The 57,671-nt window shown below is 61.8% G+C and carries 46 protein-coding genes and 1 pseudogene; 27 read left to right on the top strand and 20 right to left on the bottom strand.

Annotated features, from left to right (window positions below):
* Positions 1 to 199: 199 nt before the first annotated feature.
* The gene (locus tag CDPAHKCJ_RS00495) at positions 200 to 1,609 is read left to right on the top strand and encodes an aspartate ammonia-lyase (protein WP_225348134.1); all 1,410 of its coding nucleotides are present in this window, start codon (positions 200 to 202) and stop codon (positions 1,607 to 1,609) included.
* 86 nt (positions 1,610 to 1,695) lie between these two features.
* Here CDPAHKCJ_RS00495 and CDPAHKCJ_RS00490 read toward each other — a convergent pair whose 3' ends face one another.
* From CDPAHKCJ_RS00490 to CDPAHKCJ_RS00475, 4 genes are all read right to left on the bottom strand, one after another.
* The gene (locus CDPAHKCJ_RS00490; RefSeq protein ID WP_166017906.1) at positions 1,696 to 3,585 is read right to left on the bottom strand and encodes a protein kinase; all 1,890 of its coding nucleotides are present in this window, start codon (positions 3,583 to 3,585) and stop codon (positions 1,696 to 1,698) included.
* 42 nt (positions 3,586 to 3,627) lie between these two features.
* On the bottom strand, positions 3,628 to 5,460 hold the full coding sequence (locus CDPAHKCJ_RS00485; protein WP_166017903.1) for a dihydrolipoyllysine-residue acetyltransferase: 1,833 nt from the start codon (positions 5,458 to 5,460) through the stop codon (positions 3,628 to 3,630).
* 21 nt (positions 5,461 to 5,481) lie between these two features.
* Entirely contained in the window at positions 5,482 to 6,450 is a 969-nt protein-coding gene (locus CDPAHKCJ_RS00480; protein WP_166017901.1) for an alpha-ketoacid dehydrogenase subunit beta, read from the bottom strand.
* Positions 6,451 to 6,599: 149 nt separating this feature from the next.
* A complete protein-coding gene (locus tag CDPAHKCJ_RS00475) occupies positions 6,600 to 8,102 on the bottom strand; it encodes a thiamine pyrophosphate-dependent dehydrogenase E1 component subunit alpha (protein ID WP_240916589.1) in 1,503 nt (500 codons plus the stop codon).
* A 471-nt stretch (positions 8,103 to 8,573) separates the two neighbouring features.
* Here CDPAHKCJ_RS00475 and CDPAHKCJ_RS00470 point away from each other — a divergent pair, with 471 nt between their 5' ends.
* Positions 8,574 to 9,830 (top strand): dicarboxylate/amino acid:cation symporter, encoded by a 1,257-nt coding sequence (locus tag CDPAHKCJ_RS00470; RefSeq protein ID WP_166017899.1) that lies wholly within the window; start codon positions 8,574 to 8,576, stop codon positions 9,828 to 9,830.
* 172 nt (positions 9,831 to 10,002) lie between these two features.
* Here CDPAHKCJ_RS00470 and CDPAHKCJ_RS00465 read toward each other — a convergent pair whose 3' ends face one another.
* The 3 genes from CDPAHKCJ_RS00465 to betT form a co-directional block, all read right to left on the bottom strand.
* Positions 10,003 to 11,658 (bottom strand): AMP-binding protein, encoded by a 1,656-nt coding sequence (locus CDPAHKCJ_RS00465; protein WP_166017897.1) that lies wholly within the window; start codon positions 11,656 to 11,658, stop codon positions 10,003 to 10,005.
* 634 nt (positions 11,659 to 12,292) lie between these two features.
* Positions 12,293 to 14,026, bottom strand: coding sequence for a BCCT family transporter (locus CDPAHKCJ_RS00460; protein WP_166017895.1), 1,734 nt, complete (start codon positions 14,024 to 14,026; stop codon positions 12,293 to 12,295).
* Positions 14,027 to 14,484: 458 nt separating this feature from the next.
* A complete protein-coding gene (gene betT / locus CDPAHKCJ_RS00455) occupies positions 14,485 to 16,512 on the bottom strand; it encodes a choline BCCT transporter BetT (protein WP_166017893.1) in 2,028 nt (675 codons plus the stop codon).
* Between the two features lie 267 nt (positions 16,513 to 16,779).
* Here betT and CDPAHKCJ_RS00450 point away from each other — a divergent pair, with 267 nt between their 5' ends.
* On the top strand, positions 16,780 to 17,337 hold the full coding sequence (locus CDPAHKCJ_RS00450; protein WP_166017891.1) for a hypothetical protein: 558 nt from the start codon (positions 16,780 to 16,782) through the stop codon (positions 17,335 to 17,337).
* Between the two features lie 132 nt (positions 17,338 to 17,469).
* Here the strand turns inward: CDPAHKCJ_RS00450 and smrA are convergent, their stop codons facing one another.
* The 6 genes from smrA to CDPAHKCJ_RS00420 all read right to left on the bottom strand — a co-directional run bounded on the left by smrA (position 17,470) and on the right by CDPAHKCJ_RS00420 (position 23,988).
* Positions 17,470 to 18,111, bottom strand: coding sequence for a DNA endonuclease SmrA (gene smrA / locus CDPAHKCJ_RS00445; RefSeq protein WP_240916588.1), 642 nt, complete (start codon positions 18,109 to 18,111; stop codon positions 17,470 to 17,472).
* A 155-nt stretch (positions 18,112 to 18,266) separates the two neighbouring features.
* Positions 18,267 to 19,343, bottom strand: a complete 1,077-nt coding sequence (locus tag CDPAHKCJ_RS00440) for an extracellular solute-binding protein (protein WP_205700745.1) — start codon at positions 19,341 to 19,343, stop codon at positions 18,267 to 18,269.
* A gap of 1 nt (position 19,344) precedes the next feature.
* The gene (gene potC, locus CDPAHKCJ_RS00435) at positions 19,345 to 20,127 is read right to left on the bottom strand and encodes a spermidine/putrescine ABC transporter permease PotC (protein WP_043333579.1); all 783 of its coding nucleotides are present in this window, start codon (positions 20,125 to 20,127) and stop codon (positions 19,345 to 19,347) included.
* A complete protein-coding gene (gene potB, locus CDPAHKCJ_RS00430; protein WP_166017889.1) occupies positions 20,124 to 21,005 on the bottom strand; it encodes a spermidine/putrescine ABC transporter permease PotB in 882 nt (293 codons plus the stop codon). The genes potC and potB overlap by 4 nt, the downstream gene beginning before the upstream one ends.
* Positions 21,002 to 22,135: a spermidine/putrescine ABC transporter ATP-binding protein PotA gene (potA, locus tag CDPAHKCJ_RS00425; protein WP_166017887.1), complete on the bottom strand. Its 1,134-nt coding sequence runs from the start codon at positions 22,133 to 22,135 to the stop codon at positions 21,002 to 21,004. Before potA ends, potB begins: the two co-directional genes overlap by 4 nt.
* 569 nt (positions 22,136 to 22,704) lie before the next feature.
* The gene (locus CDPAHKCJ_RS00420) at positions 22,705 to 23,988 is read right to left on the bottom strand and encodes a YihY family inner membrane protein (RefSeq protein ID WP_166017885.1); all 1,284 of its coding nucleotides are present in this window, start codon (positions 23,986 to 23,988) and stop codon (positions 22,705 to 22,707) included.
* Positions 23,989 to 24,093: 105 nt separating this feature from the next.
* Here CDPAHKCJ_RS00420 and CDPAHKCJ_RS00415 point away from each other — a divergent pair, with 105 nt between their 5' ends.
* The 4 genes from CDPAHKCJ_RS00415 (at position 24,094) to CDPAHKCJ_RS00400 (ending at position 26,319) form a co-directional block, all read left to right on the top strand.
* Positions 24,094 to 24,453, top strand: a complete 360-nt coding sequence (locus tag CDPAHKCJ_RS00415; protein WP_166017883.1) for an arsenate reductase family protein — start codon at positions 24,094 to 24,096, stop codon at positions 24,451 to 24,453.
* Positions 24,454 to 24,523: 70 nt separating this feature from the next.
* Positions 24,524 to 25,156 carry an NAD(P)H:quinone oxidoreductase gene (gene wrbA / locus CDPAHKCJ_RS00410; RefSeq protein ID WP_166017881.1) on the top strand — a complete coding sequence of 211 codons (633 nt, stop codon included), beginning with the start codon at positions 24,524 to 24,526 and terminating at the stop codon, positions 25,154 to 25,156.
* On the top strand, positions 25,157 to 25,564 hold the full coding sequence (locus CDPAHKCJ_RS00405; protein ID WP_166017879.1) for a DUF2069 domain-containing protein: 408 nt from the start codon (positions 25,157 to 25,159) through the stop codon (positions 25,562 to 25,564).
* Positions 25,565 to 25,809: 245 nt separating this feature from the next.
* Entirely contained in the window at positions 25,810 to 26,319 is a 510-nt protein-coding gene (locus CDPAHKCJ_RS00400) for a cytochrome c (protein WP_166017877.1), read from the top strand.
* Positions 26,320 to 26,420: 101 nt separating this feature from the next.
* Here CDPAHKCJ_RS00400 and CDPAHKCJ_RS00395 read toward each other — a convergent pair whose 3' ends face one another.
* A complete protein-coding gene (locus CDPAHKCJ_RS00395; protein WP_166017875.1) occupies positions 26,421 to 27,179 on the bottom strand; it encodes a cytochrome b/b6 domain-containing protein in 759 nt (252 codons plus the stop codon).
* Positions 27,180 to 27,516: 337 nt separating this feature from the next.
* Here CDPAHKCJ_RS00395 and CDPAHKCJ_RS00390 point away from each other — a divergent pair, with 337 nt between their 5' ends.
* The 5 genes from CDPAHKCJ_RS00390 to CDPAHKCJ_RS00370 all read left to right on the top strand — a co-directional run bounded on the left by CDPAHKCJ_RS00390 (position 27,517) and on the right by CDPAHKCJ_RS00370 (position 31,095).
* Positions 27,517 to 28,407, top strand: a complete 891-nt coding sequence (locus CDPAHKCJ_RS00390) for an AzlC family ABC transporter permease (RefSeq protein ID WP_166017873.1) — start codon at positions 27,517 to 27,519, stop codon at positions 28,405 to 28,407.
* The gene (locus CDPAHKCJ_RS00385; RefSeq protein ID WP_166017871.1) at positions 28,404 to 28,778 is read left to right on the top strand and encodes an AzlD domain-containing protein; all 375 of its coding nucleotides are present in this window, start codon (positions 28,404 to 28,406) and stop codon (positions 28,776 to 28,778) included. Before CDPAHKCJ_RS00390 ends, CDPAHKCJ_RS00385 begins: the two co-directional genes overlap by 4 nt.
* A 70-nt stretch (positions 28,779 to 28,848) precedes the next feature.
* On the top strand, positions 28,849 to 29,499 hold the full coding sequence (pdxH, locus tag CDPAHKCJ_RS00380) for a pyridoxamine 5'-phosphate oxidase (RefSeq protein WP_166017869.1): 651 nt from the start codon (positions 28,849 to 28,851) through the stop codon (positions 29,497 to 29,499).
* A 322-nt stretch (positions 29,500 to 29,821) separates the two neighbouring features.
* A complete protein-coding gene (locus tag CDPAHKCJ_RS00375) occupies positions 29,822 to 30,349 on the top strand; it encodes a hypothetical protein (protein WP_166017867.1) in 528 nt (175 codons plus the stop codon).
* Between the two features lie 74 nt (positions 30,350 to 30,423).
* On the top strand, positions 30,424 to 31,095 hold the full coding sequence (locus tag CDPAHKCJ_RS00370) for an RluA family pseudouridine synthase (RefSeq protein WP_166017865.1): 672 nt from the start codon (positions 30,424 to 30,426) through the stop codon (positions 31,093 to 31,095).
* Between the two features lie 140 nt (positions 31,096 to 31,235).
* Here CDPAHKCJ_RS00370 and CDPAHKCJ_RS00365 read toward each other — a convergent pair whose 3' ends face one another.
* From CDPAHKCJ_RS00365 to CDPAHKCJ_RS00350, 4 genes are all read right to left on the bottom strand, one after another.
* Positions 31,236 to 32,156 (bottom strand): glycine betaine ABC transporter substrate-binding protein, encoded by a 921-nt coding sequence (locus tag CDPAHKCJ_RS00365; protein ID WP_240916587.1) that lies wholly within the window; start codon positions 32,154 to 32,156, stop codon positions 31,236 to 31,238.
* A gap of 205 nt (positions 32,157 to 32,361) precedes the next feature.
* Positions 32,362 to 33,219 carry a proline/glycine betaine ABC transporter permease gene (locus CDPAHKCJ_RS00360; RefSeq protein WP_166017863.1) on the bottom strand — a complete coding sequence of 286 codons (858 nt, stop codon included), beginning with the start codon at positions 33,217 to 33,219 and terminating at the stop codon, positions 32,362 to 32,364.
* Positions 33,216 to 34,424 (bottom strand): glycine betaine/L-proline ABC transporter ATP-binding protein, encoded by a 1,209-nt coding sequence (locus tag CDPAHKCJ_RS00355; RefSeq protein ID WP_166017862.1) that lies wholly within the window; start codon positions 34,422 to 34,424, stop codon positions 33,216 to 33,218. Before CDPAHKCJ_RS00355 ends, CDPAHKCJ_RS00360 begins: the two co-directional genes overlap by 4 nt.
* 484 nt (positions 34,425 to 34,908) lie before the next feature.
* Positions 34,909 to 37,998, bottom strand: a complete 3,090-nt coding sequence (locus CDPAHKCJ_RS00350; RefSeq protein WP_240916586.1) for a bifunctional acetate--CoA ligase family protein/GNAT family N-acetyltransferase — start codon at positions 37,996 to 37,998, stop codon at positions 34,909 to 34,911.
* 201 nt (positions 37,999 to 38,199) lie between these two features.
* Here CDPAHKCJ_RS00350 and CDPAHKCJ_RS00340 point away from each other — a divergent pair.
* Positions 38,200 to 39,126, top strand: a pseudogene (locus CDPAHKCJ_RS00340) (histone deacetylase family protein); the annotation flags it as partial.
* Between the two features lie 567 nt (positions 39,127 to 39,693).
* Positions 39,694 to 40,332, top strand: a complete 639-nt coding sequence (locus CDPAHKCJ_RS00335; RefSeq protein ID WP_166017857.1) for an XRE family transcriptional regulator — start codon at positions 39,694 to 39,696, stop codon at positions 40,330 to 40,332.
* Between the two features lie 293 nt (positions 40,333 to 40,625).
* Here the strand turns inward: CDPAHKCJ_RS00335 and CDPAHKCJ_RS00330 are convergent, their stop codons facing one another.
* The gene (locus CDPAHKCJ_RS00330; protein WP_166017855.1) at positions 40,626 to 41,663 is read right to left on the bottom strand and encodes a helix-turn-helix transcriptional regulator; all 1,038 of its coding nucleotides are present in this window, start codon (positions 41,661 to 41,663) and stop codon (positions 40,626 to 40,628) included.
* On the bottom strand, positions 41,663 to 42,598 hold the full coding sequence (locus CDPAHKCJ_RS00325; RefSeq protein WP_166018233.1) for a formate dehydrogenase accessory sulfurtransferase FdhD: 936 nt from the start codon (positions 42,596 to 42,598) through the stop codon (positions 41,663 to 41,665). Before CDPAHKCJ_RS00325 ends, CDPAHKCJ_RS00330 begins: the two co-directional genes overlap by 1 nt.
* Positions 42,599 to 42,806: 208 nt before the next feature.
* Here CDPAHKCJ_RS00325 and CDPAHKCJ_RS00320 point away from each other — a divergent pair, with 208 nt between their 5' ends.
* The 13 genes from CDPAHKCJ_RS00320 to CDPAHKCJ_RS00260 form a co-directional block, all read left to right on the top strand.
* Positions 42,807 to 43,364 (top strand): DUF3305 domain-containing protein, encoded by a 558-nt coding sequence (locus CDPAHKCJ_RS00320; protein ID WP_166017853.1) that lies wholly within the window; start codon positions 42,807 to 42,809, stop codon positions 43,362 to 43,364.
* A complete protein-coding gene (locus tag CDPAHKCJ_RS00315; protein ID WP_166017851.1) occupies positions 43,361 to 44,134 on the top strand; it encodes a DUF3306 domain-containing protein in 774 nt (257 codons plus the stop codon). The genes CDPAHKCJ_RS00320 and CDPAHKCJ_RS00315 overlap by 4 nt, the downstream gene beginning before the upstream one ends.
* Before the next feature lie 499 nt (positions 44,135 to 44,633).
* Positions 44,634 to 46,550, top strand: coding sequence for a 4Fe-4S dicluster domain-containing protein (locus CDPAHKCJ_RS00310; protein WP_166017849.1), 1,917 nt, complete (start codon positions 44,634 to 44,636; stop codon positions 46,548 to 46,550).
* A gap of 4 nt (positions 46,551 to 46,554) precedes the next feature.
* On the top strand, positions 46,555 to 47,331 hold the full coding sequence (locus CDPAHKCJ_RS00305) for a molecular chaperone TorD family protein (RefSeq protein ID WP_166017847.1): 777 nt from the start codon (positions 46,555 to 46,557) through the stop codon (positions 47,329 to 47,331).
* Between the two features lie 85 nt (positions 47,332 to 47,416).
* A complete protein-coding gene (locus CDPAHKCJ_RS00300; RefSeq protein WP_166017846.1) occupies positions 47,417 to 47,644 on the top strand; it encodes a twin-arginine translocation pathway signal in 228 nt (75 codons plus the stop codon).
* Between the two features lie 214 nt (positions 47,645 to 47,858).
* Positions 47,859 to 50,705, top strand: a complete 2,847-nt coding sequence (locus CDPAHKCJ_RS00295) for a molybdopterin-dependent oxidoreductase (protein ID WP_166017844.1) — start codon at positions 47,859 to 47,861, stop codon at positions 50,703 to 50,705.
* 130 nt (positions 50,706 to 50,835) lie between these two features.
* Positions 50,836 to 51,495, top strand: a complete 660-nt coding sequence (gene fdh3B / locus CDPAHKCJ_RS00290) for a formate dehydrogenase FDH3 subunit beta (RefSeq protein ID WP_084208727.1) — start codon at positions 50,836 to 50,838, stop codon at positions 51,493 to 51,495.
* Between the two features lie 51 nt (positions 51,496 to 51,546).
* Positions 51,547 to 52,551, top strand: a complete 1,005-nt coding sequence (locus tag CDPAHKCJ_RS00285) for a formate dehydrogenase subunit gamma (protein WP_240916600.1) — start codon at positions 51,547 to 51,549, stop codon at positions 52,549 to 52,551.
* A 256-nt stretch (positions 52,552 to 52,807) separates the two neighbouring features.
* Positions 52,808 to 53,152, top strand: coding sequence for a DUF1244 domain-containing protein (locus CDPAHKCJ_RS00280; protein ID WP_166017841.1), 345 nt, complete (start codon positions 52,808 to 52,810; stop codon positions 53,150 to 53,152).
* Between the two features lie 2 nt (positions 53,153 to 53,154).
* Complete coding sequence (gene moaB, locus CDPAHKCJ_RS00275; RefSeq protein ID WP_166017839.1) at positions 53,155 to 53,685, top strand: molybdenum cofactor biosynthesis protein B; 531 nt, start codon at positions 53,155 to 53,157, stop codon at positions 53,683 to 53,685.
* Positions 53,675 to 54,994, top strand: coding sequence for a gephyrin-like molybdotransferase Glp (glp, locus tag CDPAHKCJ_RS00270; protein ID WP_166017837.1), 1,320 nt, complete (start codon positions 53,675 to 53,677; stop codon positions 54,992 to 54,994). Before moaB ends, glp begins: the two co-directional genes overlap by 11 nt.
* Before the next feature lie 268 nt (positions 54,995 to 55,262).
* Entirely contained in the window at positions 55,263 to 56,021 is a 759-nt protein-coding gene (locus CDPAHKCJ_RS00265; RefSeq protein WP_166017835.1) for a carbonic anhydrase family protein, read from the top strand.
* A 491-nt stretch (positions 56,022 to 56,512) separates the two neighbouring features.
* Positions 56,513 to 57,671, top strand: a 1,159-nt coding sequence (locus tag CDPAHKCJ_RS00260) for an Ig-like domain-containing protein (protein WP_166017832.1), incomplete at its 3' end; no start/stop codon positions are given.

The following is a 57,671-nucleotide window of genomic DNA, read 5'->3' as shown; positions in this document are numbered from 1 at the left end:
TACGGCAGCGTTGAATGGCATTGGCCGCCGAGGGTCTGCGCTGGTTACCCTTGTCCACCTAGCCGCCATTCAAGCGCCACAGTGTACTTCAGCCAGGAGTTCCGCCCAAGTGAACCATCTTTCGGAAACCCCCATCGCCGCCAATGCCACCCCGGCAACTTCCACGCCGGCCGACTTGAGCCATGCCGAGCGTGAGGCACTGGCCAACGGCTTCCGACTTGAAAAGGATCTCCTCGGGCGCGAGCCGGTGCCGGCTGACGCCTACTACGGCGTGCAGACCCAGCGCGCGCTGAACAACTTCCACCTGTCTGGCGTACCGCTGTCACACTTCCCGCGTCTCGTCGAAGGACTCGCGCTGGTCAAGGCCGCCGCCGCCGAAGCCAACCATGCGCTGGGCTATCTCGAGACACGCGAGCACGATGCCATCCAGCACGCCTGTGCGCGTCTGATGAATGGCGATCATCACGATCAGTTCGTGGTCGACATGATCCAGGGTGGTGCCGGCACCTCGACCAACATGAATGCCAACGAAGTGATCGCCAATCTTGGCCTGGAATTCCTCGGCTACGAGAAAGGTGACTACCAGCAGCTGCATCCCAACAATCACGTCAACATGGCGCAGTCCACCAACGACGCCTACCCGACCGCCATCCGTGTCGGCCTGCTGCGCAGCCACTCGATGCTGGTGGACGCGCTGAGCGAACTGGCCAACGCCTTTGCCACCAAGGCGCTGGAATTCGACGACGTGGTCAAGATGGGCCGCACCCAGCTGCAGGACGCGGTGCCGATGACGCTGGGCCAGGAATTCCGCGCCTTCGCCAACACCCTGCGTGAAGACGTCGACCGCATCGCCAACCTCAATGAGTTGCTCAAGGAGGTCAATCTGGGCGGGACCGCGATCGGCACCGGCATCAATGCCGACCCGCGCTACAGCGCACTGGCGATCGAGGCACTGGCGCGGCGTTCCGGCATCGACTTCCGCCCGGCGTCGGACCTGGTCGAGGCGACCAGCGACATGGGTGCCTTCGTGCTGTTCCACGGCATGCTCAAGCGCCTGGCGGTCAAGCTGTCCAAGATCTGCAACGATCTGCGCCTGCTGTCCTCCGGCCCGCGCACCGGCTTCAACGAGATCAACCTGCCGCCTCAGCAGCCGGGCAGCTCAATCATGCCGGGCAAGGTCAACCCGGTGATTCCGGAAGCCGTCAATCAGGTCGCCTTCGATGTCATCGGCAACGACACCGCGCTGACCATGGCCGCTGAAGCCGGCCAGCTGCAGCTCAACGTGATGGAGCCGCTGATCGCCTACAAGCTGCTCGACTCCATTCGCCAGCTGAGCCGCGCCATGACCATGCTCAAGAATCGCTGCGTGATCGGCATCACCGCCAACCGCGACCGCTGCGCCGAGCTGGTCAACAACTCCATCGGCCTGATCACCGCGCTCAACCCCTACATCGGCTATGACAACGCCACCCGCATCGCCAAGGAAGCCCTGGTCAGCGGTCGCAGCGTGCTGGAACTGGTGCGCGAGGAAGGCCTGCTGGATGAAGCGCGTCTGGAGGCACTGCTGTCCCCGCAGGCCATGACGCGTCCGCGCCAGATGAAGGACTGACTGTTCCTGGGAACCTGAAAGCAACTCGATAGCATGTCACTGATGAAACCCGCCCGAGCAATTGCTCAGGCGGGTTTTTGTTTGGGTTACACCGCACGCGGATCCCGAGGATAGAAACGTTCGGGTTGCGCCTCGATATGATCGAAATGCTTGGTGTTCTTGTAGGGCATCTTCATGAAGCCGGAAATTCCCAGCCCTAAGATCAGCGGCACGGCATCCAGAATCTCCGCCAGCAGACGCGCGAATTCCTTCTCGCGCGACGGATCCAGCAGCCGGTAATAACTGTGAATCTTGAGGTGGTGTGGCAGGGCTTCGAAGATCAGCATGCCGGTGTGGTGGATGGCATTGAGTGACTCCAGAGCCTTCAATATCTCTTCGGGCAGCACCAGCAGTTCCTCAGGGTCCGGGCCATCCTCGAAGTAGGAATGCACACGCGAGTCATCCTCAAGCTCCGGCACCGCGCTGACCTCATAGCTCAAGCGAGGGCAGGCCTCCCCGTCTGCCGTCGACGCAAAGACAAAGGCGGCTTCCGGGTCTTCCCGCTCCAGGTGCAGGGTATCGCGAGCATTGAATAGACACGCCTTGAACACGCCCTGGCGATAGATGGCACGCGCCAGAGCGACCATGTTGTTGATCGCGACGACGAAGGCGGCCTTCAAGGCAGGGTCATGCAGATGCAGCGCAGTATCCACGAAGATGCCCTGTGGCTCCCAGCGAATCGCCAGACCACCGACGATCGGGTATTTCCCCAGACGACTGACAGCGGCCAGGAAGGCTTTTTCGGTGCCGCCCATGCCTTGCATGAAGTTCTTGTAGTAACGATCCAGTTGAACATCATTGACAGCGTCCAGCGCGTTGCCAGCATGTTCGACGGTCTCGTCCGCCTCGAAGGCCTCACGCAGGAAGGATTTGCGTGAGGTATAGACGACCGTGTCGATCTCGCGCATCGCCGGCCTCACCCAGACCGGCAGCAGAGACTGTGGCGGTTCTAGAGGCAATTCCGGCATCACCAGACGCGAGATCCTGCTCATCTCGCGCAGGAAGTAGTCGCCGGCCTGCATGCACAGCTGCGGGTCATCCGCCAGCATGCCATCGAGCAGACGCGCGAATTCCCGCGGCAACCCCAGCGACACCGCCGGAATGGCGCGCACGCCGAAGCGACACGACTGGCCAGAAGCCAGCGCATAGAGTGTCGCGGCCACGCCCTGCTCATCGAAGCGCGGCGAGGACAGCGCACCATTGAGCTGCTCCTCACCGATGAAATAGACATCGCCCAGACGCGCATTGGTCTGCTGCAGATTATCCGACATCAGCTGCATCACGTTGGTGGTGATGAACTGCTGATGCTCATCGAGCTGAGCGAACACCGAACTGCCCCAGTCGATCAATGCCACCTGTTCCCGCTCGACATCGAAGACCAGATTCGACGGCTTGATGTCGCCATGCACGACCGGTGGCGTAACCGCTCCCATCGATGACCCGCGCAGCGACTTGAGAATATCGGCCAGCTGACTGGCAATCCTGACCACCAGACGCGGCGACATGCGCCCGTGACGCAGCGAATATTCCTCGAGATTGATGCCCGGCGCGCGCTGCATGACCAGAATCGACTGCCGCCGTACCCGCTGATAGCTGACCAGACGCGGTATCAGCGGGTGAGCGACCTGGTCGAGCATGTAGGCCTCTTCCTCCAGGCGGTCCTGCAGTGCCTGGGGCAGGGTCACCCGCGTGAACTTGAAGACGTGCTCTTCACGCGTGCGCCGGTCTTCGTCCGGGCGCCAGCCTGCGAACACGAAACCGTAGGCGCCCTTGCCGACCAGATGGATATCCCGGTAGCCCAGCCCCTCGAGCTGAGCGATGCACAGCGCCACCCAGTCCTTGAGTTTCTTGGCATCATGATGCGAGAGCAGATAGATCGACTGCTCTTCCGGGATATAGAACTGTTGCAGTCGCTCGTGGGCGCGCGCATCACTCATGCAGGAGGCTCTCTAACCGGGGCCCTTGGATCAAGCAGCGCCTCATGACAGCGACAGCAGCATTTCGTCAGGGTGCTCGAGATAGTGCTTCCACAGATTGCTGAAGCGCGCGATGGTCCCGCCGTCGATGATGCGGTGATCCCCCGCCCAGGTGATGGTCATGATGTCACGCGCACAGACATTGCCCTCGCCATCGAAGCGCGGCAGACGCTGAGTGCGCCCCAGCGCGACGATGGCGACCTCCGGCTGGTTGATGATCGGCGCGGCGTAGGTGCCGCCCAGCGCCCCGATATTGGAGATCGACAAGGTGCCGCCCTTGAGGTCCGCCTGGGCGACGCGCCCGCTGCGTGCAGCTTCGGTCAGCCGCCCGACCTCCCGCGCGATCTCGAGAATGCTCAGACGTTCGACGCCCTTCACGTTCGGTACCATCAGCCCGCTGGCGCTGTCCACCGCCATGCCGATGTTGCAGCTCCCCTGATAGAGAATCTCGCTCTCATCCTCACTGAGGCGTGCATTGAGAATCGGCTCCTCGATCACCGCCAGCGCCATGGCCTTCATGATGAACGGCATCAAGGTCAGGCGAATGCCCTGCTGCTGGGCGCGCGCCTTGAGGCGTGCCCGCAGCGCCAGCAGGTCGGTGATATCGAGCTCATCGCCGTAATGGAAATGCGGGATCTGCGTGCTGGCCTGCACCATACGCCTGGCCATTACCGCGGCGACCCCCTTGAGCGGTACCGCTTTCGACTCAAGTCGTGACGATCGCACCTCGTCACTGGCCACGTCACTGGCCACAGCACACGCTTCGGCAGCTGCCTTGTCGGTCTCGGCGGCCGCGCCGACCTTGTGAGAGTCATCAGGTGTCACGTCAGTCTCGTGAGCCTCGGATTGCTTGAGATATGCCAGCACGTCTTCCTTCAGCACCCGGCCGTGACGCCCCGAACCTGCAATGGCATGGATATCAAGCTGATGCTCGCGCAATAGGCGGCGCACGGCTGGGGTCGCGGGTATGCGAGGCCGGCTCTCCTCGTGACGCCCGTCTTGCCCACTCTTGTCGTCGCTCTTGTCGTCGCCCTCCTGCCGGTGCTCCGCCAGACGCTCTGGCTGAGCCTGTTTGCGTTCAGACGAGGTGACGTCGCTCTCAGTGCTCTCAGTGCTTTCAGTGCTTTCAGCCTCTGCCTCTTCATCAGGCACATAGGCATACAGCGGCGTATGCACTCGGGCATTTTCGCCCTGAGCATAATGGAAGCGCACGATACGCCCGGGCTCCGAGGCGGTGATCTCGACCAGCGCCTTGTCGGTCATCACATCGACAATCGTCTGGTCTTCTTCCACCGTGTCGCCTTCCGCGACGTGCCAGGTGACCACCTCACATTCGACGATGCCTTCGCCGATATCCGGCAGGATGAAATCACGTGAGCGCCGCTCAAGGGTCGCGGCTGTCTGTGAGGCAGCTGCCCCATTGCTGACTGACTTGGCAGAAGCTGACGCAGCGACATTCGACTGACGGCTGGACGCCTGGCTGACGGCTGACTGAGTCTGTGCCGTCGAGCGAGCAGGCGCTGCAACCGTCACGACATCGCCGACGTGACCATCCTCATGCGTGTCTTCTCGGTGCTTCTCACTATCATCGTCGCTGCCAGGGCCATCATCCACCGCAAACAGCGGCGCATGGACACGGGCAATCTCGCCTTCCTGACAGTAAAGCTTGACCACGGTACCGGCGTGGGGCGCGGGGATTTCCACCAACGCCTTGTCTGTCATGACCTCGGCCACCGGCTGATCTTCCTCGATCACGTCGCCTTCCTTGATCAACCACTTGACCAGCTCGCACTCGACGATGCCTTCGCCGATATCGGGCAGGATGAAATCATTCATGGCGCGCATCACTCCCTGTCATCAGTAATTCAAGCTTTGCTTGATGGCCTCGTAGATCTTGAGCTCGTCCGGCAGATGCTCCTTCTCGAGTACCAGCGGGAACGGCGTATCAAGGCCTGTGACGCGTCGGATCGGCGCCTCGAGATACAAAAAGCAACGCTCCTGCACGGTGGCGGCAATCTCGCTGGCAAAGCCGCCCGTCAGCGGCGCTTCATGACTGACCACCAGACGACCCGTCTTGAGCACCGAGTCACACACCGTCTCGATGTCCCAGGGCAGAATGCTGCGCAGGTCGATGATCTCGCAGTCGATGCCATCCTGCTCGGCGAGCGCAGCGGCCTTCTCGATGATTTCCATCTGAGCGCCCCAGCCAAGCAGCGTGATATCGCGACCTTCACGAATGACGTCGGCCACCCCCAGGGGCAGTTCGTAATCGGCTTCTGGCACCTCGCCCACCGAGGCGCGATAGAGCCGCTTGGGCTCCATGAACAGCACCGGGTTGGGGTCGCGAATCGCCGCCAGCAAGAGGCCCTTGGCCTGATGAGGGTTGCGTGGCATCACGATCTTGAGACCCGGGGTATGCGCGAAATAGGCCTCGGGCGACTGGGAGTGATAGAGCCCGCCCGCGATGCCACCACCATAGGGCGTGCGAATCGTCAGGCCTCCGACATCGAACAGATCACCAGAACGATAGCGGAACTTGGCCGCCTCGTTCACGATCTGGTCAAAGGCGGGGAAGATGTAGTCGGCGAACTGGATCTCGGCCACCGGCGTCGAGCCCTGCGCCGCCAGACCGTTGGCGAACCCGATGATGCCCTGCTCGGTGAGTGGCGTATTGAAGCAGCGCTCTCGCCCGTATTTGTCCTGCAGGTGGCTGGTAGCCCGGAATACGCCGCCGAATACCCCGACGTCCTCCCCGAACAACACCACACGGGGATTGGCGGCCATGGCGATATCCAACGCATTGTTGATCGCCTGCAGCATGTTCATCTGTTTCTTGCCCGAGGCCGAGGCTGCTGCATCCTTGCTGTCAGTCGCCGCAGACGCTTCTTTCGCCGCTGAACCCACCGCAGCTGAGTCGCTTGCAACTGAGTCTGTCACTGGCGTTTTCTCCAACGGCTGTTCACTCATCTGCTCGTTCATGATGTCTGGCCTCCATCCACAGGCTGATGGCTCTCCACAGACTGATGGTCCTCAACAGGCTTAGGGCTCTGCATTCGCTGCAGGCGTTCCTGATGCGCCTTGCGGCTGTCTTCCAGCTCCTGCGCGGTGAACCCCATGCTGGCAGCGCCTTTGGGATAAGCATGCGGATACTTGCGAATATGCTGTTTCACGTATTCCAGCTGCTGTTTGAGCAACGGCGTCGGCGTGTCGTAGACATCAGTGATCAGCGTATCCAGCGCCGGTGGCGCCAGTTTCTCGGCACGCTTCATGGACTCAAGCACTTCACGACGCAGTTGATCGCCAGTGGCCTTTTCCTCCTCCTCACTCCACCAGCCTTGCGCCTCCAGCCAGTTGCGCATGCGCAGGATGGGGTCCTTGTCGCGCCAGATAGCCTCCTCCTTCTTGCTGCGATACCCGGAGGGATCATCCGAGGAGGAATGCGCCGCCAGACGGTAGGTCATCGCCTCGATCAATACCGGCTGATGGGTCTCGACCGCGATCTTGCGTGCCGCCATGGTGGCTTCGTAGACGGCGATCACGTCATTGCCATCCACTCGGATGCTTTGCATGTGATAACCGAAGGCGCGTGGCGCGATGCCATCGGCGGCGAATTGCTCGCATGACGGGGTGGAAATGGCATAGCCATTGTTGCGACACAGGAAGATACATGGCACCCGATGCACCGAGGCCATGTTGAGAGCGGCATGGAAATCACCCTCAGACGCCGCCCCTTCACCGAAGATGGTGATGGTGCACTGCCCCTTGCCCGCCAGTTTCTGGCCATAGGCATAGCCGGTCGCCTGGGGAATCTGGGTCGCCAGCGGCGAAGAGATGGTCATGTAGTGCAGGTCACGCGACCCATAGTGAATCGGCATCTGACGGCCCTTGCCGTAGTCGCGCTCGTTGCCGAACATCTGGTTCATGAATTCGTCACAGCTGAAGCCGCGCCAGGCCAACGCCCCCTGCTCACGGTATTGCGCCATGATCATGTCATCGTCTTCCAGTGCTGCCGCACTGCCGATCACCGTGGCTTCCTCGCCGGTGCATTGCATGTAGAAGCTCAAGCGCCCCTGGCGCTGGGCGGCCAGCATGCGCTCATCCAGCACCCGGGTGAACAGCATCGTCCGGTAGATCTTGAGTGCCTTGTCTCGCTCGAACGGATCGCGACCGATCGGATCGCGCTCGATCGGATCGCGACCGATGGATGTAGTGTCCTGCGACTGGCCTCCCCGGGCATCGTCACTCTGCCTTTGTGCCGCATCGACAGGATAAAGGGTGCCGTCCTGACGCAGGCGCTTGAAGATCGGGATGCAGAGCTCATCGCCGGTCATGAAGGCCAGATGATGCAGCACCGTCGGCCCCTGCGGCGCGATCTGGTCTGCCGTCGGCAGGGCGGTCAGGTCATTGAGCTCTGGCTGTGAGCCATCGGGCGGCGCGGTCCCCGGGGATACGGGTCCGCGAGTTGTTGTATCGGACATGCTCAGCGTCCTCTCTTACCGATCAGGCGTTTGAGGGATTACCCAGCCCTCGTGAGGCCGGGCAGGCAATGGCGAACTTTCAGAATTACCGAAGCGGAAGCTGTCGATTCGGCAATGACAACAGTGCCTACCATCAGACTAGTGGAAAGTCGCTCTGGGAGCCCAACAGTTGACGTTAACGTCAAGGTAACGCAAAGACAGACGATATGCCTGCCTGGCAACTACTTCTTTGGTGGAACTTTTTGCAGCATGAGCTCATGCGCGTTTGGCATGGAAAGCTGAATTCGCGTGAAAGGACGCTTTTTTGCGACTAAAGGTGCAGAGGGTGAGTGCAGGCTGACTGTTAATCTTCCCGCACCAAAAAAGTGCTTAATGCAGTGCGCAATCGTGACAAGGCATCGAGACGACAGACTCGGGCGCGCCCTGAGCATCATCAGCGATGATCATCGCTAGACACCTAAGGACAGTTTTATGAGTGATTCCTCCCGCCCTAACCTGTGGCGCCGTTTGCCGTTGTGGCAGAAGATCCTGGGCGGCCTCGCCCTGGGGATACTCGCTGGCGCCCTGATGGGAGAAAGCGCCAGCATGTTCAAGCCGCTGGGCGATATCTTCATCAATGCGATCAAGATGCTGATCGTGCCGCTGGTCTTCAGCACCCTGGTGGTCGGTATCACCTCGATGCGTGACCCGCAGAAGATGGGCCGCATCGGCGGCAAGACCATCGCGCTGTATCTGTTGACCACCGCCTTCGCGATTGCCATCGGCATGCTGGCGTCCGGCATCTTCCAGCCCGGAGTCGGCGCTGAATTCAGCTTCGACAAGGCCGTGGATGCCAAGGAAGCCCCGACACTGGTACAGATTCTGGTCGACCTGGTGCCGAGCAACCCGATCGATGCGCTGGCCAATGGCAACATCATGCAGATCATCGTCTTCGCCATCGGGATCGGCATCTCGCTTATCATGATCGGCGACAAGGGCGAGCCGGTCGTGCGCGTCTTCGATAGTTTCGCCGAAGTGATGTACAAGCTGACCGAATTCGTGATGGCCTTCGCGCCGTTCGGTGTCTTCGGCCTGATGGCGCATGTCTCCGGCAACTACGGCCTTGATGTACTGCTGCCGCTGGCCAAGGTGATCGGCGTGGCGTATCTAGCGAGTATCGTGCACGTACTGGTGGTCTACTCCGGCCTGCTGGCGACACTGGGCAAGCTGAATCCGGTGCGCTATCTGCGCGGTATCGTCGATGCGCTGGTCGTGGCCTTCTCCTCGGCCTCCAGCTCCGGCACCCTGCCGATCTCCATCCGCTGCGCCCAGAAGAACCTCGGCGTCTCGGAAGGTGTCTCCGGTTTCGTGCTGCCGGTCGGCGCGACCATCAACATGGATGGCACCGCCATCTACCAGGGCGTGGTGGCACTGTTCATCGCCCAGATGACCGGCATCGAGCTGTCGATGATGGATTACGGCATGATCGTGCTGACTGGTACGCTGGCCTCCATCGGTACCGCCGGTGTGCCGGGCGCCGGTCTGATCATGCTTTCCATCGTGCTGAGTCAGGTAGGTCTGCCGCTGGAAGCCATCGCGGTGATCGCCGGCATCGACCGTATCCTCGACATGGCGCGTACCACCGTGAATGTCGCGGGCGACCTGATGGTCACCACCCTGGTCGGCAAGTCCGAGAACGAGCTGGACCTCGAGGTCTACAACGCGACCCAGCAGAAGAAAGACGCCTGACAGTAGGCGCTCTCACAAGCGCCCACTCTTGAAACACGAACGCCCCGCTCATTGAGCGGGGCGTTCGTGTTTCAAGGACCGTATTTCAGGGCTGTGTTGACGGTCTGCGTTTACGGTTCATTTCTTCGAACCGTGCTTAAGGCTGTCACCTAGGGAGAAATCAAAGCCAAGGTCAGGCAGATTCCGGCGGCGAGTCGCGCAGCTCACGTCTGAGCACCTTGCCGACATTGGTCTTGGGTAGCTCGTCAATGAAGACCACCTGACGCGGCACCTTGTAGCTGGCCAGTTCCTTGCGCGACCAGTCTCGCAGCGCGTCCGCCTCGAGCTCTGCACCGTCCTTGAGCACGACATACAGCTTGATCGCCTCACCACTTCGCTCATCCACCACCGAGACGGCGGCAGCCTCAAGCACGTCCGGGTGACGCACGATGACGTCCTCGACCTCATTGGGATACACGTTGAAGCCGGAGACGATGATCATGTCCTTCTTGCGATCGACGATGCGCATATAGCCATCGTCCTGGAAGACCGCGATATCACCGGTGCGCAGGAAGCCATCGGCAGTGAAGCTGTCTTTCGTTGCCTGCTCACGCTGCCAGTAGCCCTTCATCACCTGCGGCCCCTTCACGCACAGCTCGCCCGGCTCCCCCATCGCGACCAGCGCACCCTCATCGTCATACAGGCGCACCTCGGTGGAGGGCATGGGCCGACCGATGGTGCCGAGCTGAATGGCATCCAGCGGGTTGAACGACACGATCGGTGAGGTCTCGGTCATGCCGTAGCCCTCGGAGATATCACTGCCGGTGACCCGCTTCCACTCTTCTGCCGCCTTGCGCGTCAGCGCCACGCCCCCTGAGGTCGTGATCTTGAGTTTCGAGAAGTCCAGTGCCTGGAAGCCGGGATTGTTGCACAGCGCCACGAACAGCGTATTGAGACCGACGAACATCGTGAAGTCGTGCTTTTGCAGCGTCTTGACGAAGCCCGGGATATCGCGCGGATTGGGGATCAACAGGGTGTGATTGCCTTCACTGAGCATGCAGGCCAGATGAATGGTAAAAGCGTAGATGTGATAGAGCGGCAGCGGCGCCACCAGCGTTTCATGGCCTGGGTCCAAGCCCTGCGTGAGGGCCATCTTGCCTTGCAGCATGTTGGCGAGCAGATTGCGGTGAGTCAGCATCGCGCCCTTGGCGACCCCGGTGGTGCCGCCGGTGTACTGCAGGACAGCGACATCATCGAGAGCCAGTGTCGGTCGCTCCCAGCGCTCGGCCTTGCCCTGCGAGATGGCTGTGCGCAGCGGGATGGCGTCGGGCAGGTGGTAACTCGGCACCAGTTTCTTGACGTGCTTGACCACGGTGTTGATCAGCAGCCGCTTGAAGGCCGGGTGCATGTCGCCCAATTCACAGACCAGCACGTACTCGAGACCAGTGCGCTCCCGCACCCGCTCGACCTTGTCCGCCATGTTGGCCAGCACCACCAACGCCCGTGCACCGGAGTCATTGAACTGATGCTCCATCTCACGTTCGGTATACAGCGGATTGGTATTCACCAGCACCAGGCCTGCACGCAGCACGGCGAAGGCGACCACCGGAAACATCAGCGTATTGGGTAGCTGGATGGCGACCCGATCGCCCGGCTTGAGGTCGGTCTCGTGCTGGAACCAGTCCGCCAGCTGGCGACTGGTGGCATCCAGCTCCGCAAAGGTCATGGTGCGGTCCATGCAGGTAAAGGCAGGACGCTCGCCATGCGCCGAGCAGGCCTTCTCCAGCATGTCCATCAGGGAGTCGTAGCCGCTGAAATCCACCTCCTGGGAAGACCGCAGGCACGACATGCCGCTCGTGTCGCCTGTCGTTGCGTGTGCACTCGAAACGTCGGGCGAGGCATCTGCCGCGCGGGAAGGTTCTGTCGTCACGTCATTAGTGGAGTCGTTAGTGGACTTGCCTGACTCATCGGATCGAGCCGCTAGGGGATCATGCATGGCGTTGCTCCTTGATCAGTACGTGGGGCGCTCGGCGTCACTGCCCCCGCTACCTTGTTGTTGTAGACGTCGTTGCAAGACGTCGTCGCGAGACTACGTCGTAAGGCATCGTGGTGAGTTGCGTGGTGAGGCGCTGCTGGGGCTCCGTCGGGTGGGTGTCAGCCTGTGGGCTCTTCACTGTCGACAGCATAGCCGCAAACCCATGCTGCGCGCCGTTGGCGGAATCGATGGACCTGCCAGCATTGGAACATACGTACGTTTGATATTGCCTTGCGACCTTGGTGACATGCGCAGGCCTGCTCTGGAGCAGGAAAACAGCCCTGAGCCCATAAAGGTAAACAGCCCCGGTATAAAAGCCGGAAAATCGCTGACGTGGATGAACGAGACCTCACCTTCTCACCCGACAGCGAGAAACAACGAGGCCCCTGCCCAGGGGCAGAGGCCTCATGTCTTGCACACCAGACGCATACATCTGGCAAACGGCAACTCAAGAGAGGTCGCGGACCTCGTTCTCGATCATCTTGCGGATATGCTCTTCGTTCTCGATCATCGATTCACCGTCCTCGCGCAGCGATTTCAACAACCCGATCATCATGGCGATCAATACGAAGGTGAACGGCAAGGCGCCGGCGATCGAGGCAGCCTGCAGGGACTTGAGCGCCTGATCTCCCCCCAGCAACAGCAGGATCAAGGTCACGGCGCCCAGCATCATGCCCCAGATGATGCGTTGCTGAACCGGAGGACGACGACCGAAGGCCAACAGGCGTCCCAGCACCAGGGTGCCGGAATCCGCAGACGTGACGAAGAAGATGATCACCACGACCAGCGCCGCCACCTTGGCTACGGTTGCGGCGATGCCGGGTGTGAGCACCTCGAACGAGTGGTAGAGGGTTCCGGCATAATCCCAGTTGGTGACCGCAGCCGTGTAGATGCCCATGTCGGCCCCGTACAGGGACTGGTAGATGCCCGCCGAGCCGATGACGCCGAACCAGACCAACGCCACGATGGAGGGGATCACCATCACCCCGAGAATGAATTCACGGATGGTCCGGCCACGCGAGATACGGGCAATGAACATGCCGACGAAACCGGCCCAGGCGATCCACCAGCCCCAGTAGAAGATGGTCCATCCGCCCTGCCACACTCGCTCGTCCGGCGTGCGCGCCGTCCACAGTGTCATCGAGACCGCATCGGTGAGGTAATCCCCGAGCGCGGTGATGGAGCTCGCGATCAGATAGTTGGCATCGCTCACCAGCAGGAAGTAGGCCAGGATGCCCAGACATACCCAGGTATTGAAGGTGGAAAGCAGTTTGATGCCACGTGCCACGCCGCTGGTCGCTGACAGAGTGGCGATGGCACTGATCAGCACGATGGAGACCACGGTCACCATGCGCGACTTCTCTTCGATGAGACCCAGCGACATCAAGCCGGAGCCGATCTGCTCGACGCCCAGGCCGAGCGTGGTGGCGATGCCGAAGATGGTGCCGAATACGGTCAGGATATCGACGGTATGCCCGATGGGCCCGTAGATCCGGTTGCCGATCAGCGGATAGAGGGCCGAGCGCATCGAGAGCGGTAGCCCCTTGCGGAAGGCGAAATAGGCCAGTGACAGCCCGACGATGGCATACATGGCCCAGGCAATCGTCCCCCAGTGGAAGACGGTGAGCTTGATGCCACCGGCGGCCGCTTCCGCGACGTGGCTGTCAGGCACCGGGAAGCCTTCGTCCCCCGGCATGAGCCCACTTGCCAGAGCTGCCTGCTTGGCCTCGAAGAAGGCGGCGACGGCCGCCTTGATGTCAGCGCTCAGAAACGGATTGCCCCCGCTCCAGTCACTCGCGAAATGGATCATGGGCTCGGACATCGAGAAGAACAGCATGCCCGCGCCGGTGCCACAGCCGAACAGCATCGAGAACCAGGCAAAATTGCTGAACTCGGGGCGTTCATCGTCACGCCCCAGCCGTATCTTGCCGACACGCGAACACATCACGTAAAGACAGACCACGAAGGTCGAGAACATGACCAGCACGTAGTACCAGCCCAGGGTGCTCTCTATCCAGGACTTGATGCCCAGAAACTGATCGCTGGCCGTCTTGCCCAACAGAATCGCATAGAGAATGAAGAACACGGTCATGGTGATTGCAGTGATACCGAGCGTCGAGTTGAGTCCCTTCAGGACACCTCGCTGCTCGATCAGTGCATCCAGTTCCTTTCCTTTCAGCATGTTTCTACCTCGTGACGGGTTTTTATTATCGTTTTTCATGACACCGGTATCGTTGTTCATCACAGAGGATACCGGGGCTCAGAGAACCTCAGGCGTCATGGGGACATTGCGGGCAGATCGCGTTCACCTTCGGTCAGTCATGGGCGAGAACCCTGGCAGGAGACACCCCCACGGCATGTCAACTGGTCCCCGCCGATATACGACTTTGTGGGAAGAATCCATGCTAGAGGGCCCCCGCTTGCGAGACAAATAAGATCTCGACGTCGTCTGGATAAGCAGAGCTAATGCCTGAGCTGAGAAAACGAGACTTCAGGTCGCGGCGTCTCTCGACAGATGCACTTTCCATTCCACCTAATCCAGTCTGTCTTACCCAGACAGACAAAAGCCCCTGCGGATCTCTCCGCAAGGGGCTTTCGTGTCATGACGACGCGTGAAGCGTCACTGACTGCCCGCTCAGATCATTGACCGACGGACTGGCTCAGGCGCAGCTGGTGCAGGTAGTGCATATGGCGCTCGTACTGCTCCAGCAGGTCATTGATGACCTGGTCCTTGCTGTAGCCCATCAGGTCATAGGACTGGCCGCCTTCCTTGAGGAAGACTTCGGCACGACAGTAATCCTCTTCATCCCCTTCGTCTTCCTGGTCCAGATTGAGGTCCGGGCGCAGGTGAGAACGAATGCGCACGCCGTAGATGAAGTCATCTTCCTCGCCATGACGCGCATTGAAGTAGACACGATCACGGCTGGTGGTGACTTCGACTTCCAGCCCCTGGGTGCGCAATTCTTCGGCCAGCTCCTGCATGCCCTGCGCAACGGTACCGCGCAGGAAGCCACGAACCATGGCACGCGTCGGGAAGCTCATCAGATGCTGGGCACGCTTGCGCCAGTTGCCCTTCTCGCCCATCGGGGTCGCGGCTGCGGTATTTACCGACAGCGAGCGGCGCTTGACCGACTCGAGATTGAGCTGACGCAGCAGCCCGAAGATCGCGGCCAGCAGGATCATCCCGAACGGCAGGGCCGTGGCGATGGTGGCCGTCTGCAATGCGCCCAGCCCACCGGCCAGCATCAGCACGATCGCCAGAATGCCCACCGCGAAGGCCCAGTAGATACGCTGCCAGGTCGGGGTGTCTTCACGACCACCGGAGGCCAGCATGTCAACCACCATCGAGCCGGAATCCGCCGAGGTGACGAAGAACACGATGACCATCACCAGCGCGATCACCGAGGTGATGGACGACAGCGGCAGCTGCTCGAGGAAGGTGAACAGAGCCAGCGAATAGTTGTCGTTGACGGTATCGACCAGCGCCGTGACGTTCTGCTCCAGAATCATCGAGATGGCGGTGTTGCCGAAGATGGTCATCCACAAAAGCGTGAAACCGGCCGGCACGAACAGCACGCCGATCACGAATTCCCGGATGGTACGGCCACGCGAGACACGCGCGATGAACATGCCGACGAACGGAGACCAGGACATCCACCAACCCCAGTACAGCAGCGTCCAGCCACCGATCCAGTCATTGGGTTCGTAGGCGTAGAGCTCGAAGGTCTTGCCGACGATATCCGCCATGTAGAAGCCGGAATTCTGGACGAACGCCTTGAGCAGGAAGGCCGTCGGGCCGAGCAGCAGCACGAACAGCAACAGCACCACGGCGAGGCCGAGGTTGATCTCGGACAGGATGCGAATGCCCTTGTCCAGGCCGGTCACGACCGAGATGGTGGCAAGGCCGGTGATCACGACGATGATCGCGACCTGGGTCCAGTCATTGTTCGGCATGCCGGTCAGGTGCGAGAGTCCGGCATTGACCTGTGCCACGCCGTAGCCCAGCGTGGTGGCGACACCACAGACGGTGCCGACGATGGCGAAGATGTCCACCGCGTGGCCGATGGGGCCGTAGATGCGCTTGCCGATCAGAGGATACAAGGCACTGCGCAGCGTCAACGGCAGGTCATGGCGATAGCTGAAGTAGGCCAGGATCAACGCGACGATGGCGTAGATCGACCAGGCATGCAGCCCCCAGTGGAAGAAGGTCAGCTTCATCGCTTCACGCGCGGTCTCGACCTGCTCCGGGGTGCCCGTCGGTGGATTGAGGAAATGCATCACGGGTTCTGCCACGCCGAAGAACATCAGGCCGATGCCCATGCCCGCCGAGAACAGCATCGCGAACCAGGTGACATTGCTGTAGTCCGGCAGTGAGTGGTCCGGCCCCAGACGAATCTCGCCGTGACGTGAGAAGCCGACATACACCACCGAGATCAGCACGATGGCCACACACAGGATGTAGAACCAGCTCACGGTGTTGGTGATCCAATGCTGGACCGACTCAAACACCGACATGGCCGTGTCCGAGAACACCGCGGTGAAGATCACCAATAACAGGATGATGGCATTCGCGCCGAAGAAGACCGGCGGGTTGACCTTGGCAAACAAGCCGGTGCGCGGCTCGGCACTGGCAGCTTCGCCACCGCCCGCTGCAGGGGTATTGCGCATGGAGATTTCCTTGTGAGTGTCCTGGAGAGACGCCGTGAGCTGTCTCGGCGCCCTGCTGGCAAACAACACTATAATGAAAAAACATGATCGGATTGCGCGCGGATAATATCACCTAATGCTGACATGACCAATGTCTTGTCCAACTACCGTCCAACTTCTCGGAACACACATGGCGCAGGATGCCATTTCTTTTCTTGATGCTTGCACGCTGGCACCCAACGTCATCGGCACACTCAAATGCCATGCTGGTCACACAGGAGTAATCGCATGAGTCGCAATCATCATTCCGGCAAGGGCCCCCAGCGCGCGCTCGCGCTGTCTCTCGCCCTGTTGAGTGCCCTGCCGACCACGTCCGCCATGGCGGGCCCGGGGCATGGGCGCTTGGATGGGCCGGGTTACATAGGCCCCGACATCGTGATCGGGCATGGCGCCCCCGGCCGGCTGATCCGCTGGGCTCCGGGTGGCCCGGGGCACGGTCATGGCCTGCCCGCAGGGGCACGCGGTGTCTGGGTAGGCGCTACGCTTTACTTCCTGGCGGCAGGCACCTATTACCTGTGGGAAGAGAGCCAGCAGCAGTATCTGCCCGTCCAGGCCCCCGCTCAGGCGACACTCACGGCCGCAGCGGTCGATGTCATCGCCTATCCCACCAAGGGCCAGAGCGAAGACCAGCAAGCGCGTGATCGCTATGAGTGCCATCGCTGGGCCAATCAACAGAGCGGTGCCGAAGCCAACTCTGCCGCGCCGCCCGTGACCGCCAGCAACGCAGACACCTATCGCCGCGCATTGAGTGCCTGCTTCACCGGTCGCGGTTACAGCGTGCAATAGTCTGCTTGAGCCATGAGCATGAAAAAGCCCCGCCAGTTCGCGATGATCGCGGCCTGGCGGGGCTTTGTTGTGTCCATTGTCGGGTTTCTGTTGTCTGATTTGACTGCTTGCGGAACTTGCTGCTCGCAGCGATCAGCCGCGTCGCTTCTGATGCCGTTCGCGGTTGTTGTCACGCGACGCGCGGGACTTGCGCAACATCACCAGCGTCGCCCCCAGCCCACCATGGCGCGGCGTGGCGCTGCTCCAGGCCTGCACCTCAGGCATCTGCTCCAGCCAGTGCACCAGGTAGGCACGAATCAAGGCGGCATGCGATTCGCTGTCACGTCCCTTGCCATGAATCACCAGCAGGCAGCGCAACTCGTTGCGCCAGGCATCCTGAATGAAGCGCTGGATCTCACGCCGACACTCGATGAGCGGACGACGCATCAGATTGAGCTGCGCCTCGGGTGGGTAGCCGCCCTGGCGTAAGCGCTCCAGCACACCGGTCTGGATGCCATCGCGGCGAAACTCGACCGGGTCGTGCGGCGAGAGATGCTCCACGTAGCTGTCGGACAGCCCGTCCAGCTCATTGCCCAAGTTCTTCTGCGCGTCTTCACGCCGTGCCAGCTGAGCCTCGCTGGGGCCCTTGCGGGCCGCGGTGACATCGGCGCGGTCCTTGCCGCGCGTCAGGGGAGCAACGCCTTGCATCTCACGACTGAACAGATCATCCGCCTCGGCACTGCTCAACTCACGGGCATGCGCCGCTGACATCATTGCAGGGGAAAAACGTGACATGGCACCCTCCAGTCTTCACCAGGACGTGTCAATTACGTGGAGCGCGCAGTCAAGGTCGACAAACGACGACGCCCCGAGACAGAGCATGCCTCGGGGCGTCGGTTCAGCTCAAGTCGCTGACGTGATTTCTTGCGTCATCACGCCTCAAGGACGGATCAATGCCCGGTCTTGAGCTGCTCCCAGTACTTCTGATAGATCGACAGCGCATCGCCGACATCGGTCTGGAATTCGCCGCGGGCGAGATCCTGCTGAGTCGGGAAGACCACCGGATTGTCACGCACTTCCGGGTCCATCATGTTCTTGGCCGCCAGGCTCGGCGTGGTGTAACCCACGTACTCGCTGATTTCCTTGCTGACTTCCGGGCTGATCAGATAATCGATGAACTGATAGGCCGCATCGACGTGACGCGCATTGGACGGAATCGCCATGGTATCCATCCACAGGATGATGCCTTCCTTGGGATAGACATACTCGACCGGCACGCCTTCCTGATTGGCCTGATAGACCTCACCGTTCCAGATCAGACCGGCATCGACCTCGCCCTGCATGAAAGGCACGCGCGCCGCGTCGGAGTTGAAGGCACGCACGTTGGGCATCAGCTGGGTCAGCTTCTCGTAGGCCGCCTTGATCTCGTCCGGGTCCGTGGTGTTGCCACTGAAGCCGAGGCTCGCCAGTGCGACATGGAAGACTTCGCGCATATCGTTGGAGAGCAGCAACTTGTCACGATACTTGTCGTTCCACAGATCGTTCCAGCTGGTCAGCGCGCCCTCTTCGACATAGTCCGGGTTGTAACCGATACCGGCGCTGCCCCACATGTAAGGCACGCTGTACTGGTTGCCCTTGTCGAAGTCACGATCGACCAGATTCGGGTCGAGGTCCTCGAAATGATCCAGCTTGCTGACATCCAGCTTCTGCAGCAGGCCTTCACGCGCCATCTTGTCGATGTAATAGGTCGACGGGAAGACGAGGTCATAGCTGTTGTCGCTATCCAGCAGCTTGAGCTTGGCGTACATCGCTTCGTTGGAATCGAAGGTGGAGTAGACGACATCGATGCCGGTCTGCTCTTCGAAGCGCTCGATGACCTCATCGGGCATGTACTCGGTCCAGTTGTAGACGTAGAGGACCTTGTCGCTGTCATCCGCGGCCAGAACGGGGGCGGATGAGGCCACGGAAGCCAGGCTGACGGCAGCCATCAGGCCAGCGGCACGCAGCGGGAAACGGATACATTGCATGTTATTTTTTCTCCTTGAGCAGCAACTGTGAAATCAACAGCAGACAGAGCGACAGCCCCAACAGCAGGGTTGCCAATGCATTCACTTCAGGTTTGAGCCCCAGTCGCACCATCGAGTAGATGCGCAGCGGCAGCACCTCGAAGGTCGGCCCGGTGACGAAGGTCGAGATCACCACATCATCCAGCGACAGGGTGAAGCTCAGCAGCCAGCCGGAGGCGATCGCCGGCATCAGCGCCGGTACCAGCACATGCCAGACGGCGCGGGCTTCACTGGCACCCAGATCACGCGCCGCTTCCAGCAACTGCGGGTTGATGCCCGTCAGGCGGGAGTAGACGGTGATCACCACGAACGGCAGACAGAAGGTGGCGTGCGAGACCAGCAGCGAGAAATAGCCAAGCTGGATACCCAGCGCAATGAACAGCGCCAGGAAGGCGATCGCCATCACGATGTCGGGCATCATCATCACCGTGAACAGCATGCCATTGAGCAGTGGCTTGCCGCGGAAGCGATAGCGGTAAAGCGCGGTGGCCGTCAGCGTGCCGATCAGCGTCGCCAGCGTTGCCGCCGTCACCCCGAGCCACAGCGTATTGAGCGCGGCCTCCATCAGATTGCCATTGCCCAGCAGCTTGTCGTACCAGCGCAGGCTGAAGCCGCCCCACACGAAGGGGTTGCGTGAGTCATTGAACGAGATGCCGATCAACACCAGGATCGGCACATACAACAGCGTGAAGATCAGCGTCAGATAACAGCGGCTGAACCAACGCAGCGCGGCGCTCGCCTTCATAGGGTCACCTCACGCTTGAAGAGCTTGACGCTGCGGTAATAGGCCAGCAGCAGGAACGCCATCACCAGCGTCAGCATCACGCTGATCGCCGCACCGAAGGTCCAGTTGTTGGCCTCCAGGAACTGGCCCTTGATGATGTTGCCGATCAACGGGTGGCGCGAGCCGCCCAGCAGGTCCGAGACATAGAACATGCCCATCGCCGGCAGGAACACCAGCAGCACACCCGCGATGATGCCCGGCATGGTCAGCGGCAGCACGATATGGCGGAAGGTGGCCAGGCCATTGGCGCCCAGGTCGCGGGCCGCCTCCAGCGTCGGGCGGCTCAGCTGCTCGAAGACGGCATACAGCGGCAAAATCATGAACGGCAGCAGCATGTAGACCAGCCCCACGATCACCGCCTCCTCTGTGTACAGCAGGCGCAGCGGCGCATCGATCAGACCGAGATTCATCAGCACATCGTTGAGCAGCCCGCGCGTCGCGATCAGCGTGCGCAGGGCATAGATGCGGATCAGCGAGTTGGTCCAGAACGGAATGATCACCAACAGCAGCAGCAAGGGCTGCAGGCGCGGGCTGGCCCGCGAGATCATCCACGCGAAGGGGTAGCCAAGCAGCAGACAGATCAGGGTCGTGATCAGGCCGATCCATAGCGAATGGCCGAAGACGCTCAGATACACCGGACTGATCATCTGGCCATAGTTGGTCAGAAAGCCCTGCCACAGCGTGCTCAACGACAGCTCTCCGCCCAGTAGCTGGCCAGTGTTTTCCGGCATCAGACTGACCAGCACCACCAGCAACGTCGGGGCCAGCACCAGCACGATCAGCCAGCCCCAGATGACGGTCAGGGTGGCGGTCTTGAAGGGATTGCGCACCAGACTCATGCACCCGCCCCCGTCACGGCCGGCGCATCATCGGGCAGGATGATCTCCCAGTCCGGTACCCAGCTGACGCGCACGCGCTCACCGAGGCGGTAATCGAAGTCCGGATCATCCTCATCAAAGAACTCGCTGGCCAACAACTGCTGACCGCTGTCGAGCTCCAGCACGGTATCCAGCGTCATGCCCTTGTAGTTGCGCTCGATGACGCGCGCCGGGAAACCTTCGCTGTCCTCGGCGCCCTTGAGTCGCATGTCTTCCGGGCGCAGCAGCACCTGCACCGCTTCTCCGCCCTGATAGGTGCGACCATGGCTGCTGAGTTCCAGCGTCTGACCGAGCAGCGTCAACTCGATACGCCCGGCCGTTGCCGCCGGGCGCACGACCTGCGCCGCCAGCTGGTTGATCTCACCGACGAAGCGCGCCACGAACAGGGTGCTCGGCGACTCATAGACCTCACGCGGCGTGCCGATCTGCTCGATGCCGCCTTCGCGCATCACCACCACGCGATCGGACATCGACAGCGCCTCTTCCTGATCGTGGGTGACGAACACGAAGGTGATGCCCAGACGACGCTGCAGGCGCTTGAGCTCGTTCTGCATCTGCTTGCGCAGCTTGTAATCCAGCGCCGACAGCGGCTCATCCAGCAGCAGGACACGGGGACTCTTGACCACGGCGCGGGCGATCGCGACGCGCTGCTGCTGCCCGCCGGAGAGCTGGTCCGGGCGGCGGTCCGACAGATGGGCCAGCTGCACCATCTCCAGCGCTTCGCGCACCCGCTCGTGAATCTCGGTCTTGGCGACCTTCTCCATGCGCAGACCGAAGGCCACGTTGTCATAGAGGTTCATGTGCGGAAACAGCGCATAGCTCTGGAAGACGGTATTGACCGGGCGCTGGTGAGCGGGACGCTCATGCAAGGCCGTCGACTCGAGCGTGATGGTGCCGCTATCCGGCGATTCGAAGCCGGCGATCATTCTCAGCACGGTGGTCTTGCCGCAACCGGACGGGCCCAGCAGCGTGACGAACTCACCATCGTTCAAATCCAGGTCAAGGCTGTCCAACACCTTGCGATCACCAAAGGTCTTGGAAATGCCACGCAGCTTGACCAGCGGGGCCTTCTCAGGAGCAGAGCTTTTCATCGGCGGGTTGTCACCTCCAGCGGGCGCCGCGAACGGCACCCTCATGCATGTCAGGCGCGCCAGGGACTGGCACGCCACATCGTCAATTCCGTCGTGCCTGGCCACCGACAGGCAGCCAGCTATCGCATCGTCTCGCCTCTCCCGCTAGCGCAAGGATGGCTTCACACAGCGGGCAAGACGCCGTCGCCAGTCTGGCATGCGAACCTTTCACTTGCGTGTCTGCCCGGCGAGCAGCGCCAGCTGATCTATTTTGCTGATACCTCGCCCATGCCTTACTCATACCTCGCCCTGGCTCGCCAGCGTGCAGGCCGAATTGCGGCCATGCAGGAGAGCGGTTCCGGTTGATGCGCGCGAGACAAAGGAAAAGGCCCGAACAGGTGTCGGGCCTTTGCATTGACTTCAATCACTGGCGTCAGTCACTGGTGCCAGCCAGGCGTCATCGCTTTCGCTAACGAGACAACGACATCAACATCCGCCTCAACCCTCGTCGGGGTGAGCAGACGGCACAGGGTGCGCATTCTGCCCATTCGGCATCAGACTGTCACCTTGCAATCGCGTTCCAGTGCCGCTCAGGAAGTCGCAAGTTGCGGATCTTGTGAGTCTTTTTCCTCCCGAGTCACGGCCTCATCACCCACGTCACCGACACTGGGCAACACCTCTACCAGACCGCAGGTCATGCGTTCCTTCTCGGCGGCACGCGCACGCGCCAGCGCCTCACGCAGGGGTTCCAGACGCGGGTGCGGCGCTTCGCCCGCCTCGCCGGCCGGCAGTTCCCACGGCAAGGCGTGCGCCATCTCCCACAGGGTGTAATGACTGAGATCACGCCCGAGCACCCATTGGCCATCCTGGGTCTGGCTGGCGATGTTCTCGGCGATCAGCGGCTTGAGGACACGACGGTAACGACTGCCCAGCACTTCCGTGAGGCGATCATCGGACAGCGGCTCACCGCGCTCATGGGCATCCTTGAGCAGCATCACGGCACCGAGGGTCTGCCAGAACGGCGGCCAGCGATGCCAGTCTGCATTGGAGCGCTCACCCATCCAGGCCGCGACTTCTGCCCCCAGCAGCACGATGCACCAGGACAGGAACACCCACAGCAGGAAGAGCGGCACGGCTGCGAAGGCGCCGTAGATGGCCTGATAGGACGGGAAGTGCGTCACGTAGAGCGAGAAGCCCGCCTTGGCCAGCTCCAGCGCCAGGGCCGTGGTCAGCGCGCCGACCGCGGCGTCACGCAGGCGAACCTTGCAGTTGGGCACCGCGGCATAGATGAAGGTGAAGGCCGCGGCGCTCAACAGCGGCGGCAACAGACGAAGCAGAAGAGCCTTGCCGCCCAGCATCTCGGCGGCCGAGTCGAAGAAGGACAGCGAGGTCAAGAAGGATGACAGCAAGAAGCCCGAGCCCAGCATCAGCGGCCCCAGCGTCAGAACGGCCCAGTACATCAGGAAGCTCGACAGTCCCTTGCGCCCTTCCGGCACCTGCCAGATGGCATTGAAGGCACCTTCGATGGTGATCATCATCATCACCGAGGTCACGAACAGGAAGATCAGACCGACCGAGGTCAGATTGCGTGCCTGACCGGAGAACTCGTTGAGATACTCGAGCACCGTGGCGCCGGTCGAAGGCAGAAACTGGGAGAACACCGTCGACTGCAGTTGATCGCCCACCCCGTCGAAACTCGGAATGACGGCAAACATCGCGTAGATGACCGTCATCAGTGGCACGATGGCGAACAGCGTCGTATAGGTCAGCGCCGACGCGGTCTTCTTGCCGTCGTGATAGTTGAAACGTGATACCAGCTTGAGGATGACGCCGATGGCGGGCATGACCCGCGAGATCCCTGGCAGTTGTGGCATTCTTGTGCGCCCCTCTACAATGCGTGCCTGATTCATTAGCCACCGCCGGCCATGGCCAGTAGCGCTTGCGTGAAACTCATCATCTGTCCGGAAACGGAGACAGTCATGTCAATATTGAAACTCTACCATAACCCGCGCTGCTCCAAGTCACGGGAAACACTGGCGCTTTTGACCGCGCGTCTTGAGGGAGATGGATTCGAGACCGTTCGTTACCTGGAAGATCCCCTCGATCGTGAGCAGCTCGAGGCCCTGGCAGCCCGAGTGGAAGGCGGGGCGCGGGCTCTGACCCGCGAGAACGAAGCCGAGTGGAAGACACTGGGTCTGGTAGACCCCAGCGATGCGCAACGCCTTGACGCGATTGCCGCAACGCCAAAATTGATGCAGCGACCGATTCTCGATGATGGCAAGCGTGCTGTCATCGGCCGCCCGCCCGAAGATGTGCTGGTGCTGTTGAGCGACGCCTGATGACAGAGTGTGCTCACGCAAGCCCCCTGCTTGCCCCTTTCGATAGATTGTCATCCATTTGAGGAAGCTCATGTCCGCAACGCCCCCCGACGCGACGCCATACGTCCTCGTCCTCTATTACTCGCGACACGGTGCGACCCGTACCCTGGCCGAGCAGATTGCCGCCGGTATCGAGTCCATCAGCGGTGTCGAGGCGCGCCTGCGCCGAGTGCCCGAGATCTCGGCCACCTGCGAACAGACCGCGCCGGAAATCCCCGACAGCGGGGCCATGTATGTCGAGCTGGACGACCTGCGTCACTGTTCGGGCCTCGCCCTGGGCAGCCCGACTCGCTTCGGCAACATGGCGGCGCCGCTCAAGTACTTCCTGGACTCCACCAGTGAGCTGTGGATGAACGGCGCCTTGATCGACAAGCCTGCCACCGCCTTCAGTGCCTCAAGCTCTCTGCATGGCGGTCAGGAAACCACGCTGATCACCATGCTGATCCCGCTGCTGCATCATGGCATGGTGTATGCCGGTGTGCCCTACAGCGCCACCGAGTTGCTCGAGACCACCCAGGGCGGCACGCCCTACGGTACGACCCACGTCAGCGGCAAGCGTGGCGACAACGATGTCGATGACAACGAACAGCGCCTGGCACTGGCGCAAGGCAAGCGTATCGCTCGCCTGGCCCTGGCCATGCAACCTCTCAGGGAGACGAATTAGATGCGCGCCTGGCTTGAACGACTGGAACGTGAGCAGGGTCTCGATACGCTCGAGGCCAAGAGCCGTCGCGGTGTGATCGCAAGTTTCGCGGCCGTCGCCCTGCTGCTGCTGATCGGCGGTATTCAGCTGATGGCGCAGAGCGAGGACAATGGCCTGCTGCCGCTGCTGATCCGCCTGCTACCCATCGCATTGTTTCTGCCCGCCATCATCACCCGCCGGGCACGAGGTCATGTCTGGCTGGCGTTCGTCAGCCTGCTCTACATCATGCAAGGCGTGATGCTGGCCGGTGTGCCTGGCCACGCCGTCATCGGTGTACTTGAGGCGCTGGCGGCGCTGGGGCTGTTCATTTCCAGCATGGCTTACGCCCGATTCCGCTCACGCAATCTCAAGCGCCAACCGCAGGCCTGATCAAGCCTTGATCTCTCCATTGCCCGCCCTTCTCGTCGCGCCCTGATCCACTAAAATAGGCGACTGGAATAGGCGACTAAAATAGCCAACGAGTATTGCCGACGAGATTGGCGGGTATCGGTTTGCCCACGGCGACTTGCCGCAACCCCAGCGCTACCCGCCCCTTTTCCTGCAAGTCCCCTCAACCATCGCGAGCCGCCTATGATGTGACGGTGTTTGCGAGTTGATCACAGCGAGGCTTTGACATGATCGGCCTGACCACACACTTGTCTCTTCACCGTCCTGCGGGCGTATCGCGCAGCTCCCTGACCACTGGCATGCTGGCGGCTGGCGTGGTGCTTTCCAGCCTGTTGGCGTCACCAGCGGCCCTGGCTGACAAGACGGAGGATGCCATCCAGTATCGCCAGGCTGTCTTCCAGACGCTGGCATGGCAGTTCAGCCCGATGGGCGCGATGGCCAAGGGCAAGCAGGATTATGATGCCGAGGAGTTTCGCACTCGCGCCGAGCGACTGGCGCTGTTGGCTCAGATGCCTTGGGAGGGATTCATCGCCGGCTCCTACGACGGTGATACCGATGCGCTGAGCAAGATAGAGACCGACCGTGCAGGCTTCGACAAGCGTGCAGAGGCACTGATGACCCAGAGCCGGGCATTGGCCGACGCCGCCGCCAATCAGGACCTTGACGCCCTGCGCAGCCAGTTCGTCGAGACAGCCAAGACCTGCAAGGGCTGTCATCAGCAGTATCGCGCTGACTGATAGCCAAAGCTCCACCAGACACAAGCGCCGCCATGAGATTGCTCATGGCGGCGCTTGTGTGTATTGGCATGCTTGAGGGCGAGAGCAGGAGTGAGCAGAGCTTACGGCAACTGAGCCCCCTGCCAGATGACCACAATGGCAATGCCGATCGCCAATCCCAGCGCGAGCCACTTGCGGGGGCGTGAAGGTGGCGCTGGCGCGTTCTCGCCTGCCACCGATTGATTGCGCCTGAAATGCTTGCGGCCATGCACCATCGCCCAGATCAGCCACTCACCGCGCAGCCCGTGCCAGACGATGGCCATCAGATGCAGGGCGATCAGCCCCCACAGCAGCGTGATATTGGTGTGATGCACCCAGGCCAGCCCCTCGGCGACACTCGCTGAGACCCGGTCATGCAGGGGCCCTTCGAACAGCAGATCATCGGTCAGAAACAGCCCGCTCGATCCCTGAATTGCCAGCACCAGCAACATGGCCAGCGTCATCCAGCCACCCAGAGGGTTATGGCCTGCATGACGTGGCGCGCGTCCCGCCAGAAAGTCACCGGCGTAACGCCAGGTCGTGCGCGGTGACGCCAGGAAGCGGCTGAAGCGAGCATTCCCGGTGCCCACCAGCCCCCAGATGACGCGAAATACCACCAAACCGATGACGCAATATCCCAGTCGTGCATGCCAGACCATCGGAAAATCGAGCCCTGCGCCCACCTCGGCGGTGTACCACATGCCGATGATCGCCAGAATCAGCAACAGGTGAAACAGCCGGATGGCCAGCCCCCAGACCTCGACACTGCGCAGCGATGAAGGCCCGCCCTCAACGGGAAGCAACGTATCGGACGAGGACTTGCGAGATAGGTTCGAACTCATCCTGATGACTCCCTCAGCGAATGAACCCTGGATGGCACGACACGCCACAGACAGCGATGGGCAGCCAATACGCGGTTACAGGCCAGTATAGAAGGCCATGGCCTGGCGGATCACGGCAAATCACTCCACCGCGGCGCCATGAGGCATGTGAAATATCAGCAATGAAGCGCTGATTCAGCACTTTCCACTGCCAGCTGCCACCTTGGCAGCATCGCCTGATGCTCGATGACATTATATGCTGACGAGATTGTCTACGGCTTGCCGGGTCTCGGCCAGTTGAGGCCACCTGCATGAGTCGCCCGGCTTTACCCCGCCTGCGCAGAACGGAACTCTCGCCATGTCATCGCCTTCCACGGCCAGTACCTCGCACGCCTCCCGGGACGACACCACCTGTGCGGGCTCGCCTCCCCGGCAGCCAGTCAGCGGTCGTCACCTATGGCAACAGGCACTCAACCAGACCCTGCCGGTGATGTTCGGCTATATCCCACTGGGCGCAGCCTTTGGCGTGCTGTTCACCCAGCTGCCGTTGAGCCCTTGGCTGGGCCTTCTCATGTCGCTGGTCATTCTGGCCGGGGCCGGCCAGTTCCTGGCGGTGGCATTGCTTGGTGCCGGAGCCGGCATCACCGAGGTCTTCGTGGCCACGCTGCTGCTCAATTCGCGCCATCTCTTCTATGGCCTGTCGCTGCTGGAACGCTTCCGCGCGGCGGGCCTTGGCAAGCTCTATCTCATCTTCGGGCTGACCGACGAAACCTACTCGCTGCTGGCCAGTCTGCCGCGCAGTGGCGAGCGCGATGATCCGGTGGCGCGCCGTGATGACCAACGCCTGATGTTGCGCATCACCTTCCTCAATCAGTCCTGGTGGGTACTGGGGACGCTGCTGGGTCTGGCAGCCGGACAGCTCAGCTTTGACAGCAGCGGCATCGAGTTCGCGTTGACGGCGCTGTTCGTGGTGCTGGGGATCGAACAGTGGTTTGCCCTGCGCGAGCGTTGGCCCTTCCTGCTGGGTCTGCTGGTCACGTTCGCGGGCCTGTGGCTGCTGCCAAAAGATCAGCTGTTGCTGGGCAGCATCGCGGCAGCCTGCGCTCTGTTGCTCGGGCAGTATCATTACCAGCGTGGCAAACAACCGCCACACGGCAAGCCTGTCCCGCGTGACGATCATCCCCCCCACGGCAAGTCTGGCGCGCGCCAGACTCGGCACAATCAAGCCTCGGAGCACACCTCCCCATGACGACCCTGCAGGCCTTGCTGCTGATCGCCGTGTCAGCCGGTGCGACCTTCACCACGCGCGCGCTGCCCTTCGTGTTTCTGTCCCGCCATTCGGCCCATCCGCTGATTCTGCATATGGGCCGCTATCTGCCGGCCATCGTCATGGTCGTGCTGATCATCGTCTCGCTGTCAGCCATGCAACTGCCTGACCTGTCAGAGTCCGCGCACCGCATTTCGGCCTGGCGGAGTTGGCTTGAGAGCGCTGAGGGCGCCGGCATGCTGGTCGCGGCCGCCTGCGTGGCGGGATTGCATCTGTGGCGACGCAATGCGCTGCTCTCGATTGCCGTCGGTACCGGGCTTTACATGGCGTGGTTGCAGCTGGGTGGTGCCTGAGGCTTGCGATCCAGCACGTGAGCGGTCACAGTCATGTCATTACATGAGCAATTCATCAAGGGAGCCCACCATGAACCGCGATATCGCCGATGTGCGCAGAACCTATTCCGGTGATGGCCTGAGCCTTGCGAACACACCGCTGGAACCTTTCGAGCTGTTCCAGGAGTGGTTGACCAGCGCGCTGTCCGCCGATGACAACGACGCCAATGCCATGACGCTCTCCACTGTCGACAGCCAGGGCAAGCCGCATGCGCGCATCGTGCTGCTCAAGGGCTGCGACAGTGATGGCTTCATCTTCTATACCAACTATCAGAGCCACAAGGGCAGCGAACTGGCCAATGTGCCCTTCGCCGCGCTGACCTTCTGGTGGCCCGCAATGGAGCGCCAGGTGCGCATCGAAGGCAGCGTCGAGAAGGTCGCGGAAGCCACCTCCGATCAGTACTTCGCCTCACGCCCCAAGGAAAGCCAGTTGGGCGCCTGGGTCTCGCAGCAGAGTGTCGAGATTCCCGATCGCGAATGGCTCAGCGAGCGTCAGGGTCGCTTTGAACAGGTCTATGCCACCACTGAGGTGCCGCGACCGGAGCATTGGGGCGGCTATCGCGTGGTGCCGGAGATGATCGAATTCTGGCAGGGACAACCCTCGCGCCTGCACGATCGCGTGCGCTACCAGCGCCTGGACACCGAAGACGGCAAATGGCACAAGCAGCTGCTGGCACCCTGAACCGATCGCCAGTCTGTGCCGATAGCCAGTCTGTGCCGATAGCCAGTCTGCGCCACATCAAGCACTCTTCTCGAGGCTCCGCTATTGCGGGGCCTCTTGCGTTACCGTTCGGATTACCGTCCGGGCTGCCGCTAGTGATGTCGCGTGCGCTTTCTCTTGAGACCATGGCGGTACAGATTCGCGCGGTCAGCGGCTTGCCCTCGCCTGGCACAAACCGGACAATGGCCGCCCTTTCGGCCTCTCGAACGCCAGTCAGCCTGCGCCCTTCACCGGCGCATCCGACATGGCCTGCGATGCCAGACACGCTCAGATTGGAGGCATCATGGCCTGGGATGACAGCGGCACCCCCAAGGTGGCACGTCAGACACTCGTAGACCGACTGCTGGCGGGCTACACCCCGTCCGACAGGCATGGCATCTCGCTGGTCGATCACGCTGTGGTCGGCAATGTGCTGTATGCCGTACTGGAACATCCTCACGGCCATACCTTCATTCGCCAGCACCTGATGCAGGCACCCAAGAATGGTGACCCCAGCCGCTGGGAATACCATATCCGTGACGAGGGCACGCCAGACATTCCGCTGCAATGCCCGGAAGAGCTGCTCGAACAGTCGACAGCGCCCGGTGAGATTGCCGCCCAGTGGCGCGCCGACACCCGCGCGGCGCGTGATGCTGCCGCGGCGCGCAAGCGCAGGATCAAGAAGCTCAAGAAAGGCGAGCTGCTGACCGCACTGGATGGCAGCGAGGTGATCTTCGTGCGCGCCTTCACCGCCAGCCTTTTCATCGGTCGTGCGCCCCAGGATGGTGAGGACGACGAGTACGAGTATCACTGGGATGACATTGCCCTCTAGATAGCGGCAGCGCTTGCGTACACTTGCCGTTGCCGTTACGCCCCGACTCCTTCTGACGTCACTAACGAGCCTTTATGCAGCCACAAGCCGATCCGTTCATCGTTCCCGTCTGCCACGAAACCTACGCGATACTGTACGCCGACGATGACATCCTGCTGATCCACAAGCCCAGTGGCCTGCTCAGCCTATCCGGCAAGCATCCACTCAATCTGGATTCACTGCATCATCGCCTGGTCAAGGAATATCCCACCGCCAAGCTGCTGCATCGGCTGGATTTCGGCACCTCGGGCATCATGCTGGTCGCGCTCAACAAGCCGGCCAATGGCAACCTGACGCGCCAGTTTCAGGATCGAAACATCGGCAAGTCCTACACCGCGATCCTGCATGGCCATCTTGAGGAGGACAGCGGACGTATCTCGCTGCCCATCGCCAAGGATGTCGACCAGTTCCCGCTGCAGAAGATCTGCCACGAGACCGGCAAGACCGCCATCAGTGATTTCCGCGTCATCGAACGCCTGGAGAATCCGGCGCGCACGCGAGTCGAATTCACGCCGGTGTCAGGTCGCACGCATCAGTTGCGCATCCATAGCCAGCAGATCGGCCACCCGATCCTGGGCTGCGACCTCTATGCGACGGATGAGGCCTTCTTCATGGCCGAGCGCCTGATGCTGCATGCCGAGATGATCAGCTTCGATCACCCGGTGAGCGGTGAGCGCATGGCAGTGCGCAGTCCCTGTCCTTTCTGAGCCCGCCCGTTCTGATCAATTCAGGCTGAGCCCGCCCCGTGTGAGCGACGCGTCATTGCAGGCACACAACGAAACGCCCCCACAGGAGACCCTGTGGGGGCGTTTCGTCATTCATGACTCACTGAGTCATGCGTCAGGCATCACTCAGCTGCGGCCGGCAGCCATTCCTTGACGATATCCTGATGGCTTTCCACCCAAGCCTTGGCGGTTTCGTAGGGGTCAGCGTCATCTTCCTGGTTGTTGAGCATCACTTCGCCCATGTCAGCCGGGGTCCAGGCAAAGTTGTCGAGAATCGCGTAGACCTCCGGCATGTCTTCCTCGAGTCCCTTGCGCGCCAGTGTGTGAATCTCCTCGGCACCGCCGTAGACGCCCTTCGGGTCATCCAGGTACTTGAGGTCCCAGCGAGCGAACATCCAATGCGGTGTCCAGCCGGTGACGACGATCTCACGCTCGCCCTTGATCGCATTGCTCAGCGCGGCGGTCATGGTCGCGCCGCTGCCGGTGGTCAGATCGATGTCCTCGAGATCATAATCCTCGAGCACCTGCTCGGTCAGACGCGTCAGGCCTGCGCCCGGCTCGATGCCGACGATGCGCTCATCGATATCCTCGGCGTGGGTCTTGATGTCGTCGATGGTCTCGAGCTTGCTGTAGGACGGCACGACCAGCCCCAGCTTGGTGCCTTCGAGATTGACGCCCAGGTCGTCGACCTTGTCGGCGATCTTGGCCATGTAGTCTTCGTGGGTGGTGGGGAGCCACGCACCGACCATGCCATCGGCATCGCCGAAGGCTACTGCCTGGAACATCGCCGCCGCAGACAGCGCCTTGAGTTCGACGTTGTAGCCCTGTGATTCGAGCACCGCCTTGACCACATTGGTGGAGGCGACTTCAGAGGACCATTCGACGTAGGCCAGCGTCACATCGCCCTTGTCACCGGCGGCATACACGGCACTTGCACCGGCCAGTGAGGAAGACATGACAGCGCCGAGCAGTAGTGCCTTGCTGGCGGCATTCATCTTCGCGGTGACGTTCAAGGTAGTGCGGGAGGCATCTTGCTTGTTCATCGTTATCCCCTTTATTCGAATTTACTCATTGTTTATCGAAAAGCATCTGTCGAAGAACGTCTCTCGAAACACGAGTTCAGAGAGCGCTTGTCGACGGCCAACGGCCATCGTCCTCTCGACAGTCAAACGCTGAGTCGGGTAGGAAAAGTGCTCGAGGCGGCCTCCGTATAGCCATGAAGCATACGGAGGCCACTGATGAAGCCCCTCACGAACGAGGCTTCTTTTCCTTGCTGAAGGTCTGGGTCAGGCGGTCGAGCAGCATGGCCAGGATGACCACCGCGATGCCCGCTTCGAAACCATCTCCCGGACGCAGGCGCTGGATGGCTTTCCAGACCTCATTCCCCAGGCCATCGGCGCCGATCATGGCCGCGATCACCACCATCGAGAGTGCCAGCATGATGGTCTGGTTGATGCCGGCCATCACGGTGGGCAGGGAAAGCGGCAGCTGCAGCTTGAAGAGCTTCTGGCTGCGGGTGGCACCGAAGGCATCGGCCGCCTCGATCAGGTCATTGGGCACCTGACGGATGCCCAGCGTGGTGAAGCGAATCGCCGGTGGCATCGAGAAGATCACGGTGGCGAAGATGGCGGAGACCGAGCCGATGCCGAAGAAGGGAATCGCCGGAATCAGGTAGACGAAGGCCGGCATGGTCTGCATGAAATCCAGCACCGGCATGATGACCTTGTAGAAGCGATCCGAAAGTGCCGCCAGTATCCCCAGCGGTACCGCGATGACCACGGCGACCAGGGTGGCGATCACCACCAGAGTCAGCGATTCGATCATCGGGTCCCACAGATCCAGGTTCCAGATCAGTCCCAGCCCCAGTACGGAACCGATGGCCAGGCGCGTGCCGGCCAGCCGCCAGCACAACAGCGTCACCAGGGCGATCAGCGCCCACTCGGGTAGCCACATCAGCGCATCGTTGAGGACATCGATGCCGGTCTCGGTGAACTTGGAGATGCCGCGCGTGATGCCTGAGTAGTTGGTCGTCAGGTAATCAAGCCCCGTCTCGATCCAGTCACCCAGTTCAATCTTCGGGATGGTAAAACCGGTTGCGTCGCTCATGCGTGTGCCTCCCCTGCTTCCGCCAGTTCCGCGAGTACGGACCCTTTGATCACCACGCCCAAGAGGCGGGATTGCTCATCGACCACCGCCAGCGGATGGTGATGACCGGCAAACATCGCGAACAGGTTGTGCAGCGGTTCTTCCGGGGAAACCTGACAGCAATCGGAGTGGATGATGCTCGAGAGATCGGTCAGATTCTCGCGCACGGCACGTTCGGCATCCTCGGCAGTGATGATCCCGAGTACGGTGCGATCACGACGCACCACGAACAGGCTGTCGAGGCCGTTGTCGCCCATCTTGCGCAGCGCCGTACGTGGGCCATCATCATCGCGTGCGGTGGCACGCACATCGGTCATCGCCGAGCGGGCAGTGAGGATGCGCGACATGTCGACGCCTTCGACGAAGCGCGCCACATAATCATTGGCAGGGGATGTCAGGATGCTTTCGGGGGAGCCGATCTGCACGATCTCGCCATCCTTGAGCAGGATGATGCGGTCGCCGATGGACAGGGCTTCATCAAGGTCGTGGGTGATGAAGATGGTGGTCTTCTTCATCTTGTGCTGCAGCGCCAGCAATTCCTGCTGCATGTCCTTGCGGATCAGGGGATCAAGCGCCGAGAAGGCCTCATCCATCAACAGCACAGTGGAGTCGTTGGCCAGCGCTCGCGCCAGGCCGACACGTTGTTGCATGCCGCCGGAGAGCTGGCTGGGGTAAGCATCTTCCCAACCATCAAGGCCTACCTGCTTGAGCGCATCGCGACCGCGCTGATAACAGACTTCCTTGTCCTCGCCACGTACCTCAAGCCCGAACTCGGCATTCTGCTGCACGGTGCGATGCGGGAAGAGCGCGAAATTCTGGAACACCATCGAGAAATGCTTGCGACGACAGCGCAGCAGCGACTTGTCATCCAGCTTGGCGACATCATCGCCGTCGATGAGGATCTCGCCCTCCGTCGGTTCGATCAACCGGTTCAGGCAGCGGATCAAGGTCGATTTCCCGGAGCCGGACAGCCCCATGATGACCAGCAACTCGCCTTCCATCACATCAAAGTCCACGTTGGAAAGCCCCAACGTCTGGCCAGTCTTCTCAAGAATCTCAGGGCGTTTCATGCCCTCATCACGCAATTTGAGCGCCTTGTCGGGCTGATTGCCGAACACCTTGCTCAAATTGCGCACTCGAATCTTCACGTCGCGAGTGTCAGTCATTGGCTTTCCTGTCGTCAGCGGGCAGGAAATAACCACGGATTCTGTCCATTACACACTCAATCCGGCAGGGAGAGTGAATCGCCCTGCCGCTGAAATCGCGCAATCTGACCGCAAGTCTCGCTTGCCGGCCTGCTGACAGAATACTGTGTCATCCCCTGCGCCATTATCCATAAAGGATTCTTATATTTGTAATTACAATACAGTTTTATTGATAAGCGCTCAAACACGAACAGACATTTATACGACCAAGGTGGTATGCCCTTGACGCTTCTTGCTGATACCTCCCTGAATCACGATATTGCGTGTTGTTATTGGTCTATTGCTCTCCAACCCGTCATTCATTGCGTGTTGTCGAGAACCGCCTGGCAAGCCTGCGCATGCGGCCTTGAGCACCTCCCACACGTCTAACAACAAACCCACACACACGCTTATCAATAAGCCCAGACATAGGTCTATCAACAAGCCCACGCACCAACAAGGCGCATCAGGCCTTGGCTTCCAGTCTCAGGCGCTGCCAATCACTGACCGGCTCGTTGAGACGGATGCTGGCATCGATGACCTGTTCCTCCATGTTGTAGCGACAGGTGAAGCCGAGGTGCTTCATCAAGGCGCGCATCGGGTGATTGTCGATCATGATCTTGCCGACCATCTCCAGCGTGCCCAGCGAGCGGCAATAGCGCAGCATTTTCTCCATCAGCAGACTGCCGATCCCCTCGCCTTGCATGTCATCCCGGATGATGACGGAGAACTCGGTACGAATGTTGTCCGGGTCATTCCATACCCGCACCACCCCCAGCATCTCGCGCTGCGGCGACTCACCTGACTGGGTTTCCACTTCACGCTCGGCGATGAAGGCCATCTGGCGGTCGTAATTGATCTGGGCGAGCAACGCGAGATCTCGCTGCGTCAGTGCCGCCTTGTGGTGGAAGTAGCGGAAACGAATGCTTTCCTCTGAAAGCCGGGCATGGAAGGCCGTGATCAAGGGCGCATCCTCACCGCGTATCGGGCGCACCTCGACGTGCATGCCATTGTCCAGCGACACCCATTCACGCAGCTCCTCCGGGTACGGCATGATCGCGAAACGAGCCGGTTTGCCGAGATCCAGCGCGAAATCTACCGCCATGGCTTCCTCGCGGTTGAGCAACAACGGATTGATTTCCAACCCTCTTATGTCAGGCAAATCCGATGCCAACTGCGAGAGCTTGATCAACAGCGTGCTGACGCGCTCGAAATCGCGCTCCGGGTCCGGCGAGTGCTCGGCGATCAGGCGGGAGGCATGGCTGCGCGAGATCAGCTCACGCGCCAGGGTCATGTTGAGGGGCGGCAAGGCGACCTGGCGGTCCGCCAGCACATTGACCTTGTAACCGCCGATGCCGAACACGATCACCGGGCCGAATTCGTCATCGCGCGTGATGCCTGCGCTCAACTGCAACGAGTGCTTGCCACGCTGCATCGGCTGCAGACAGAACTCATGAATACGCGTGCGCTCATGGTCACCGCGGCCGCGCTCGGCATCGCCCTCCGCTACCTTCTGGGTGATGCGGCGAATTGCCAGCGCGATATCCTCTGGACCGGAAAGGTCCTGCACCACGCCGGAAGACAGCCGCTGTGGGTAGCGGCGATAGCGGAACGGCTGGCTGTTGTGTTCATGCACCACGCGCAGCGCATAGGGGCCCTGGCGAGAAGGCTGGTCATCATTCGTGGCAGAACGCTGCAATTCGACGATGGCGCGCGCACCTTCGGCGGCGTCGAGCACATAGCGACTCGGTGCGGTCGCGATGCCGTAGGTATCGAGCACCTGCGCCGTCTCCGAGTGGGTCAACCATTCCCGCCCCGCACGCCGCGCGCTGTGCACCAGGTCATGGGCGCGGGCGCGAATCTCGGCACTGGTCGAGAAGGCCAGGCTCGGCGGCGTCTGCTGCAACAGTGTCTGCACACGGTGGTAATCGACCATCTGCAGGAAGGCCTTGACGCCCTTCTCTGGTGACAGATAGGTCGGAATGCCGGCCAGATGGCACTCATGGCGGGCCGAAAGTGCCTGCTCGAGTCCCATCCAGCTGGTCAGCAGGTTGCGTCGGAATTGCTTGCGATGCGCCACCAGGGCCTCGGCCGTCGCCCGTGAGGGAGCAAGACGTGTCGGCGCATGCACGACCAATACGGCGTCCACGCCTCGGTCATTGGCCACGATGTTGACCGCGGCCACGAAGTCTTCCGGCGTGGCATTGCCGCCCAGATCCACCGGATTGCGCCCCGGCAGGCTGACATCCAGTTCGGCCTTGAGCAACGCCTGGCGGCTTTCCTCGCTCAGCTCGGCCAGCTTGCCGCCACCCGCCATCAGCTTGTCGATAGCCAGCAAGGCCGGGCCCAACCCATTGGAGACGATCGCCAGCCGATCACCGCGCAACGGCTTCATGCGATTCAGCGTCTCCAGCGCATCGAACATGTCTTCGCTGTCATTGACGCGCACTACGCCGGCACGCGCGAGGGCAACATCGACGATCCGGTCGCGATTGGGCACCCCACGCGTGACATGTGTGCCGAACAGGTCGGCTTCCGGGGTGCGTCCGCTCTTGATCGCCAGCACCAGTCGATTGCGGGATGCCTCGCGCAGCGCGGTCATGAAGTGCATCGGGTCGTGGATGCGCTCCAGGTGCAACAGCAAGGCCTGCGACGGCCCGTACTGGTTCAGATAGTCGATCAGATCGGGCAGCATCACATCGACGCTGTCGCCCAGAGTCACCAGATGCGAGAAGCCGATGCCGCGCCCCGCCGCCCAGTCGATCATCGCATTGCCCAACATCCCCGACTGACCGAGATAGGCGACTTTGCCCTTGGCCACTGGCTGCCCGCTGAAGGAGGCATTCAGGTGGCGGTTGGGCACGCAGATGCCCATGCATTCAGGCCCGAGCAGGCGAATCCCACTGCCACGGGCGGCCTTTAGCAACCGACTGTTGAGGCTTTCCTGATCGCGGTGGATACGCGGGACTTCGCCCCCTGGCTCACGGGCCCGGGAGGTGTCCAACACGTCGTCCGTACTGTCGGCGATCCGCGGGTAGCGCTCGGCGCTCGATGCTGAAGGCTCGCCGGTCTGATCCAAAGGCGACAATTCGGTGGCGGAGGAATTGGGGGCTGGCTTGCCAGTAGTGGGCCTGTGAATGCCCGGCAGGCGTGGGGCAGAGAAGTTCAGCCCATCGCGGCGTGACAGCATCTCAAGCCCCTTGCCGGTAACGCGGGCCAACGAGCTGACCGGTGTCGGCGCGACACCTCCCGAAATCAGCAGCGCCGCCTTGACGCCGCGCCGACCCAGCTTCTCGACCACCCGCGGCAAGGTATCCGGCGGCGAGCACAGAATGGCCAGGTCCGGCACCTGCTCCAGCTCACTGACCCGCTTGACGCACGCCACGCCATGCACCGTCTCATATCCCTTGGGATTGACCACCGTCAGGGCGCCCTTGAAGCCCCCTTCAAGCAGATTGCGCAGTACCTGCCCGCCCAGTGAATGCGGCTTTTCCGAGGCGCCGATCACCACGATACTGGCGGGCTCGAAGAAATTGCGCAGAAATCGCGTTCCCATAGGCTTGTCCTGTCAGCGGTTGCGCCTCGTCAGCGCGATATGAGCAGCATGCCGCGAAAGCGCAGGTCTGAACAGCCATCCTCGCGCCCTTCATGCGTGAAACAAGGTAGACCATCGGCGACTGGCTCATGCCATTGACGACTCTTACTGTTACGTCATGGTGCAGACCATTATGACCCGCACACTTACGCAGGCATGCCGATGATCACCTCCTACATATCCCATCGCGACTGCGGTCAGCATTTCATGGGCCCCACCCACCCCGAGAGCCCACTGCGCCTGCAGGCCATTGAGCGTCAGCTGGCGCTGAGCGGCGTGATTCAGCATGTCCAGCAATACAGTGCGCGAGCGGCAACGCTTGAGCAGCTGGCGCGCGTGCATCCCATGCGCCACCTGCAGGCGCTGGAGAAATGTCCACCCCAGGCCGGGCAGCTGCTGACCATCAACGAAGACACCGTGATGTGTGCCGATAGCCTGGTCGCGGCGCGACTGGCCGCAGGCGCGGTGGTACGTGGGGTCGACCAGGTGATGCGTGATCAGGCCGACAACGTCTTCTGCGCCGTGCGCCCCCCGGGCCATCATGCCGAACGCGCCGATGCGATGGGCTTCTGCTTCTACAACAACGTGGCGGTGGGCGCCCTGCACGCCCGCCAGCATTGCGGCGTGAAGCGGATCGCGATCCTCGATTTCGACGTACACCAGGGCAACGGCACCGTCGACATCTTCAAGCATGATCCCGACACGCTGGTGTGCTCCTCCTTTCAGGACGCCATGTACCCGTGGCGCTACCTGGAGAGCCGCTGGGAGCACATCCACAACACGCCCTTGAGTGAAGGCAGCGGCTCACTGGCTTTCCGGCACGCCATAGAAGCCCAATGGCTGAAGAAGCTCGATGACTTCAAACCGGAGTTGATCCTGATCTCGGCGGGCTTTGACGCGCATCGTGAAGACCCGATGGCGGAACTATGTCTGGAAGATGACGACTATTACTGGGTCACCCTGCTGGCGATGGATGTCGCGCGGCGACACTGCCACGGGCGTATCGTCTCCGTGTTGGAGGGCGGGTATTGCCTGGAGGCGCTGGGGCGCAGCACCGAGGCGCATCTCAAGGCGCTGGCGGGATTGCCGATGCAGGATGGTCTCGATGTGCGTGCCGGCAGCCATCACCCGGGCCAACGCCCTTCAGAGCCACCGGCTTCTGAGCAACCCTCCTCAGAGCGTCCCGAGTCAAAGAAATCCGAGCCAGATCAGCTCGAACTCGCGTCCCGCTCCACCTCTGGCACGCCAGACGGCGTCCAGCCGCCGCTTGCCAAGCCCGCCAAGGATGAGCGTGACCACCCGCTGTCCTAGCGCCTGACTGTTCTAGTGCTCGGCTATTAGTGCCCGGCTGTTCCAGCGCTGAGTATTCCCCGTACCGGTGACTTTTCACGCTTGCCGCACACCACTCCCCACGACAGGTTTCCCGCAGCCAGGAAACCTGCCGCTGGATCAAGGGGAGTACCAGCGAGCCTCCAGTGTCCCAAAGAGCCATGTCGCGGACAGCCATGTTGGCTACGTGTCGGGATGATGCGCGCTTGCCATGCTGTGATAAGCTGGCGATAAAGTTTCCGATAGTAAACTTTATCGCCAGCTGACAGCACTGCGACACCCAGTGTCGTGCGCCGCCAATATCACGCCCATAGCGAAGCCACTCTCATGAGCACACCTACAGACAAGGACGCCGCCGTCCGGATCGCCTCCGGTCGCAAACCCTTCGTTGAGCCCCTGAAGCTTGGCGAACGCGTGAAGCAGATTCGCCTCTCCCATCACTGGACGCTGGAAGATGTCAGCCAGCGCACGGGACTGGCGCGTTCGACGTTGTCCAAGATCGAGAATGAGCAGATCTCACCGACCTTCACGGCGGTCCAGAAGCTGATTCATGGCCTCAACATCGACCTGCCGCAGCTGCTGAGCCCGCCCAAGCGCCAGACTGGCACTCTCGGGCGTCGCGACCTGACGCGCGTCGGTGATGGCAAATCACACCCGACACCGACCTATGAGCACGAGCTACTGTCCTGGCAGCTGGCGCAGAAACGCATGATTCCCTTCAAGACTCGCGTGCGCGCACGCAGCTTCGATGATTTCCCCGACTGGGTGCGTCACGACGGCGAGGAGTTCCTGATGGTATTGGCGGGCAGCATTCTGCTCTATTCGGAATTCTATGAACCCTTGCCGCTGGGCGATGGCGACAGCATCTATTTCGACTCCGACATGGGTCACGCCCTTGTCTCTACCAGCGAAGAAGATGCCATCGTTCTGTCGGTGTGCACTCGCAATGATTCGGACCCAAGCTGATCTGTCGTGAAGTGAGCCGAGCTGTGTTGAAGCAAGCTGAGCCACGCAACGCGCTGGCAGGAAGCTAAACCGTAAAGACAGCCTTGACGCGAGCCCAACCTGGCCGACCCATTCGAAACAACGACTTGCTTGATCATTCTCTCCGTCAACCCGAAATAAAAAAATCGCCCACTAGCCATGCGCTAATGGGCGATTTTTTGAGATGTTGTAAAGACACTCATGGCTTGCGCCGAGTCCTGGCCGCCAGCACCCGCTGGGCGTTCAATTTATCGAGCGTCTCAATACCGAGCGTCTCAATCGTGCTGGGCGGCGTCGCCACGCCAGATCAATTGACCGCATTCGCGCAGATCATAGCCGCCGAGGGATTGGGCCAGCTGGATGCCATTAGGTGTCGCCAGATAGTCCAGCAACCCCTGGAAGAGATCCCGGAAGTAGACATTGCGCGGCACCACCAGATCGAAGGCTTCTTCACAGACCGGCACGAAGCCGAGGCCGAACTCATTGGCGGCCGACAGCGTACCGGGGCCGACATCCACCTCGCCCCGCGCCACCATCGAGGCCACTTCACGCTCGGAATAGGCGATCGCCAAGGTGTTGAGCTGCTCGGCACGCATCTGATGGCCGGACAGCCACTCCTGCAGGAAGCGCTGCGAACCCGCCCCCTCCTGTCGCACCGCCCAACGCCGCTGCGAGCCGAACAGACCGCTGGGGTCGATGGACAAATGGCGGTCGTCATTGCGGATGATCAACCCCTGAGTGCGGCGCGCAAGCCGCACCATCACCCATTGGCGATAGCCATCATGTCCGCGAATCAGCGCCGGATGCCGCAGCGCCGCCTCCTCCGCACGCCCCCAGTGAATGGCGCAGACATCAGCCCGCCCCTGGCTGAGCAGATCAAGCCCCAGACGCGTGCCAGTGACGCTCATGCCATAGAAGGCGCTACCGGCATGCTGCTGATTGAGGCGCATGGAGAGCGCGGCCAGCAGCGGATCATCGCTGCCGGTGATCATCAGGCGATCCGCCAGTACACCATGATGGCTGGACTCGAGAATCCATTGCTCCACCAGTCGCCGTGGAAACAACCACTTGCCGGTCACCTTGGTCGCCGGCATGGTGCCGTCACTGGCCAGCTGATAGATCTTCTTCTCGTTGAGGTGCAGCAGGCGCGCAACCTCCTGCACCGTCAGAAAGGGGTTGTCGTGGGGGACCGGAGCTTGCCGGCCGGTAGCCGTACCTGAAGACTCAGCGGCAGAGCTGCCTGAAGGTGCGCCGAGTTCGGAGGAAAAGCCCTGTGAGAGTGTGTCGCCCAGCGGCGAACAGAGACGGCTCATCACTGGCCCTCCTTGTCGTGCCCGGCTGCGCCGACTGATGAGGATTGCTTGCCTGACGCGTCATGACGAGACGACTTGAGGGCGTCGCCTGCACGTAGCGGCGGGATGGCGTCCAGCACCAGCCGCCCGGCAGGGTCCACGGCCTGGAAATGGCGTCCCTTGGCGCGTGCGATCAACAGCACGCCAAAGCGTACCGCCAGCTCCACCCCCTTCTGCGTGACGCCGGAGCGCGAGACCAGCACCGAGATCCCCGCCTGAGCCACCTTCAGTACCATCTCGGAGGTCAGGCGACCAGTGGTATAGAAGATGTTGGCCCCCTGATAATCACTGGCATCATCACTCAGGGGCGCCAGCCAGCTCAGCCCCGCCAGCGTATCGACGGCGTTGTGGCGGCCGACATCCTCGATGAACGCCAATACCTCATCATCGCGGCACAGGGCGCAGCCATGTACCGCGCCGGCCTTGCGATAGGTCGCGTTGTGCGCCGCCAGCGCCTCCAGCAGGCGATACAACAAGGCCTGACTGAAGGGGCCTGTGTCCAGCGCGGCCAGTGATTGGCGCTCCAGCAGATTGCCGAATACCGTGCCCTGCCCACAGCCGGTGGTAACGGTGCGCTTGCCGAGGCGCTGCTCGATATCCTCGGGCAGATGACGCGTCACCACCGAGGCGCTCTCGACTTCCCAGTCCACCTGCAGCGCCTCGAGGTCCTCAAGTTCACCCAGCAAGCCCTGATTGCGTAGATAGCCGGCCACCAGCGCCTCAGGTTCGGCACCCAGGGTCATCAAGGTGACGATCTCGCGACGATTGAGATAGATGGTCAGCGAGCGCTCGGCGGCAATGGACTGCTGATGGCGCTCACCGCGCTCATCCATGACTTCGATGTCCAGCGTAGTGGGTAGTGTGGCGCGACTGATCGCTGGCCGTGCAGAGGGCATCATGAACTCGGGTCTCCCTGATCGAGCCGGTTGGAATGGCAATTCTTGCGCTGAATCGCCGTAGAGTACCAGTCCGATGGCAGAGCTGTCCCCGCACTGACTGATGGAGACCCTGATATCGCACGCAGCGGCATGTATCTTGCAAACCAGTACCATCGCAGCATTCTTTTCAGACCCGCTTGCGGGTATAGCAGTGAACAAGGAAGCCATGTCTGAATCCCTCCCTCCCCGCAGTGACGACACCCGCTGGTTGAGCGTCACCCTGGCGCCCACCACGCAGAAACTGGGGCGTTTCAGCATCGACACCTGGCGGATTGCCGACCTCTCGCCCTCCGCAACGCCAGAGGCGGACACGCACGCAGCAGAGCCTGCCGCCGCTGAAGAAGTGGCGCATCGCCGCATCCTGCCGCTGCAGCTTCATCTGACTGAGCGCACCGATTACCGCTACAACCTGCGCTGCGAGCAGCCGCGTCTGTTCGTCCAATGCGATGAACGCGAAGCCGACGGCATGCAGCCCCGCGTGGTGACAGCCTGTCAGGAGGTGGCATCACAGTGGATGGATGGCGACCAGCTGGTGCTGGACGTGCCGATGCCGCCGGCCTTGATGGTGTGGCTGGAAGCCTACCTCGCCCGTCACGGTGAGCGCATCGACGAAGGCAAGAAGAAGAAACGCAAGGGCGCCGGGCGCGCCAGTCAGGCAGAGCAGCACGCCGCGACGACCAACAAGGCGCATCAACCCGGTGATGGTACGGAAAGCACGTCATGAGCCAGCACGACGATAACGCAAGCCGGGCCAATGAAGGCCTGTTCTCGCGCTGGTCACGCCGAAAGCAAGGCGACAGACGGCGTGAAGATCAACTGGCACAGCTGGACAGCGCCGAGGGCACCAGAGGCAACACCCTTGCGCCCTCACAGGCGGGAGACGTCGCTGACAACAGCGCTGATACCCCTGCAGCGAGCGCCTCGCAGCACGCCCCCCCGAACGGAGACAGCCCCTCCTCGGCAGCCGAGCAAGCATTACCCGAGGGCGATCAGCAGACATCGGACGATGACCATACCGAAGTGTCAGTCATCGAGCTGCCAGACCCCGACACCCTGACACCAGACGCCGACATCAGCGCCTTCATGCAGAGCGGCGTGGACCCGGCGCTGCGCCAGCGTGCACTGCGACGCATCTTCATGGGTGGCGAGCACTCGGTGCGCGATGGGCTGGATGACTACGACCAGGACTTTTCCAAGGTGCGCCCGCTCGCCGAAGGTGTCGCCGACACGCTGCGCAGCTGGACCCGCAAGGTCGAAGAAGGCCTGGAAAAGCTCGATGAGACAAGCGAGGCACCCCAGGCGGATACGACACTGGAGACAGACAACCAGATCGCTGAGCAGGCGCCTGACGGTGGGGCGCCAGTGGATGAGTCACACGCGACGCCCAGGGACGAGATAGTCGAATCACCAAGCCCGCAAGCGATGTCAGCAGAAGACTCGTCCGAGCCAGCCCCCGCGTCAGATGATGGCGGCGTCGTCCGCGACAAGCCGTGACCCGGGGCTGGCCCCATGAGCGCATCAGGGCTCAGGATAAAGGACCAAGTCCCAAGGGCGTCAGGATGACGCGCCGCATAACCGACATGAGTCATTATGACCCACGAGCAAGCCGGACACCTCTGACCGAGGTCATCCTGATGCCTCATGAGTCACCCTGACGCGCCTGCTCAAGGCGCATTGACTGCAACGCACCTGCAAGATTCAGCATGACATGCCAGTACTTGAAGATGATGACTGGCGTCAACCGCCTACGGTGATGAGTGCCTGCGCGACCTGACAGCGCCTTTCTCTCATCAGGCGTAAAACGGCAATGGCATCAACAGCATGCAAGGACAGTTGGCATGTCATGAATCCCTCACTGAAAGACTGTCGATCGCCGACCCGGCCCTCACCGCGAAAGACCGCGAGAATCAGCGACGACCGGGGCCTGCATCACCCGCCTGCCACCTGACGGCAGCTTGCATGCAAGGTCCGCCACGACCGAATAAGGATGAGGATGCTCAGCTCAAGCCTCGAGAGCGCTCAACGCGCCCTCAATCAACAAGCACGCCAACGCGCCCTGTCATCCGCCATGGGTGGCTCATCAGCCTCCAGCCTGCCGCTATTGGCGACGGATGCCGGTAGCGCACCCATCCGTTATCACAGTCTGGGACGCACCGTGATCATCGGCAGCGAAGCGCGAGTGCGAGCGCTGGCAAGCCTGCTGACCCGCCTGCCGGCCACCGCTCAGCTGCCGGTGGCACTCTTGATCAGTGAGCAGGACAACAGTGCGCTGGTGACGATGGATGAACAGCATCTCGCCGCCAGCGAGTCGTTGCCTGCGCACAGCGCCCCGCGTGACATGCTCACGCTGAGCGGCCACCTCGGCCAGTTCAGTCTTGCCAGCGATGGCGTCAATCTGGCTGCTGCACTGGTGCCGCAAGGTGCCGGCAGCGCGCCCCATCTCGACCTGATCGCCGACCTGTCCAGCCAGCCGCTCAACCAGGCGGAACTGCCACCGCCCGGCTATCTGCAAGCCGGTGCGGACGTCATCGCCGAGCTGGATCAGCTGGTCGCCGATGCCGGAGCCTCCCAGCAATCACTGTCACAGCTGACCGCCTGGGCCATGCAGTTCGCGGGCCTGATCGGCAACTTCGACAAACCGAATTACGTGACCGTCAATCTCGATACCTGCGCGCACTCCAGTGCCGGCAATGTCGGCTGTACGCGTTGCCTGTCATCGTGCAGCGCCGATGCCATCTTCTCGGTGGCCGGTCGTCGCAATGCGCATATCGAGATCGACCCATACCTGTGCCACGGCGCGGCCAGCTGCGTCAGCGCCTGCCCGACCGGCGCGCTGAGTTTCACCCAGCCTCCGGCCGAGCAGCGCATGGAGCAGATCCAGCGCCTGCTGGAGCGCTATCAGGATGGCGGTGGCCTCTACCCGCTGCTGCGCTATCGCCTGGAGCAATCCCCTGCCTCGCAGACTGCCCTGGCGAGTGTCGATCAGGAGCGCTGCCTCGATATCAAACTCGAGGAAATCTCCGCCACCGGGCACGACGAGTGGCTGGCCGCTCTCGCACTCGGCGCGACACAGGTCATCGTCGAACTGCCCCACGACCTGCCCGCAGGCCAGCACCAGCAACTCGATAGCGAACGTCGCCTGGCATTGACCCTGCTCGACAGCATGGGACTTGCCAGTGCGGACAGTGGCGAGCCGCGCATCCGCTTCGTATCACTGCCGGCCACCCTGCCGCAAATGGATGCCCGCGAGGCTGACCCCCTGCCCTTGATCACGCCGCTGTGTGTCGCTCTGGCACCGGGCGCGGATAGTGAAGAAGAGCAGCAACCCAGCCAGCCGATCGCCCGTGACTGGCTGCTGGGTCAGCCGCAGGCACGCCCCGGCAAGCGCGAACGCCTCAATCGGGTGCTCGATCACCTGGCGACACTGTCGGTCGCGGACCTGGCGCAGGACAGCGTCGCCGTGCCGACAGGCGCGCCCTTCGGCGTGGTGAACGTCGACAGCGACAACTGCACGCTGTGCCAGGGATGTGTCGCAGTCTGCCCGACCAGCGCTCTCTCGGCCAATCGCACGTCGCCTGCACTATCCTTCACTCAAGGTGACTGCGTGCAGTGTGGCCTGTGCGAGCAGGCATGCCCGGAGCAGGTCATCACCTTGGCACCAGGCTTTGCTCCGCAGCCCGAGGTGCGCCGCGAACCTCAGCTCATCAAGCAGGATGTGCCCTTCCCCTGCATCAGCTGTGGCACGCCGTTCGGCTCTACCGCCACCATCACGGCGATGCAGACCAAACTGGCCTCGCATGCCTACTTCCAGGGCGATGGCGCACTGCGCCTGAAGATGTGCAGCGACTGCCGCGTCAAGGACATCTGGCACGAAATGGCACGTAATCCCGATGCCCAACTCAAGGTTTGAGCCAATGACATCACCCACGTCGACTCCCGACGACTTTGCATCAGGTGGGACTGACGACCGTGCATCTGACACCGCTGCGGCCGACTCTCTGATAAGCCATAGTGAAGAACAGCAGGCATTGCGCGCCGACCTCTATCGGTTGCTGGCGCGGCTGCTGCGCGCGGCACCGGATGCGGAGCTGATCGACTTTCTGGCCGAACTTGACCATGACGCCATCAGCCTGCCCGGGGCCGCCGAGCAACAATTGCCGCGCGCGCTGGCGTCGCTGTCATTGGCCGCCCGCGTCAGTGACTCGCGCCGCCTGGAAGACGACTTCTTCCAGAGCCTGGTAGGCGTGGTGCAGGGCGAGGTAGTGCCCTACGCCAGCTGGTACCTCACCGGCTCGCTGATGGAGATGCCACTGGTCGCCCTGCGCCAGGATCTCAAACGCCTCGGTTTTGAGCGCCAGAGCGATGTGCATGAGCCCGAGGATCATCTCGGCGCGCTGTGCGAAGTGATGGCCATGCTGATCGATGAGGTGCCCGGCGAGCAGGTCAATTTCTTCCGCCGCCATGTGGCCAGCTGGGGCGAGCGCTGCTGCGCCGACCTCGCGGGACGCGAGAGCCCCTTCTATGCCGCCGTCGGCTACCTGGGGCAGGCCTTCCTGCGGGCAGAGCGCCTGAACCTCGGTGATTCGATCCCGCTGCATGCGGCGACCGGAAACAACTCTGGCGAGCAGGTGACGGCTGAGGCCGTCCAGCTCGTCACGCCAGCCAGGGCGGCGCCCGACGCAAGACACTGATGTCACGCATGACGTGAAGCAACATTCGAGACTGCAACGCTATCCATCTCGCATCACCCAGCAGCATTCCCGACAGGAGATCAGCATGAAGACTGATGACGCAAAAGACAGCCATAACCAGGCGCGCCAGGGGCGCCGCAAATTCCTGCGCGTACTGGGCGCCAGCACCGTAGGGGTTGCCGCAGCAGGGTCATTGGCCGGTGCCGTGATTCCGGAGCAGGCCGCGCCAGAGGCCCCCGCCAAGGACAAGGGCACGGACAACTATCGCGAGAGCGATCACGTCAAGGCCTTCTACGCCACGCTGCGTGACTGAATGCCAGATAGACAGTGCCCCGAGCCTGCGCCATGCGCGCGGCCAGCGGCCTGAACAACGGGCAGCGCGGAGAGGTTTCCGCCCGCCATCGACAGTGACAAGTCGGCACGGATCAGGACTGCTCCTGATCTGAAAGACCGCCGCTCCCGACATTGCCCCCTGACCCGCTCATGCGGCCCGGGCAATGATTCGGGTGACGAGGAGAGATGATGTCATGCGACTGACCCCCACCCCCTCTGCCAAAGAGACCTCAGGACTCGGTATCAACCGCCGCCAGTTCCTGAAACGCAGCGGTGTCGCCACCGGCGGCCTTGCCGCCGCGAGCTTCATGGCCGCCCCGATGATGAAACGCGCCGAAGCCAAGACCGAAGTGTCTGATGCGCCGGTCGAGACAAAGCGCACCATCTGCTCTCACTGCTCCGTGGGCTGCGGCGTCTATGCCGAGGTCCAGGAAGGTGTCTGGACCAAGCAGGAACCCGCCTTCGATCACCCCTTCAACCGTGGCGCACACTGCGCCAAGGGCGCATCGCTGCGTGAGCATGGTCACTCTGACCGTCGCCTCAAGTACCCGATGAAGCTCGAAGGTGGCAAGTGGAAGAAGCTCTCCTGGGAGCAGGCCATCGAGGAAGTCGGCGACAAGGTGCTGGAGCTCACCAGGGAGCACGGCCCCGATAGCATCTACTGGCTGGGCTCGGCCAAGTTCAGCAATGAACAGGCCTACCTGATGCGCAAGTTCGCGGCCCTGTTCGGCACCAACAACGTCGATCACCAGGCGCGTATCTGTCACTCCACCACGGTGGCCGGGGTCGCGAACACTTGGGGCTACGGAGCGATGACCAACTCCTTCAACGACATGCACAACTGTCGTTCGATCCTGTTCATCGGTTCCAACCCGTCCGAAGCGCATCCGGTGGCCATGCAGCACATCTTGCTGGCCAAGGAGCGTTCCAACGCCGAGATCATCGTCGTCGATCCGCGCTTCACGCGGACCGCCGCCAAGGCCAACAAGTACGTGCGCCTGCGCCCGGGCACCGATGTCGCCTACATCTGGGGCCTGCTGTGGCACATCTTCGAGAACGGCTGGGAAGATGAGGCCTACATCCAGCAGCGTGTCTACGGCATGGATGAAGTGCGTGCCGAAGTCGCCAAGTTCCCGCCGGCGGAAGTCGAGCGCATCACCGGTGTAGCCGAGGCCGACATGCTCGACGTCGCACGCCGCCTGTCCCAGAACCGTCCTGGCAGCGTCGTGTGGTGCATGGGCGGCACCCAGCACACCACCGGCAACAACAACACCCGCGCCTACTGCATCCTGGAACTGGCACTGGGCAACATCGGCAAGTCCGGTGGCGGCGCCAATATCTTCCGTGGCCACGACAACGTCCAGGGCGCCACGGATCTGGGCCTGATGTCCCACTCCCTGCCGGGCTACTACGGCCTCTCCGAAGGCGCGTGGAAGCACTGGTCCAAGGTCTGGAACGTCGATTTCGAGTGGATCCAGAACCGCTACGACCAGACCGAATATCATGACGGCAAGCCGATGCACACCAACGGCATCACCGTCTCGCGCTGGGTCGATGGCGTGCTCGAGAACCCGGACCGCATCTCCCAGCGCACCGCGCTCAAGGCGATGTTCTACTGGGGCCATGCCGTCAACTCCCAGACCCGCGGGCCGGAGATGAAGAAGGCGATGGCCAAGCTGGACATGATGGTGGTGGTCGACCCCTACCCGACCATCGCTGCCGTCATGCACGACCGTACCGACGGCGTCTACCTGCTGCCGGCCGCGACCCAGTTCGAGACCACCGGCAGCGTGACCAACTCCAGCCGCTCCCTGCAGTGGCGCGATCAGGTCATCGAGCCGATGTTCGAATCCAAGCCTGACCACGAGATCATGTACCTGCTATCTCGCAAGCTGGGCTTCGCCGACGAGCTGTTCCGCAACATCAAGGTCGAAGGCAGCGTGCCCGTCGTCGAGGACATCACGCGCGAGTTCAATGCCGGCATGTGGACGGTGGGTTACACCGCCCAGAGCCCTGAGCGCCTGAAGGCACACCAGCAGAACTGGCACACCTTCGACTTCGAGACCCTCAAGGCCCGTGGCGGCCCGGCCAACGGCGACTTCTACGGTCTGCCGTGGCCGTGCTGGGGCACGCCGGAGATGGGTCACCCGGGCTCGCCCATCCTGTATGACACCTCCAAGACGGTGGCCGAGGGTGGCGGCAACTTCCGCGCACGTTATGGCGTGGAGCACAACGGTACCAACATCCTCGCGGAAGGCTCCTGGTCCAAGGGCGCCGAGATCGAGGATGGCTATCCGGAGTTCACCGACAAGCTGCTCAAGCAGCTGGGCTGGTGGGATGACCTGACAGCCGAGGAAAAGCAGGCGGCGGAAGGCAAGAACTGGAAGACCGATCTCTCCGGCGGCATCCAGCGCGTGTGCATCAAGCACGGCTGCATCCCCTATGGCAACGCCAAGGCGCGCGCCCTGGTGTGGACCTTCCCGGACCCGATCCCCAAGCACCGCGAGCCGCTGTACACCGCGCGTCGCGATCTGGTGAAGGACTACCCGACCTGGCCGGATTCCGAGTCGATCTATCGCCTGCCGACGCTCTACGCCTCCATCCAGGAGAAGGACGTCAGCGCCAAGTACCCGATCACCCTGACCTCGGGCCGCCTGGTGGAATACGAAGGGGGTGGCGAAGAGACACGCTCCATTCCGTGGCTGGCCGAGCTGCAGCAGGAGATGTTCGTCGAGATCAATCCGGCACTGGCCAATGACCAGGGCATCAAGGACGGCGACATGGTGTGGGTCGAGGGCGCCGAGGGCGGTCGCGTCAAGGTGATGGCAATGGTCACCGAGCGTGTCGGCCCGGATGTCGTCTTCATGCCCTTCCACTTCGGTGGGCATTACGAAGGCGAATCCCTCGAGTCCCGCTATCCGGAAGGCACCGTGCCCTATGTGCTCGGTGAATCGGCCAATACCGCGACCACCTACGGCTACGATCCCGTGACCCTGATGCAGGAAACCAAGGTCACCTTGTGCCGCGTCAGCCTCGCCTGACTCGAGTGACGGCCGCGTCCCGGTGACGCGACCCGGACGCAGCGCAAGACACGATCGGATGTATCCGTTACCAGAATCATCCGGCCTGTTGACCGAGGAACCCGGCGACAGGCCGTGAAGGAGAAGCACCATGGCCCAGATGAAATTTTTGTGTGATGCAGAGCGCTGCATCGAGTGCAATGGCTGCGTGACAGCCTGCAAGAACGCCAACGAGACGGAATGGGGCATTCAGCGTCGTCGCGTGGTGACCCTGGACGACGGCAAGCCGAGCGAAGTCTCCATCTCGGTGGCGTGCATGCATTGCGATGACGCGCCGTGCATGGCGGTCTGCCCCACCGACTGCTTCTACAAGACCGATGACGGCATCGTCCTGCACGACAAGGACATCTGCATCGGTTGCGGCTACTGCCTGTACGCCTGCCCGTTTGGCGCCCCGCAGTTCCCGCAGCAAGGCGCCTTCGGCGAGCGCGGCAAGATGGACAAGTGCACCTTCTGTGCCGGCGGCCCGGCCGAGAGCCCGGAAGAGGAGTTCGAGAAGTACGGTGCCAACCGCATCAGCGAAGGCAAGCTGCCGCTGTGCGCCGAGATGTGCTCCACCAAGGCCCTGCTGGCCGGCGATGCCGAGACCGTCTCCGACATCTTCCGTCAGCGCGTGGTCTACCGTGGCCATGAAGACGGCGCCTGGTCGCCGGTTGACAAGGCCAGCCACCCGGAGACGTCTGCCAACCTGACCACCAGCAGCGTTCAGCAGGCGGACCACCTGGCCTACGACGCAGCCCGCAAGGGGTAAGGAGGCGACATGCGCGCGCACTTTACAGCTTCACGGTTGACCGTGGTCGCCATGTTCCTGTGCCTGATGCTGGCCAGTCTCTGGCTGGCTCCTCAGGCACTGGCCGCGAACCCTGACGGCGAGATCGGTCAGGCGGTCGGCACGGTGGACGCCGATACCTGGCGGCAGGTCAAGAATGGGGGCAACTCCATCGACAGCCGTCATGACTCCAACTACAGCCTGATCAACCAGAGCGGCGAGACCTGGCGTCAGATCCGAAATCGCTGGATCTCACCGGGTGGCCTGATCGCGCTGGGTGGCATGCTCGCCGTGCTGGTGATCTTCTACCTGCTGGTGGGACGCAACAACCTGGACCACCCGCGCAGCGGCAAGCTGATGCTGCGCTGGACGGCGCTGGAGCGTGCCATGCACTGGACACTGGCGACGCTGTTCCTGACGCTGGCCATCACCGGCATCAACCTGCTGTGGGGCAAGTTCGTGTTCCGCAATGTCTTCGGGGACGTGTTCTGGGCCAACATGATCATGGCGACCAAGGTGATCCACAACTATGTGGGCCCCCTGTTCTCGATCATGCTGATCCTGGTGCTGGCCAAGTGGCTGAAGCTCAATCTTCCCAGGAAGCATGACCTTGACTGGTTCCGTCAGGGTGGCGGCATGATGAAGGGCAAGCATCCGGACGCCGGCTTCGCCAATGGCGGGGAAAAGGCCTGGTACTGGATTCTGGCCACGGTCGGCCTGGTAGTGATTGCCAGCGGGCTGGTGCTCGACTTCCCGATCTTCGGCCAGACCCGTGACAACATGCAGTGGGCCAATGTCTTCCACGGCATCGCCTCGCTGATGCTGATCGCGGTGTCCTTCGGCCACATCTATATCGGTACCGCGGGTACCGAGGGCGCCTTCGAGGGCATGAAGACCGGTTATGTCGATGAGACCTGGGCCAAGCAGCACCACAATCTGTGGTACGACGAGGTCAAGCAGGCCGAAGCGGCAGACCCGGCATCAGACCCCGCCACGGCGCCTGACGATAGCCTGGCACGTCAGCAACGTCCGAATTAGCGCGGCGTCAGACATCCGCTGGATGAGTGAAGATACGCCCGGTCAGGTTCGCCTGCCGGGCGTTTTCGCTTGCCAGTGCCCGCTATGCCATTCGCCAACACTCCACCTGCCAAACCATAGACCAAACCACAGGCGTGCAGCGCTGGTTCACAGCTCTGCATTAGTTGCGTAAAGTTTCAGATATCCCGCCTGGGCCTACCAGGCACCCCGACAGCATGAAGGCAGGCGCCTGGCTGAGCCTTCTCAGGAGAATTCGATGAGCGACCCGACCCCTCAAGCCGTACAAGACCTTGGCCAACTGGACGAACAGACCCGCACCGAGCTGGAAGCGGCCGCTTTCCGTCGTCTGCTCAAGCATCTGGATGACAACAAGGATGTCCAGAACATCGATCTGATGATCCTCGCCGACTTCTGCCGCAATTGCCTGTCCAAGTGGCTGATGGCCGCTGGCGAGGAGCGCGGCGTGAGCTTCGATTACGACGCGGCGCGCGAGCATGTCTACGGCATGCCCTATTCTGAGTGGAAGACACATCACCAGGCCAAGGCGACCCCAGAGCAACTGGCAGCGCTCGAGGCACGTCAACAAGGCAAGAAGGACTGATCATGAGCGGCAATGACGAACAGATCGGCCTCACCATCGCGGTATTGACTGTCTCGGACACTCGCACCGCGGAGAATGACCGCTCGGGCGACGCACTGGTCGACAACCTGACGGCGGCTGGCCATACCCTGCATGAAAAGCGCATCGCGCCCGATGATGTCTACCAACTGCGCGCCGTGGTCAGCGAATGGATCGCGGACCCGGCCGTGCAGGTCATCCTGACCACGGGCGGCACCGGCTTCACCGGGCGTGATTCCACGCCGGAAGCCATTCGCGTGCTGTTGGACAAGGAAATCCAGGGCTTTGGCGAACTCTTCCGTCAGCTTTCCCACCAGGAAGTCGGCAGCTCGACGATACAGAGCCGCTGTCTGGGCGGGCTGGCCAACCGTACCGTGGTGTTCTGCCTGCCCGGCTCCACCGGCGCCTGCAAGACGGCCTGGAACGGCATCCTCAAGGAACAGCTCGACAGCCGTCACCGCCCCTGCAACTTCGCCAACCTGGTGATTCCGGAGCGCGGAACCCATGCCCACTGACGTCAGTAAAGACCCGCATTCTCGCCCGTCGCCTTCCGCGGCGGCAGAATGTGGCTGCGACGCCGTGCCTGTCGGCGCCAAGGGGCTGGCGCCCCTGGCCAGAGCACTCGCAGCGCTACGTGATAGCTGCCCGCTGATGCCAGCCGAGCGCGTAGCGGTCAGTGATGCCGCCGGGCGCGTGTTGGCTGAGGACGTGCATGCCGAGCTGGACGTGCCGCCTGCCGACAACTCCCAGATGGATGGCTACTGCGCGCGCGTGGCAGACATCGGTGAGGGGGCCTGGCTGCCGATCAGTCAGCGTATCGCGGCAGGCCAGCCTGCCACGCCGCTGGCCGTGGCCAGTTGTGCGCGCCTGTTCACCGGGGCGGAAATCCCCGACGGCGCCGACGTCGTGGTCATGCAGGAAGAGGTGACACTGCGTGAAGGCGACGATGGCGCGACTCATGCCTGGTTGCCCGGACCTCGCACCCACGGTGACAACATTCGTGTTCAAGGCCGGGATGTCAGCAAGGGCAATCGATTGCTCGCGGCGGGCACGCGACTGGATGCTGCCGCGCTGGGCCTGCTGTGTGGTCAAGGTCTGAGTACGGTGATGGTGCGCCGCAAGGTGAGAGTCGCCTTGTTCGCGACCGGCGATGAACTGATCGAACCCGGCCAGCCGCTCAAGCCCGGTCAGATCTACAACTCCAATCGTGTGATGCTCAGCCAGATGCTCAGCGACTTCGGAGCTGAGGTGGTGCTGGCACCGCTCAATGTGGCCGATACCTTCGAGGCCACCCGTGACGCTCTCGCTTCGGCGGCGCAACAGGCTGATCTGATCGTCACCTGCGGAGGGGTCAGCGTCGGCGAGGAGGATCACGTCCGCCCCGCCATCGAGGCGCTGGGCAGCTTGGACCTATGGCGTCTGGCCATCAAACCGGGCAAACCGCTGGCGCTGGGGCGTATCAACAGTCCCAAGGGTGATGCGGTGCGTGTCGTGGGCCTGCCGGGCAATCCGGTCTCCAGCTGGGTCGGTGGCTGGTTGTTCCTGCGTCCGCTACTGGGCGAGATGACCGACTGCACTGCATTGCGCGAGCTGAAACGACTCACGGTACGCGCAGCCTTCTCAGCCCGCACCGCCATCCGCCAGGACCATCTGCGCGTCACCTTGGCGCCCAGCAGTGATGGACAGCTTGAGGCACATGCCTTCCCGGACCAGAACTCGGCGGTACTCTCCTCCTGCGCCGGTGCTCAGGCACTGGCCGTGATTCCGTCCCACGCACAGCTCAACCACGGTGACAGCGTGGAATGCCTGTGGCTCGAGCGCTGACACCGCTCCCCCCTCCCTTTCTTTACAACTGTCGTGAGTACTACCGCGATAACTGCCGCGACAACTGACGCTGGAATGCGACACCCTAGTGACACTCCAGCGTCATCTTGACCTCGCCCCTGAGTCCGGCACACTGACTGCCTTCATTCATCTGCGTTCTGACTGCCTGGTGCAGTTCAGGATACTGATCGGTTACGGACTCTTGAGCAAGGACACCTCAATGCCAGCCTCTTCCTCGTCGCCCCGCGCACTGTTACGCCCACTTGCCATGGCTGTGCTGCTTGCCACCACGTCGTCATCCTTGCCGGCGCTCGCCGATGACAATGCCACTTCGCCCGCCCCGGGCACGTCGGTCACTGAGTGGAGCTATGCGAGTGAATCAGCGGACAGCACCAACGCCGATGCCAATGGTCCCGAGCATTGGGGAGAGCTCACTCCGGGCTATGCCGAGTGCTCGGCTGGCAGCCAGCAGTCACCGATCGATATCGACAGCCAGTCACGCACGCTGAATGAAGCGGGCCCGAAACTTGACTACCACTCGCCGCTGCTCGTCACGCGCGATACGGGCCACACCCTGCAGATCGAAGGGGCCAGCGGCAATACCATGACGCTGGATGGCACCCAGTACACCCTGTCGCAGGTACATCTGCATGTGCCGTCAGAGCACGCCATCGACGGCAAGCGTGCCGCCATGGAAATCCATCTGGTGCACAGCACGCCAGAAGGCAAGCTGGCCGTGCTGGCCGTACTAGTTGAGGAAGGGCATGACAACCTGGCCCTCAGCCGCCTGTTGAGCCGCCTGCCCCAGCGCGGCCTCTCCGAGACCCTGACAAGCGGCCTGTCTGCCAACCTGCTGCTGCCACGTGAACATGCCGGCTGGCAGTACTCCGGCTCACTTACCACCCCGCCATGCTCCGAGCCCGTCACCTGGTTTGTCATGAAGACGCCGATCGAAGCCTCCCAGGCACAGATCGACGCCTACCATGAATGGCAAGGCGGAGAGAATGCCCGCCCCCTTCAGCGCTGATTGATACAGGCGCGCCACGGACGACAAAGGCGCCACCCTCACGGGTGGCGCCTTTTTTTAGTTTCGAAACATATTCCATGCGTTTAAACAACGTACACCATATCTCGACAGCCAACAGTTTATAAGCATATCTTAAACCAATATCATTTTTTGTCGCTAAATTAACCAGTTAGCACCAGTTCATCTTTAGTCTCATGATCGATTAGAAAAATCATACTAGGCGAATGATCCAAACACACCAGCCTGGCGTTATTGAATTTGACGCTCAACTCCCCAACTCCTCAGTAGGACGAGGGATAGAGGAGACATCGAGATATTGAGCAGCGAAACCGAGAGATCGAAAAAGAGGGTAAACAATAGAAAACTATAATTTAACGGTAAGGATTGGCACCCAAGTACTAGAAAAATGACCCAGGTCATAATAACGTGTTGATTATTGATAATTATTAGAAAATCGCGAATACACAAGAAGTGCCATTGAGGATAACGATATGCCGGTAACTGCCAAGGTCGCTCCCCACGGTCAGCTTGCGGGACAGGAAACGGTCCTGCGTGAAATCGATACCATTGCCCTCAATAGATCATCGGATGTCAGCCTGGACCTCCATCCTCGTGATATCGAGGTGATGACCCGCCAGGGAGACAACCTGCTTGTCACTCTCGAAAACGGGGAACTGATCACGGTCGAAAACTTCTACGCAGACCCCACCGAGCTAAGCCATCTGTATCTGCAAGGCGATGAGTTCGCCGGTGAGCTCTTTCAGGTGGGTCTGGGTGAAGCTGGCGCAGGGGGCGCTGTGCCCTTCACCAGTACCGCGACCTTGACGACGGCAGAGACGGCACTCACTACCGCAGCAGCGGGTGCGGGCACCGCTGGAGCAGAAGCCGCTACGGGCGCAGGTGCGGGCGCCGGGGCTGGCATCAGCACCGCTGGCCTCGTGGCAGGCGGCGTTGCCGTGGCCGCCGGAGTAGGCGTGGCCGCTGCCACCGGCGATGACAGCTCCTCCTCGGATGAGGACACGACAGCGCCTGAGGCGCCTGTCCTCGACGAGACCAATGGCAACATCCTCACCGGCAGCAGTGAGCCCGGCGCCACTATCGAGGTCACCAATGCCGCCGGCGACAGCGTGGGAAGCGCCGTTGCCAATGCCGATGGCAACTTCTCGGTCGAGCTGTCTCCCGCGCAGGCAGCCGGTGCCGAGCTGACCGCGACGGTCACTGACGCCGCAGGCAACGAAAGCCCTGTCTCTGACACCTTGGTGGTGCCGGAAGACGCGGACGTCACTGCCCCGAACACCCCGACCATCGCCTCTGCCACCGACAACGTGGAAGCCGTGACCGGCACCCTCGCCACCGGCGACAGCACCAATGATGCGACCCCAACTCTGACCGGCAGCGCCGAGATCGGTAGCACCGTCACCGTCACGCACAATGGGGAAGTGATCGGCACGACCACCGCCGATGCTAATGGCACCTGGAGCTTCACCCCGAGCACTGATCTCACCGATGGCGATCACGTCTTCAGCGTCACCGCGACTGATGAAGCTGGCAACGAGAGTGCAGCCTCTGGCGAGTTCACACTCACCGTCGACACTACTGCGCCGGATGCGCCGATTCTTTCTGAGACGGATGGCGAGACCGCCAACGGCA

The sequence above is a fragment of the Cobetia sp. MB87 genome, from assembly GCF_011319755.1.
Taxonomy (GTDB): Bacteria; Pseudomonadota; Gammaproteobacteria; order Pseudomonadales; family Halomonadaceae; genus Cobetia.
This window is presented reverse-complemented; position numbering and strand designations above follow the sequence as displayed.

Excerpts from the sequence above, each read along its gene's own strand:
- CDPAHKCJ_RS00490 (WP_166017906.1), bottom strand. The coding sequence starts at position 3,585 with ATGAGTGATGCGCGCGCCCACGAGCGACTGCAACAGTTCTATATCCCG.
- CDPAHKCJ_RS00485 (WP_166017903.1), bottom strand. The coding sequence starts at position 5,460 with ATGAATGATTTCATCCTGCCCGATATCGGCGAAGGCATCGTCGAGTGC.
- CDPAHKCJ_RS00480 (WP_166017901.1), bottom strand. The coding sequence starts at position 6,450 with ATGAACATGCTGCAGGCGATCAACAATGCGTTGGATATCGCCATGGCC.
- CDPAHKCJ_RS00475 (WP_240916589.1), bottom strand. The coding sequence starts at position 8,102 with ATGTCCGATACAACAACTCGCGGACCCGTATCCCCGGGGACCGCGCCG.
- CDPAHKCJ_RS00470 (WP_166017899.1), top strand. The coding sequence starts at position 8,574 with ATGAGTGATTCCTCCCGCCCTAACCTGTGGCGCCGTTTGCCGTTGTGG.
- CDPAHKCJ_RS00465 (WP_166017897.1), bottom strand. The coding sequence starts at position 11,658 with ATGTCGTGCCTGCGGTCTTCCCAGGAGGTGGATTTCAGCGGCTACGAC.
- CDPAHKCJ_RS00460 (WP_166017895.1), bottom strand. The coding sequence starts at position 14,026 with ATGCTGAAAGGAAAGGAACTGGATGCACTGATCGAGCAGCGAGGTGTC.
- betT (WP_166017893.1), bottom strand. The coding sequence starts at position 16,512 with ATGCGCAATACCCCTGCAGCGGGCGGTGGCGAAGCTGCCAGTGCCGAG.
- CDPAHKCJ_RS00450 (WP_166017891.1), top strand. The coding sequence starts at position 16,780 with ATGAGTCGCAATCATCATTCCGGCAAGGGCCCCCAGCGCGCGCTCGCG.
- smrA (WP_240916588.1), bottom strand. The coding sequence starts at position 18,111 with ATGTCACGTTTTTCCCCTGCAATGATGTCAGCGGCGCATGCCCGTGAG.
- CDPAHKCJ_RS00440 (WP_205700745.1), bottom strand. The coding sequence starts at position 19,343 with ATGCAATGTATCCGTTTCCCGCTGCGTGCCGCTGGCCTGATGGCTGCC.
- potC (WP_043333579.1), bottom strand. The coding sequence starts at position 20,127 with ATGAAGGCGAGCGCCGCGCTGCGTTGGTTCAGCCGCTGTTATCTGACG.
- potB (WP_166017889.1), bottom strand. The coding sequence starts at position 21,005 with ATGAGTCTGGTGCGCAATCCCTTCAAGACCGCCACCCTGACCGTCATC.
- potA (WP_166017887.1), bottom strand. The coding sequence starts at position 22,135 with ATGAAAAGCTCTGCTCCTGAGAAGGCCCCGCTGGTCAAGCTGCGTGGC.
- CDPAHKCJ_RS00420 (WP_166017885.1), bottom strand. The coding sequence starts at position 23,988 with ATGCCACAACTGCCAGGGATCTCGCGGGTCATGCCCGCCATCGGCGTC.
- CDPAHKCJ_RS00415 (WP_166017883.1), top strand. The coding sequence starts at position 24,094 with ATGTCAATATTGAAACTCTACCATAACCCGCGCTGCTCCAAGTCACGG.
- wrbA (WP_166017881.1), top strand. The coding sequence starts at position 24,524 with ATGTCCGCAACGCCCCCCGACGCGACGCCATACGTCCTCGTCCTCTAT.
- CDPAHKCJ_RS00405 (WP_166017879.1), top strand. The coding sequence starts at position 25,157 with ATGCGCGCCTGGCTTGAACGACTGGAACGTGAGCAGGGTCTCGATACG.
- CDPAHKCJ_RS00400 (WP_166017877.1), top strand. The coding sequence starts at position 25,810 with ATGATCGGCCTGACCACACACTTGTCTCTTCACCGTCCTGCGGGCGTA.
- CDPAHKCJ_RS00395 (WP_166017875.1), bottom strand. The coding sequence starts at position 27,179 with ATGAGTTCGAACCTATCTCGCAAGTCCTCGTCCGATACGTTGCTTCCC.
- CDPAHKCJ_RS00390 (WP_166017873.1), top strand. The coding sequence starts at position 27,517 with ATGTCATCGCCTTCCACGGCCAGTACCTCGCACGCCTCCCGGGACGAC.
- CDPAHKCJ_RS00385 (WP_166017871.1), top strand. The coding sequence starts at position 28,404 with ATGACGACCCTGCAGGCCTTGCTGCTGATCGCCGTGTCAGCCGGTGCG.
- pdxH (WP_166017869.1), top strand. The coding sequence starts at position 28,849 with ATGAACCGCGATATCGCCGATGTGCGCAGAACCTATTCCGGTGATGGC.
- CDPAHKCJ_RS00375 (WP_166017867.1), top strand. The coding sequence starts at position 29,822 with ATGGCCTGGGATGACAGCGGCACCCCCAAGGTGGCACGTCAGACACTC.
- CDPAHKCJ_RS00370 (WP_166017865.1), top strand. The coding sequence starts at position 30,424 with ATGCAGCCACAAGCCGATCCGTTCATCGTTCCCGTCTGCCACGAAACC.
- CDPAHKCJ_RS00365 (WP_240916587.1), bottom strand. The coding sequence starts at position 32,156 with ATGAACAAGCAAGATGCCTCCCGCACTACCTTGAACGTCACCGCGAAG.
- CDPAHKCJ_RS00360 (WP_166017863.1), bottom strand. The coding sequence starts at position 33,219 with ATGAGCGACGCAACCGGTTTTACCATCCCGAAGATTGAACTGGGTGAC.
- CDPAHKCJ_RS00355 (WP_166017862.1), bottom strand. The coding sequence starts at position 34,424 with ATGACTGACACTCGCGACGTGAAGATTCGAGTGCGCAATTTGAGCAAG.
- CDPAHKCJ_RS00350 (WP_240916586.1), bottom strand. The coding sequence starts at position 37,998 with ATGGGAACGCGATTTCTGCGCAATTTCTTCGAGCCCGCCAGTATCGTG.
- CDPAHKCJ_RS00335 (WP_166017857.1), top strand. The coding sequence starts at position 39,694 with ATGAGCACACCTACAGACAAGGACGCCGCCGTCCGGATCGCCTCCGGT.
- CDPAHKCJ_RS00330 (WP_166017855.1), bottom strand. The coding sequence starts at position 41,663 with ATGAGCCGTCTCTGTTCGCCGCTGGGCGACACACTCTCACAGGGCTTT.
- CDPAHKCJ_RS00325 (WP_166018233.1), bottom strand. The coding sequence starts at position 42,598 with ATGCCCTCTGCACGGCCAGCGATCAGTCGCGCCACACTACCCACTACG.
- CDPAHKCJ_RS00320 (WP_166017853.1), top strand. The coding sequence starts at position 42,807 with ATGTCTGAATCCCTCCCTCCCCGCAGTGACGACACCCGCTGGTTGAGC.
- CDPAHKCJ_RS00315 (WP_166017851.1), top strand. The coding sequence starts at position 43,361 with ATGAGCCAGCACGACGATAACGCAAGCCGGGCCAATGAAGGCCTGTTC.
- CDPAHKCJ_RS00310 (WP_166017849.1), top strand. The coding sequence starts at position 44,634 with ATGCTCAGCTCAAGCCTCGAGAGCGCTCAACGCGCCCTCAATCAACAA.
- CDPAHKCJ_RS00305 (WP_166017847.1), top strand. The coding sequence starts at position 46,555 with ATGACATCACCCACGTCGACTCCCGACGACTTTGCATCAGGTGGGACT.
- CDPAHKCJ_RS00300 (WP_166017846.1), top strand. The coding sequence starts at position 47,417 with ATGAAGACTGATGACGCAAAAGACAGCCATAACCAGGCGCGCCAGGGG.
- CDPAHKCJ_RS00295 (WP_166017844.1), top strand. The coding sequence starts at position 47,859 with ATGCGACTGACCCCCACCCCCTCTGCCAAAGAGACCTCAGGACTCGGT.
- fdh3B (WP_084208727.1), top strand. The coding sequence starts at position 50,836 with ATGGCCCAGATGAAATTTTTGTGTGATGCAGAGCGCTGCATCGAGTGC.
- CDPAHKCJ_RS00285 (WP_240916600.1), top strand. The coding sequence starts at position 51,547 with ATGTTCCTGTGCCTGATGCTGGCCAGTCTCTGGCTGGCTCCTCAGGCA.
- CDPAHKCJ_RS00280 (WP_166017841.1), top strand. The coding sequence starts at position 52,808 with ATGAGCGACCCGACCCCTCAAGCCGTACAAGACCTTGGCCAACTGGAC.
- moaB (WP_166017839.1), top strand. The coding sequence starts at position 53,155 with ATGAGCGGCAATGACGAACAGATCGGCCTCACCATCGCGGTATTGACT.
- glp (WP_166017837.1), top strand. The coding sequence starts at position 53,675 with ATGCCCACTGACGTCAGTAAAGACCCGCATTCTCGCCCGTCGCCTTCC.
- CDPAHKCJ_RS00265 (WP_166017835.1), top strand. The coding sequence starts at position 55,263 with ATGGCTGTGCTGCTTGCCACCACGTCGTCATCCTTGCCGGCGCTCGCC.